Annotated in this window: 53 protein-coding genes (2 of these 53 only partly in view); 37 read left to right on the forward strand and 16 right to left on the reverse strand. The window is 63.6% G+C overall.

Going from position 1 to position 56,816, the window contains the following annotated elements; all coding sequences use genetic code 11:
* From J2X15_RS06840 to J2X15_RS06900, 13 genes are all read left to right on the forward strand, one after another.
* On the forward strand, positions 1-459 hold the 3' portion of the coding sequence (locus tag J2X15_RS06840; RefSeq protein WP_310340691.1) for a LolA family protein. Its footprint begins 141 nt before the window's first position; the window shows 459 of its 600 coding nt (coding positions 142-600); the start codon falls outside the window, past its left edge; it ends in the stop codon at positions 457-459.
* The gene (locus J2X15_RS06845) at positions 456-1,280 is read left to right on the forward strand and encodes a polysaccharide deacetylase family protein (RefSeq protein ID WP_310340693.1); all 825 of its coding nucleotides are present in this window, start codon (positions 456-458) and stop codon (positions 1,278-1,280) included. The genes J2X15_RS06840 and J2X15_RS06845 overlap by 4 nt, the downstream gene beginning before the upstream one ends.
* On the forward strand, positions 1,265-1,717 hold the full coding sequence (locus J2X15_RS06850) for a hypothetical protein (protein ID WP_310340694.1): 453 nt from the start codon (positions 1,265-1,267) through the stop codon (positions 1,715-1,717). The genes J2X15_RS06845 and J2X15_RS06850 overlap by 16 nt, the downstream gene beginning before the upstream one ends.
* Before the next feature lie 7 nt (positions 1,718-1,724).
* Complete coding sequence (locus J2X15_RS06855) at positions 1,725-2,918, forward strand: beta-ketoacyl-[acyl-carrier-protein] synthase family protein (RefSeq protein ID WP_310340695.1); 1,194 nt, start codon at positions 1,725-1,727, stop codon at positions 2,916-2,918.
* Positions 2,919-2,958: 40 nt separating this feature from the next.
* On the forward strand, positions 2,959-3,408 hold the full coding sequence (locus J2X15_RS06860) for a hotdog family protein (protein ID WP_310340696.1): 450 nt from the start codon (positions 2,959-2,961) through the stop codon (positions 3,406-3,408).
* Positions 3,405-4,763 carry an AMP-binding protein gene (locus J2X15_RS06865; RefSeq protein WP_310340698.1) on the forward strand — a complete coding sequence of 453 codons (1,359 nt, stop codon included), beginning with the start codon at positions 3,405-3,407 and terminating at the stop codon, positions 4,761-4,763. The genes J2X15_RS06860 and J2X15_RS06865 overlap by 4 nt, the downstream gene beginning before the upstream one ends.
* Before the next feature lies 1 nt (position 4,764).
* Positions 4,765-5,070, forward strand: coding sequence for an ApeI family dehydratase (locus J2X15_RS06870; protein WP_310340700.1), 306 nt, complete (start codon positions 4,765-4,767; stop codon positions 5,068-5,070).
* Entirely contained in the window at positions 5,067-5,993 is a 927-nt protein-coding gene (locus tag J2X15_RS06875) for an LpxL/LpxP family acyltransferase (RefSeq protein WP_310340703.1), read from the forward strand. Before J2X15_RS06870 ends, J2X15_RS06875 begins: the two co-directional genes overlap by 4 nt.
* Complete coding sequence (locus J2X15_RS06880; RefSeq protein ID WP_310340705.1) at positions 5,990-8,356, forward strand: MMPL family transporter; 2,367 nt, start codon at positions 5,990-5,992, stop codon at positions 8,354-8,356. Before J2X15_RS06875 ends, J2X15_RS06880 begins: the two co-directional genes overlap by 4 nt.
* Complete coding sequence (locus J2X15_RS06885) at positions 8,340-9,017, forward strand: alpha/beta hydrolase (protein WP_310340707.1); 678 nt, start codon at positions 8,340-8,342, stop codon at positions 9,015-9,017. Before J2X15_RS06880 ends, J2X15_RS06885 begins: the two co-directional genes overlap by 17 nt.
* 119 nt (positions 9,018-9,136) lie before the next feature.
* Complete coding sequence (locus tag J2X15_RS06890) at positions 9,137-9,937, forward strand: beta-ketoacyl synthase chain length factor (protein ID WP_409034253.1); 801 nt, start codon at positions 9,137-9,139, stop codon at positions 9,935-9,937.
* A gap of 3 nt (positions 9,938-9,940) precedes the next feature.
* Complete coding sequence (gene fabG, locus J2X15_RS06895; protein ID WP_310340713.1) at positions 9,941-10,672, forward strand: 3-oxoacyl-ACP reductase FabG; 732 nt, start codon at positions 9,941-9,943, stop codon at positions 10,670-10,672.
* A gap of 28 nt (positions 10,673-10,700) precedes the next feature.
* On the forward strand, positions 10,701-11,831 hold the full coding sequence (locus tag J2X15_RS06900; protein ID WP_310340717.1) for a 1-acyl-sn-glycerol-3-phosphate acyltransferase: 1,131 nt from the start codon (positions 10,701-10,703) through the stop codon (positions 11,829-11,831).
* On the opposite strand, the gene J2X15_RS06905 is transcribed toward J2X15_RS06900, so the two are convergent.
* From J2X15_RS06905 to J2X15_RS06920, 4 genes are read right to left on the reverse strand one after another with little or no spacing between them, the layout of a single operon-like run.
* The gene (locus J2X15_RS06905) at positions 11,828-12,700 is read right to left on the reverse strand and encodes a class I SAM-dependent methyltransferase (protein ID WP_310340720.1); all 873 of its coding nucleotides are present in this window, start codon (positions 12,698-12,700) and stop codon (positions 11,828-11,830) included. The two genes, J2X15_RS06900 and J2X15_RS06905, sit on opposite strands and share 4 nt — an antisense overlap.
* A 6-nt stretch (positions 12,701-12,706) precedes the next feature.
* On the reverse strand, positions 12,707-13,489 hold the full coding sequence (locus J2X15_RS06910) for a glycosyltransferase family 2 protein (protein ID WP_310340723.1): 783 nt from the start codon (positions 13,487-13,489) through the stop codon (positions 12,707-12,709).
* Between the two features lie 3 nt (positions 13,490-13,492).
* Complete coding sequence (locus J2X15_RS06915) at positions 13,493-14,239, reverse strand: lysophospholipid acyltransferase family protein (RefSeq protein WP_310340726.1); 747 nt, start codon at positions 14,237-14,239, stop codon at positions 13,493-13,495.
* Positions 14,240-14,247: 8 nt separating this feature from the next.
* Positions 14,248-15,501 carry a beta-ketoacyl-[acyl-carrier-protein] synthase family protein gene (locus J2X15_RS06920; protein ID WP_310340729.1) on the reverse strand — a complete coding sequence of 418 codons (1,254 nt, stop codon included), beginning with the start codon at positions 15,499-15,501 and terminating at the stop codon, positions 14,248-14,250.
* Between the two features lie 190 nt (positions 15,502-15,691).
* Between J2X15_RS06920 and J2X15_RS06925 the strand changes: the two genes are divergently transcribed.
* Genes J2X15_RS06925 through J2X15_RS06935 form a run of 3 tightly spaced genes read left to right on the forward strand, consistent with a single transcriptional unit; the run spans position 15,692 to position 17,722 of the window.
* Positions 15,692-15,958 (forward strand): acyl carrier protein, encoded by a 267-nt coding sequence (locus J2X15_RS06925; protein WP_310340732.1) that lies wholly within the window; start codon positions 15,692-15,694, stop codon positions 15,956-15,958.
* A gap of 10 nt (positions 15,959-15,968) precedes the next feature.
* Complete coding sequence (locus tag J2X15_RS06930; protein ID WP_310340734.1) at positions 15,969-17,231, forward strand: beta-ketoacyl-[acyl-carrier-protein] synthase family protein; 1,263 nt, start codon at positions 15,969-15,971, stop codon at positions 17,229-17,231.
* Complete coding sequence (locus J2X15_RS06935; protein WP_310340736.1) at positions 17,228-17,722, forward strand: 3-hydroxyacyl-ACP dehydratase FabZ family protein; 495 nt, start codon at positions 17,228-17,230, stop codon at positions 17,720-17,722. Before J2X15_RS06930 ends, J2X15_RS06935 begins: the two co-directional genes overlap by 4 nt.
* 128 nt (positions 17,723-17,850) lie before the next feature.
* On the opposite strand, the gene J2X15_RS06940 is transcribed toward J2X15_RS06935, so the two are convergent.
* Positions 17,851-19,113 (reverse strand): protein kinase domain-containing protein, encoded by a 1,263-nt coding sequence (locus J2X15_RS06940; RefSeq protein WP_310340738.1) that lies wholly within the window; start codon positions 19,111-19,113, stop codon positions 17,851-17,853.
* Between the two features lie 153 nt (positions 19,114-19,266).
* On the opposite strand from J2X15_RS06940, the gene J2X15_RS06945 reads away from it, so the two are divergent.
* A complete protein-coding gene (locus J2X15_RS06945; protein ID WP_310340741.1) occupies positions 19,267-20,847 on the forward strand; it encodes an EAL domain-containing protein in 1,581 nt (526 codons plus the stop codon).
* A 12-nt stretch (positions 20,848-20,859) separates the two neighbouring features.
* On the opposite strand, the gene J2X15_RS06950 is transcribed toward J2X15_RS06945, so the two are convergent.
* A complete protein-coding gene (locus tag J2X15_RS06950; RefSeq protein ID WP_310340744.1) occupies positions 20,860-22,203 on the reverse strand; it encodes a dicarboxylate/amino acid:cation symporter in 1,344 nt (447 codons plus the stop codon).
* 167 nt (positions 22,204-22,370) lie between these two features.
* On the opposite strand from J2X15_RS06950, the gene J2X15_RS06955 reads away from it, so the two are divergent.
* Positions 22,371-23,012 (forward strand): SPOR domain-containing protein, encoded by a 642-nt coding sequence (locus J2X15_RS06955; protein ID WP_310340746.1) that lies wholly within the window; start codon positions 22,371-22,373, stop codon positions 23,010-23,012.
* Positions 23,013-23,027: 15 nt separating this feature from the next.
* Here the strand turns inward: J2X15_RS06955 and J2X15_RS06960 are convergent, their stop codons facing one another.
* Entirely contained in the window at positions 23,028-23,942 is a 915-nt protein-coding gene (locus J2X15_RS06960) for a transglutaminase-like domain-containing protein (RefSeq protein ID WP_310340749.1), read from the reverse strand.
* A gap of 29 nt (positions 23,943-23,971) precedes the next feature.
* A complete protein-coding gene (locus J2X15_RS06965; protein WP_310340751.1) occupies positions 23,972-24,541 on the reverse strand; it encodes an NADPH-dependent FMN reductase in 570 nt (189 codons plus the stop codon).
* Positions 24,542-24,711: 170 nt separating this feature from the next.
* Here J2X15_RS06965 and J2X15_RS06970 point away from each other — a divergent pair, with 170 nt between their 5' ends.
* Entirely contained in the window at positions 24,712-25,659 is a 948-nt protein-coding gene (locus tag J2X15_RS06970; RefSeq protein WP_310340753.1) for a pseudouridine synthase, read from the forward strand.
* A gap of 20 nt (positions 25,660-25,679) precedes the next feature.
* Positions 25,680-26,942: an esterase/lipase family protein gene (locus J2X15_RS06975; RefSeq protein WP_310340755.1), complete on the forward strand. Its 1,263-nt coding sequence runs from the start codon at positions 25,680-25,682 to the stop codon at positions 26,940-26,942.
* Here J2X15_RS06975 and J2X15_RS06980 read toward each other — a convergent pair.
* Positions 26,939-27,202 carry a hypothetical protein gene (locus J2X15_RS06980; protein ID WP_310340758.1) on the reverse strand — a complete coding sequence of 88 codons (264 nt, stop codon included), beginning with the start codon at positions 27,200-27,202 and terminating at the stop codon, positions 26,939-26,941. The genes J2X15_RS06975 and J2X15_RS06980 overlap by 4 nt on opposite strands.
* Before the next feature lie 173 nt (positions 27,203-27,375).
* Here J2X15_RS06980 and htpG point away from each other — a divergent pair, with 173 nt between their 5' ends.
* The 6 genes from htpG (at position 27,376) to J2X15_RS07010 (ending at position 33,157) form a co-directional block, all read left to right on the forward strand.
* Complete coding sequence (gene htpG / locus J2X15_RS06985; RefSeq protein ID WP_310340761.1) at positions 27,376-29,370, forward strand: molecular chaperone HtpG; 1,995 nt, start codon at positions 27,376-27,378, stop codon at positions 29,368-29,370.
* Between the two features lie 157 nt (positions 29,371-29,527).
* Positions 29,528-30,355, forward strand: a complete 828-nt coding sequence (locus J2X15_RS06990) for an AraC family transcriptional regulator (RefSeq protein ID WP_310340764.1) — start codon at positions 29,528-29,530, stop codon at positions 30,353-30,355.
* Positions 30,356-30,433: 78 nt separating this feature from the next.
* On the forward strand, positions 30,434-30,835 hold the full coding sequence (locus J2X15_RS06995; RefSeq protein ID WP_310340767.1) for a cupin domain-containing protein: 402 nt from the start codon (positions 30,434-30,436) through the stop codon (positions 30,833-30,835).
* 168 nt (positions 30,836-31,003) lie between these two features.
* A complete protein-coding gene (locus tag J2X15_RS07000) occupies positions 31,004-32,044 on the forward strand; it encodes an extracellular catalytic domain type 1 short-chain-length polyhydroxyalkanoate depolymerase (protein ID WP_310340770.1) in 1,041 nt (346 codons plus the stop codon).
* A 20-nt stretch (positions 32,045-32,064) separates the two neighbouring features.
* Positions 32,065-32,508, forward strand: coding sequence for an FKBP-type peptidyl-prolyl cis-trans isomerase (locus J2X15_RS07005; RefSeq protein ID WP_310340772.1), 444 nt, complete (start codon positions 32,065-32,067; stop codon positions 32,506-32,508).
* A gap of 121 nt (positions 32,509-32,629) precedes the next feature.
* Positions 32,630-33,157: a hypothetical protein gene (locus J2X15_RS07010; RefSeq protein ID WP_310340775.1), complete on the forward strand. Its 528-nt coding sequence runs from the start codon at positions 32,630-32,632 to the stop codon at positions 33,155-33,157.
* A gap of 9 nt (positions 33,158-33,166) precedes the next feature.
* Here J2X15_RS07010 and J2X15_RS07015 read toward each other — a convergent pair whose 3' ends face one another.
* The 5 genes from J2X15_RS07015 to J2X15_RS07035 form a co-directional block, all read right to left on the reverse strand.
* On the reverse strand, positions 33,167-34,486 hold the full coding sequence (locus J2X15_RS07015) for a PQQ-dependent sugar dehydrogenase (protein ID WP_310340778.1): 1,320 nt from the start codon (positions 34,484-34,486) through the stop codon (positions 33,167-33,169).
* A gap of 20 nt (positions 34,487-34,506) precedes the next feature.
* Positions 34,507-35,088: a ferritin-like domain-containing protein gene (locus J2X15_RS07020; RefSeq protein ID WP_310340781.1), complete on the reverse strand. Its 582-nt coding sequence runs from the start codon at positions 35,086-35,088 to the stop codon at positions 34,507-34,509.
* A gap of 96 nt (positions 35,089-35,184) precedes the next feature.
* Positions 35,185-36,327, reverse strand: a complete 1,143-nt coding sequence (locus J2X15_RS07025; protein ID WP_310340783.1) for a M14 family metallopeptidase — start codon at positions 36,325-36,327, stop codon at positions 35,185-35,187.
* 104 nt (positions 36,328-36,431) lie between these two features.
* Entirely contained in the window at positions 36,432-37,928 is a 1,497-nt protein-coding gene (locus tag J2X15_RS07030) for a M48 family metalloprotease (RefSeq protein WP_310340784.1), read from the reverse strand.
* 80 nt (positions 37,929-38,008) lie between these two features.
* Positions 38,009-38,899: a LysR family transcriptional regulator gene (locus tag J2X15_RS07035; protein ID WP_310340786.1), complete on the reverse strand. Its 891-nt coding sequence runs from the start codon at positions 38,897-38,899 to the stop codon at positions 38,009-38,011.
* Between the two features lie 109 nt (positions 38,900-39,008).
* Here J2X15_RS07035 and J2X15_RS07040 point away from each other — a divergent pair, with 109 nt between their 5' ends.
* The 8 genes from J2X15_RS07040 to J2X15_RS07075 all read left to right on the forward strand — a co-directional run bounded on the left by J2X15_RS07040 (position 39,009) and on the right by J2X15_RS07075 (position 46,580).
* Positions 39,009-39,653: a glutathione S-transferase family protein gene (locus J2X15_RS07040; protein WP_310340788.1), complete on the forward strand. Its 645-nt coding sequence runs from the start codon at positions 39,009-39,011 to the stop codon at positions 39,651-39,653.
* Between the two features lies 1 nt (position 39,654).
* A complete protein-coding gene (locus J2X15_RS07045) occupies positions 39,655-40,623 on the forward strand; it encodes a pyridoxamine 5'-phosphate oxidase family protein (protein WP_310340790.1) in 969 nt (322 codons plus the stop codon).
* 200 nt (positions 40,624-40,823) lie between these two features.
* Positions 40,824-41,678: a hypothetical protein gene (locus tag J2X15_RS07050; protein ID WP_310340793.1), complete on the forward strand. Its 855-nt coding sequence runs from the start codon at positions 40,824-40,826 to the stop codon at positions 41,676-41,678.
* 186 nt (positions 41,679-41,864) lie between these two features.
* Entirely contained in the window at positions 41,865-42,191 is a 327-nt protein-coding gene (locus tag J2X15_RS07055; RefSeq protein WP_310340795.1) for an EthD family reductase, read from the forward strand.
* 382 nt (positions 42,192-42,573) lie between these two features.
* Positions 42,574-43,956: an ATP-dependent RNA helicase DbpA gene (gene dbpA / locus J2X15_RS07060; protein WP_310340799.1), complete on the forward strand. Its 1,383-nt coding sequence runs from the start codon at positions 42,574-42,576 to the stop codon at positions 43,954-43,956.
* Between the two features lie 118 nt (positions 43,957-44,074).
* The gene (locus J2X15_RS07065; RefSeq protein ID WP_310340801.1) at positions 44,075-44,311 is read left to right on the forward strand and encodes a hypothetical protein; all 237 of its coding nucleotides are present in this window, start codon (positions 44,075-44,077) and stop codon (positions 44,309-44,311) included.
* A 49-nt stretch (positions 44,312-44,360) separates the two neighbouring features.
* On the forward strand, positions 44,361-45,224 hold the full coding sequence (locus tag J2X15_RS07070; protein WP_310340804.1) for an alpha/beta hydrolase: 864 nt from the start codon (positions 44,361-44,363) through the stop codon (positions 45,222-45,224).
* Between the two features lie 159 nt (positions 45,225-45,383).
* Entirely contained in the window at positions 45,384-46,580 is a 1,197-nt protein-coding gene (locus J2X15_RS07075; RefSeq protein ID WP_310340807.1) for a glycerophosphodiester phosphodiesterase, read from the forward strand.
* A 21-nt stretch (positions 46,581-46,601) separates the two neighbouring features.
* On the opposite strand, the gene J2X15_RS07080 is transcribed toward J2X15_RS07075, so the two are convergent.
* Positions 46,602-49,745 (reverse strand): EAL domain-containing protein, encoded by a 3,144-nt coding sequence (locus J2X15_RS07080; protein WP_310340810.1) that lies wholly within the window; start codon positions 49,743-49,745, stop codon positions 46,602-46,604.
* Positions 49,746-49,885: 140 nt separating this feature from the next.
* On the opposite strand from J2X15_RS07080, the gene J2X15_RS07085 reads away from it, so the two are divergent.
* Positions 49,886-50,767: an arginase family protein gene (locus tag J2X15_RS07085; RefSeq protein ID WP_310340813.1), complete on the forward strand. Its 882-nt coding sequence runs from the start codon at positions 49,886-49,888 to the stop codon at positions 50,765-50,767.
* A 19-nt stretch (positions 50,768-50,786) separates the two neighbouring features.
* Here J2X15_RS07085 and icmF read toward each other — a convergent pair whose 3' ends face one another.
* Complete coding sequence (gene icmF / locus J2X15_RS07090) at positions 50,787-54,080, reverse strand: fused isobutyryl-CoA mutase/GTPase IcmF (RefSeq protein WP_310340815.1); 3,294 nt, start codon at positions 54,078-54,080, stop codon at positions 50,787-50,789.
* Positions 54,081-54,320: 240 nt separating this feature from the next.
* On the opposite strand from icmF, the gene J2X15_RS07095 reads away from it, so the two are divergent.
* Together J2X15_RS07095 and J2X15_RS07100 are read left to right on the forward strand one after the other, a co-directional pair.
* Complete coding sequence (locus J2X15_RS07095) at positions 54,321-55,523, forward strand: ROK family protein (protein WP_310340818.1); 1,203 nt, start codon at positions 54,321-54,323, stop codon at positions 55,521-55,523.
* Positions 55,520-56,816, forward strand: the 5' portion of a protein-coding gene (locus J2X15_RS07100) for a sugar ABC transporter ATP-binding protein (RefSeq protein ID WP_310340820.1). The gene runs 200 nt beyond the window's last position; the window shows 1,297 of its 1,497 coding nt (coding positions 1-1,297); the start codon lies at positions 55,520-55,522; its stop codon lies off the right edge, out of view. The genes J2X15_RS07095 and J2X15_RS07100 overlap by 4 nt, the downstream gene beginning before the upstream one ends.

The following is a 56,816-nucleotide window of genomic DNA, read 5'->3' on the forward strand; positions in this document are numbered from 1 at the left end:
GCCAGCTTCGTCGAGAAGAAATACATAGGCTTCCTGGACAAGCCACTGGAGTCTTCCGGCGAGTTGTCTTTCGAAGCCCCAGGCCGGCTGGAAAAACGCACGCTAAAGCCACGCGCCGAAGCCATATTGTTGGATGGTGACAAGCTGACCGTCAGCATGTTTGAAAAGAAGCCGCTGCAATTGCGGCTGCAGGACCACCCGGCCGTGGCCGCAATGGTCGAGAGCATTCGCGGCACACTCAGCGGCGACCAGGCCGCGCTGGAAAAGAACTATGCGGTCGAGTTCAGTGGCGTCCCGGCCAAGTGGCAGTTGACGCTGATTCCGGTGAACCGGGCCGTAGCTAAGATCGTGCGCCAGATCCAGATCGGCGGCGCCGAGGCAAACATCAAGACCATCCGCTTTGAACAAACCGATGGAGACCGCATGGAGATGACGGTCTCCAACATCGCCACCCCGTGACAACCCAGCCAGCCACACGAGGCGCATGGCGCCCTGGAACCTTTCTATGGGTTCAGTTGCTAGTGCATGGCGCAGCGCTGGGTTTGCTGGTGCAGTGGCCGCAGCAATGGCGCTGGGCCGTGGCAACGCTGCTGGCCAGTCACCTGACGCTGATGGTGGTCGGCCTGTGGCCGCGCAGCACCTGGATGGGCGCCAACCTGGTGCGGTTGCCAGCGCCAGCGGTGCAACGACGCGAAGTCGCCATCACCATCGATGATGGCCCCGACCCCGAAGTCACACCGCAGGTACTGGAGATTCTTGCGCAGCATGGCGTTCAGGCCACCTTCTTTTGCATAGGCGCGCGCGCGCAAGCGCAGCCCGAGCTGTGTCAGCGCATGCTGGCCGCCGGCCACCGCATTGAAAACCACGGCGCGCACCACCCGAATCTGGTATCGCTATCCGGGCCGGCTGGCTGGCGCCGTGAAATCCTGGGCGGTCAAAAAATTCTGCAAAGCATCACCGGTCAGACACCACAGTTCTACCGCGCGGTGGCCGGACTGCGCAATGTGTTCCTGGCCCCGGTGCTGCACGCCGCTGGCCTGCAACTGGCGACCTGGACCCGGCGTGGCTTCGACACCCGTGAGCGCGATCCGAACAAGGTACTGGCGCGGCTGACCCGCCAACTGTGCGCCGGCGACATTCTGCTGATGCACGACGGCCATGCGGCGCGCACCGCCAGCGGCGAGGCACTGATCGTCGCCGTGCTGCCGCCGCTATTGGCGGCGATCCAGGCGCAAGGGCTGAGGCCGGTCACGCTGGCCGACGCATGCAGGCCGCGCTAAAGCTACAGCTGCTGGACGCGGCCAACCAGCCGTACCAGATTGTTGGCAATTTCCAGTACCGGATGGCGCGGGGCAAGCTCGGCGGTGATCGGCTGTTTACCTATTTGCTGGAACACGGCGTATTGCGCCAGAGTCGCCGGGTGATGGACCTGGGCTGTGGCCGCGGGCTGCTGCTGCGAATCGGCAACGCCGACGGCGGCTGGCGTTTCCGGTTCAGCCAGTGGATCGATTTGATAGTGGCCCACGCCCATGGGGTCCACCTACGCCGGCTCTACTGCCGCACGCACGCCGACTGGGTGCAGGCGCTGCAAGCGCGCAGTTCTACGGTGACGGCGCAGCCGAATGAGCGAGGGCGCGTCGTTTGCCAACGTGCTGCTGAGCGCCAGGGTGCCCGGCCCCATTTCCGTCAAGTAGAATTTCTGCGTTCGATCACGTGAGTTTGCCGTGCAACCACTACTAATAAATACATTCACAGTCACCACCGCATTGGGACGCGGAACGGCAGACACACTGGACGCGTTGCGTGCCGGGCGCACCGGCCTGCAGGCCAGGCGTTGGGATACCGTAGACCTGCCAACCTGGCTGGGCGAGGTCGACGGCCTAAACGCCGTGACGTTGCGCGCTGATCTCCAAGAGTTTGACTGTCGCAACAACCGGCTGGCCCAGCTGGCGCTGGAACAAGACGGCTTCATGCACAGCGTGCAGGTTGCGGCCCAGCGCTACGGCAAGAAGCGTGTCGGCGTGTTTCTGGGCAGCAGCACCTCAGGCATTCTGAGTTCTGAATTGGCCTACCGCGAGCGCGACCCGGTCAGCGGCGCGCTGCCAGAGAGCCACAACTACCGCCATACCCACAACATGTTTTCGGTGGCCGATTTTGTACGCCGGTACGCCGACCTGCAGGGACCGACCAGCGTGGTCTCGACCGCCTGCTCGTCCAGCGCAAAAGTGTTCGGCATCGCCCAGCGGATGATCCACTGCGGTCTGATTGATGCGGCTGTGGTCGGCGGCGTCGATTCGCTGTGCCTGACCACGCTGTACGGCTTCAATTCGCTACAGCTGTTGTCCAGCCGCCCGTGCACGCCGTTTGACGCCCGGCGCGACGGAATCTCGATCGGCGAGGGTGCCGCCTTCATGCTGCTGGAGCGTGCCGACACGGCCCGCGCTGGCGACATTTTGCTCAGCGGCATCGGCGAATCCAGTGACGCACACCACATGTCGGCGCCGCACCCGGAGGGCCTGGGTGCACGCCTGGCGATGCAGGCCGCGCTGGACATGGCGGGCCTGACACCCGATGCGGTCGGCTATATCAACCTGCACGGCACCGCCACCCCCAGCAACGATGCCGCCGAAGACAAGGGCGTGACCGCGCTGTTTGGCAGCACGCCCCCCTGCAGCTCAACCAAGGGCCACACCGGCCACACGCTGGGCGCCGCGGGAGGGGTCGAAGCCGTGGTCTGCATGCTGGCGCTGCGCGAAAGCTTTTTGCCCGGCGGCGTCGGCACCACTGCGCAGGACCCCAACCTGCACTGCAATTACATGCTGGAAAACCGCGACCAGCCAATTGCCCACGCGCTGAGCAATTCGTTCGGCTTTGGCGGCAGCAATTGCAGTCTGCTGTTCTCGCGCAAAGCCGCATGATGGCCGCACAACGTCCTCGGCTTGCCCTTGCATCGCGGCCATGAAGATTGACCGGAGCTGGATTCAGGCCCACATTCCGCACCAAGGCAATATGTGTTTGCTGCACGCGGCAGAGCGCTGGGACAGCGCAGAAATCGTCTGTAGCGCTGTCAGCCATTTGGCGCCGGACAACCCGCTGCGCAACGCGCTGGGCCTGCCCATCACGGCAGGCATCGAATATGCGGCGCAGGCGATGGCGGTGCACGGTGCGCTGCTGGCGCCTCCCAACCAGACCCCTGACATCGGTTATCTGACTAGTGTTCGCAACGTACTGTGGACGACGGCGCGGCTGGACGACGCCGCTGCGCCGCTGCGGATTCAAGCCACCCGCGTTTCTGGCAACGAAATCAGCTTGCTGTACGACTTCAGCATCCACTGCGAAGATCGCCTGCTGCTGAGCGGGCGCGCCGGCGTGATGATCAAACCCCCGACGCCCCTGACCACACCATGACGACGCTGCCACTCCTGCCCGGCTATGACACCTGCAAGACCCTGGCCTGGCGCAACGGACGCGGCGTCAGCCAGGCCGAGTTTCTGGCCGACGCACTGGCGCTGGCCTCCCGCCTGCCGGACACCGGCCATGTGTTCAACCTGTGCAAGGACCGCTACTGGTTTTCGGTCGCACTGTTTGCGGCGATCAGCCGCGGCATCGTCAGCCTGCTGCAAAACTCCACCGCGCCGAAAAACATGGCGGCGCTGTATGCCGATTTTCCGGACGCCATCTGTGTCGGCGAACCGGACACAGCGGTGCCGGAGCACATGCCCCATGTGCCGGTGTCGCAAGCGGGTCGACCTGACTTTACGGCACCGTTGGTAGTGCCGCAGATTCCGCACAGGCAGGTGATCGCCCGCATCTTCACGTCCGGCTCGACCGGCACGCCGCAGGCGCACACGATGCGCTTTGGCCGCATGGTGCACTGCGCGATCGCTGAGGCGCAGCGCATGTGGGAGACAGTGGGCCAGCCCTGTGCAGTGCTGGGCACGGTACCGCCGCAGCACATGTTCGGGCTGGAGGCGACCGTGCTGCTGCCCATCTTTGGCGGTGGCCAGCTCAGCGCGGGCCAGCCGTTTTTTGCAGCCGACGTTGCCAGCGCGCTGGCCGAACTGCCCAAGCCGCGCCTGCTGGTCACCACACCGTTCCACTTGCGAAAGCTGATGGACGCCAACATCAAACTGCCGCGCGTGAGCGCAGTGCTGTCGGCGACCGCCCCGCTGTCGCTGGAGCTGGCGCAAGAGGTAGAAGCCCAGCTGCAGGCGCCTATGGTCGAAATTTACGGCTCCACCGAAACCGGTGCGCTGGCGACCCGACGCCCAACCCGGGGCACCGACTGGCTGACCTATAGCGGCATCACTCTGCAGACCGACGACCAGCAGACTCGCGCCTTCGCCGAACACTTCGATGTACCCCAGCTGCTCAACGATGTGGTCGAGCTAATCAGCCCATCGCAGTTTCGGCTACTGGGACGCAACTCGGACATGATCAACATCGTCGGCAAGCGCAACTCGCTGGCGTTTTTGAATCAGCTGCTGCAAAGCCTGCCGGGTGTCGAAGACGGCGTGTTCTACATGCATGAAGGCACGTCCCACCAAGAGTCGGAATCGCCACGGCTGCTGGCGCTGGTGGTCGCGCCCAAGCTGCAACACAAGAGCGCCGACATTTTGGCCGCGTTGCGTCAGCATGTGGACGCAGTGTTTTTGCCGCGCCCGCTGCTGTTTGTCGATACGCTGCCGCGCGACGCCAACGGCAAGCTGTCGGCCGTTGCACTGGCCGAGCTGATAGCCAGCCACCTGAACGCAAGGCATTGAGATGCTGGTCGCATTGCCATTTGACGCCCACCACCCAGTATTTGCCGGTCACTTTCCGGGCCGCCCCATCGTCCCTGGCGTGTTGCTGCTGGACTGGGCTCACGCCGCGATCGAGGCTGCGTTGGGCCAGCCGCTGCAGGCGCTGACCGAAGCCAAATTTCACAGCCCGGCAACCCCGGCCGACGCGGCTGCACTGGAAGTGGAGTTCGACATCGGCTCCGTCAGCGTGCGCTTTGAAATTCGCGGCTTTGGAGCGCGCAAGATCGCCAGCGGCCGCTTTGGCCTGCCCACCGCGGCCGCGCCATGAACGAGCCTGGTACCGAGGCACCGGTCATCCCTCAGCCGGCCTGGCTGCAGCACAAAGAACGCGGCAGCTTTTTGCTGCTCCAGCTGATGCGCGGCATTTCGCTGCTCTTTGGCCGGCGCCTGTCGCGCATCGTGGTCTACGGCATTGCGCTGTATTTCCTGCTGGCCGTGTCCAGCGCGCGCAAGGCGTCTGGCGACTACCTGGCGCGGGTGCTAGGGCGCCCTGTGACCTGGAGCGACCGCTACCGCCACATCCTGGCATTTGCAAGCACCATCCACGACCGCTTTTTTCTGCTGAACGGCCAGTCCCGGTTGTTTGACATCCAGGTGTTTGGCGCCGAACCCGTCATCGCGCGCCAGGCCCACCAGCAGGGTGTGCTGCTGTTCGGCGCCCATATGGGTAGTTTCGAAGTCTTGCTGGACCACAGCCGGCGCAATGGCTTTCAGACCTGCGTTGCGATGTACCCGGAAAATGCGCAGCAACTCAACCGCACGCTGGCCGCGATCAACCCCGAGGCGATTACCGGCATCGTTGCGCTGGGCCAGCGGGGCTCCATGCTGCGCATCCACGACAAGCTGCAGACCGGCGGCCTGGTCGGTGTGCTGGCCGATCGCGCGTCCGGTCCGGACCAGTACCTCACGCTGCCTTTTTTGGGCGCACCAGCGCGCTTTCCGACCGGCCCGTTCCGGCTGGCGGCGATGCTGGGCCACCCGGTGTACTTTATGACCGGGCTGTACGGCGGAGCCAACCGCTACACACTGCACTTTGAGCCGCTGGCCGACTTCGCTGCGGTGCCGCGCGACCAGCGCGATGCGGTGGTCCGGGCTACGCTGGAGAAATACGTCGCGACACTGGAGCGGCATTGCCGGGCAATGCCCTATAACTGGTTCAACTTCTTTGACTTCTGGGAATCGGCACCATGAAAAACAAGCGCGCGCTTTTGCCCCCGGCCCTTTGGCTGAGCGCGATGCTGGTGTGCCTGCTGCTGATCGCGCAAACGCGCTTTGTCACTGACTTGTCGGCCTTCATGCCCAAGACGCCCAACGCCCGTCAGCAGCTGCTGATCGAACAACTGCGCGACGGCGCCGTGGCGCGGCTCATCATGATAGGCATCGACGGCGGCGACGCGCCTGAGCGGGCCCGGCTGTCGCGGGAACTCAACCAGGCGCTGCAAAAGACCGACCTGTTTGTTGCGGTACAAAACGGCCAGGAAGAAACCCTGGAGCACGACCGGGCCTACTTCTTTGACAACCGCTACCTGCTGAGCCCGGCGGTGACGCCTGCGCGCTTTGAGGCCGACGGACTGCACGGCGCAATCAGCGGCTCGATTGAGGCGCTGTCCGGAGACGCCGGCATGAGCCTGAAACGCTTGTTTGGGCGCGACCCGACCGGCGAGACACTACAGCTGGTCGAACAGCTACAAGGCCCTGGTCAGCCGCAAAACGTCGAGGGCGTCTGGGCCTCGCGCGACGGCCAGCGCGCGCTGTTGCTGGCGCTGACCCGCGCCGCAGGCTCCGACACCGAGGCCCAGTCGCTGGCGGTGGAAACAGTTCGCAACGTATTCGCTGCACTGCCAGGGCGCAGCAATGATGCCCGCCTAGTGATGAGCGGCGCCGGCGTGTCCTCGGCGGCCTCTCGCAACACGATAGAGAAAGAAGTCTCGCGACTGGCAACCGCCAGTTTCGTGTTGGTGGTGTGTCTGCTCTTGGTGGTGTACCGCTCAGCGCTGCTGCTGCTGCTGGGCAGCCTGCCGGTGCTCTCTGGCGTGGCCGCCGGCATTGCCGCGGTCAGCCTGGGCTTTGGCCAGGTGCATGGCCTGACGCTGGGCTTTGGCACCACGCTGATCGGCGAGGCTGTCGACTACTCCATTTACTTCTTCGTGCAGCGCACCTCGAACCAAGATTCCGCCAATCACGCGCGCAACTTCTGGCGCACCATCTGGCTGGGTATGTTGACCTCCATCGTCGGCTTTGCAGCGCTGCTGAGTTCCAGCTTTCCTGGCCTGGCACAGCTCGGGCTTTACTCCATCGTCGGCCTGGTCGCCGCGGTGCTGGTAACCCGCTACGTGCTGCCGGTGCTGACCCCCAAGACATTGGCGCTGCGCGACCTGCGCCAGGTCGGCGCCCAACTGGACCGCGGCATTGAACGCGCCGCGGTGCTGCGCTGGCCGCTAGCCGGCCTAGCGGTTGCGGCCTGCGTCACCATTTACGCGCACCAGGGCAGCATCTGGAACCGCGCGCTGTCTGGTCTGAATCCGATTCCCAAATCAGAGCAACGCGTTGACGAACAGCTGCGCGGCGATCTGGGCGGCACCGACTCCCGCTACATCATGGCGCTGACGGCCAAAGACCAGGAGACTGCGCTGCAGCAGGCCGAGAAGGTTGGCGCGGTGTTCCAGAAACTGACCCAGGACCAGGTGATGGCTGGCTTTACTTCGCCAGCCTCGGTGTTGCCCAGCATCGCACTGCAGCGACAACGGCAGGCCGCGTTACCCAATGCCGAACAGGCCGATCAACGATTGCAGCAGGCGCTACAGGGCCTGCCGGTGAAGGCCGAGCGGCTTGGCGCATTTCTCGCCGACTTGCAGGCCGCGCGGGAGCACCCGCCGCTGGTACGCAAGGATCTGGACGGCACTGCCGTGGCGATGATGGTCGACACCATGCTGATCCAGCGCGCTAACGACTATCTGGTGCTGATGCCGCTGCGCGCGATGACTGAAGGCCCATCGGCCGACAGCATTGCGCTGGACGTGGTGAACGACGCGCTGCGGGCCCAGGGCCTGGACAATGCGACCGTGATCGATATGGTGGATGAGTCCAGCAGCCTGTTTGACGGCTACCGCCACGAGGTCTTGTGGCTGGCTGGCCTGGGCTGCGTGTTCATCCTGGTGCTGCTGCTGGCATCGCTGCGCTCGTGGGTCAGAACCCTGCGGGTCGCCGCGCCGCTGGCCTGCTCCGTGGTCTGCGTCACCGCGGCGCTGCTGCTGCACGGCACCTCATTGACCATCCTTCATCTGGTCGGCCTGCTGCTGGTGGTGGCGATTGGCACCAACTACGCGCTGTTTTTCGACCGCGGAGCCCAGACCGCAGACCCGCACGACCGGCACCAGACCCAAGTCTCGCTGCTGGTCGCCAATTTGACGGCGGTAGGCAGCTTTGGTGTGTTGGGCCTATCCGATGTACCGGTGCTGGCGGCGATCGGCAGCACCGTGGCACCGGGCACCTTTTTCGCACTGGTCTTCGCCGCGATTCTGACCCGGGAGCGCAGCGGTGCGCCTGCGCACTGAGCTTTTTGCCGGGCCCGCGCGCAGAGACACGCTGCTGGTGCTGCTGCCGCCCGCGCTGGCCAGCATCGACGACTTTTACAGCCAAGGCTTTGTCGACGCGCTGCGCCAGCGCAAGGTGCCTGTGGACCTGCTGCTGGCCGACACCAGCGGGCAGCATGTGCTGGACAAAACGGTTGTCGAGCACCTGCACAGGCAGGTGGTGCAACCCGCGTGGGACTGCGGCTACCGCGCGATCTGGTTGGCTGGCATTTCGCTGGGCGCCTTCAGCGCACTGCACTATGCGGCCCACCATGCGGATCTGCTGGCCGGCCTCTATTTGCTCAGCCCCTATCCCGGCACCGGAGATGTGCTGGACGAAATCCGCACCGCTGGCGGCGCCGGGCCCTGGAGCCAACTGCAGCCCGCTGGCATCGAGGCGCGAACCGATGAACGCGCCTGGTGGCATTGGCTGGCGCAGCAGTCCGCGCAAGGCACTTGGCCCACCGCTGTGTACTTCGGCACTGGCACCAACGACCGCTTCCAACGCGGACAGGCGCTGATTTCGGATTTGCTGCCCCCAGAGCGTGTCTGCAGACTGCCCGGCATGCACCAGTGGGCGACCTGGAAAACCCTGTGGGAGGATTGGCTGGACCACGGCCCGATCCGGTCGCCACCAAGGTAGGTGGCACATACAATAGCCGCTCCATAAAACAAACAGCGGGGGACAGAAGTGCACATCGTAAAAAGGCAAAAACACAAACGAATCGGACGGTTGTCCGCGTTGGCCGTGATTGCCTGCGAATGCCGATGACCCGAATTTACGTGGACGGCATTGGCCTGCTGGGGCCTGGCTTGTCCGGCTGGGAGCAGGCCCGTGAAGTGCTGGCTGAACGGGCGCCTTATGCGGCGAGCGCCACTGTCTTGCCGCCGGTAGAAAAACTGCCGCCCGCCGAACGCCGCCGAGTCGGGGTACCGGTCAAGCTGTCGATGGCGATTGGCCTGGAGGCCGCGCGTCATGCTGGTGCCGATTTGACTAACCTGGCCACGGTGTTCTCCTCGACCGAAGCCGACTGCGACAACACCCACGCGATCCTCGAAGCACTGGCCTCCAGTGAGCGCGCGATGTCGCCAACCCGTTTTCACAATTCGGTGCACAACGCGCCATCCGGCTACTGGAGCATCGCCACCGGCAGCATGCAGCCCAGCACCAGTCTGAACACCTACGACGCAACCTTCGCCGCCGGTCTGCTGGAAGCCGCTACGCAAATCCAGAGCAACGGCAAACCCTGCATGCTGCTGGCCTTTGATACCGCGTTTCCTGAGCCGATCCGGCGCCTGCGCGCGATCTCGGATGCGATGGGCGTGGCCCTTGTACTGAGCCCGCAGCAGACACCCGCCAGCCGCGCCAGTCTGACGCTGACCCTGGGCGACGACGCCGCAACGCCCATGCCAGACAGCGCGCTGGAGCAAATGCGTCTGGACATTCCGGCAGCGCGCAGCCTGCCCATGCTGGCACTGCTGGCGCAACAGCGCAGCGGCACGGTGGTAGTCGATTATTTGGAGTCGCTGAGCCTGGCCATCGAGGTCAGCAACATCGCCTGACATATGGAAATTGCTTTGAAGCGCGCATTGGTGACCGGTGGCAGCGGTGCGATTGGCGCGGCGATCTGCCGCCGGCTGGCTGCCGATGGTCTGCACGTGATCGTCCACGCCAACAGCAATCTAACCAGCGCGCAAAACTTGTGCGCTGAGTTGCAGACCGCCGGCGGCTCGGCACAGGCGGTTCAGTTTGACGTGACCGACGGCCCCGCCACACAGGCGGCGCTGGAGGCGCTGCTGGAGGACGGCGCGATCCAGGTGCTGGTCAACAACGCCGGAATCCATGACGACGCGGTGTTCCCCGGCATGCAACGGCACCAGTGGAACAGCGTCATTGATGTCTCGCTGAACGGCTTTTTCAACGTCACCCAGCCGCTGTCCATGCCCATGATTCGCAGCCGTTGGGGCCGCATTATCAACATCTCTTCGATTGCGGGCATCACGGGCAACCGCGGCCAGACCAACTATGCCGCCGCCAAAGGCGCGCTGCATGCGGCCAGCAAATCGCTGGCGCTGGAGCTGGCGACCCGCAGCATCACCGTTAATGCGGTGGCCCCCGGCATCATCAGCTCGGACATGACCAAAGATGTATTTGATAGCGCCGCTATTGCCAGCCTGGTGCCTATGAAGCGCGCCGGCAAGCCCGAAGAAGTGGCAGCGCTAGTCGGCTTTCTGGCATCGGAGGCAGCGGCCTACATCACTGGTCAGGTGATCTCGGTCAATGGCGGCATGGTCTGATGCACAGCCTGGCAAACCGGTCCACGCATTGAACTCCGCAGGCCAACGCACGCTGGACAGCCCGGCCGAATTCGCCGCCTGTCGCGACCGCTTTCTGGCCAGCCCGCTGGCCGACACGGTGCTGCGCTGGAACTTTCCCAACGTCAGCCGCGGGACCATCGAGCAGCAGGCACAGGGCCTGCACAGCACCGAAGAATTCCAGACCACTTATGTCAACCCGGCGCTGCAGCGGATTCTGGGCCAGACCTCACAGGGTCTGAGCATTTCCGGATTGAACCAGTTGCCGGTCGACCGCAAATTCCTGTTCGTATCCAACCACCGCTGCATCATCACCGATGCCGCGCTGGTCGCGCTGAACCTGCTGGCCAGCGGCCGGGGCACCTGCAAGGTCTGCGTTGGCGACAACCTGATGACCGTGCCCGGCGTCACCGAACTGATGCTGCTGCTCAACGGCGTAAGCATCAAGCGCAGCGGTTCGCGCCGCGACGTCTACTCCAGCGCCCAAAAAGTGGCGGCCTATCTGGCACGCCAAATTACCGAGCAGCGCTACTCGGTCTGGCTGTCGCAAAGCCCGGGACGCACCAAGGACGGCAACGACCACACCGACCCGGCCATCATCAAGATGCTGAGTCTGCATGCGGCCCGTTCGCCCGCCAATTTTGACAAGCTGCACATCGTGCCAGTCGCGATCTCCTACGAGTTCGAACCCTGCGCCGTGCAAAAGGTTCACGAAACGCTGCTGCGCCGCCAGCACGGAAGCTACCAAAAACAGGCTGGCGAAGACATCGCGCAGATCCGCGACAGCCTGGTTGCCGACAAGGGCCATATTCACCTGGCGTTTGGCCAGCAACTGCGCCTGGACGGCGCTGCGGGCGATGATGTGGTGCAAGAAGTGGTGGACAAGATCGATGCGCAAATCTGGCGCAACTACCACGTCTGGAACAGCAACCAGATCGCCCACGCGCTACTGACCCAAGGTCAACCTGACCTTGCTACACCCTATGCGCAAGGTTTTATTCGCAAGCTGGAGCAGCAGATTGCTGAGCTCACTTCAATCGGCCTGAACCGCGCGGTTGTGCGCGAAGCGCTGCTGCGCTTGTACGCGCAGCCCGTATTCAACGCGCACAAAACTGAAGTGGCTGAGGCCGTGGCGCCTTAGCCCTTCAGCACGCAGCACAGCGGGTAGCCCCCCATCCGGAACCAGTTGGCCAGATTGTGAAAGTTATGCTGCTGCGGGGCCGACAAATAGGCCAACCCCGCCTTGGCCCGCTGCAGTGTGGCGGCATCCAGCGGGCGCTGGAAAGCACTGCGCAACACCACCATGAAGGGCGCCAACACCGTCGCATAGGGCCGCATGCCAGGCTCCAGCTTGGCCGCCGCCGCAGACAATTCCTGCACGCTGAACGCGGCTCGCAGGGAGTTGAAATAGTCCTCGGTGAATTGCACCGATTCATGCAGGTCGTCGGCGAAGAAGCGCTGCGTACTGCGCAGCTTGAAGCGGCCAAAGTCCACCAGGTAGAAACGCCCCTCTGGCTTCAGCACCCGGCGGATCTCATGCATCGTTGCATGCAACGCTGTCACATCCGGAAGATGGTGCAGCGACATGGTGCAAGTCACGCAATCGAAGCTAGCATCCGCCAGACCACTCAAAAGCGTGATGTCACCCAACTGCAATTCGACATTGCGGGTGTTAGTCCGCTGCAGTCCGCTTTGCGCGTGCTGCAGCATGCTGGGTGACGCATCAATGCCGACGAACTGCATGTCGGGGTTCAGTCGCGCCATCTGGATCAGCTGATTGGCCGGCCCACAGGCCAGGTCCAGCACCCGGTCGCCGGGCTGCAGCACGCTGCTGATCTGCAGCGCGTTGTACAGGTACAAAAAAGCCAACACCCCGTCCTGTTCGCCGGCCAGCGCAAAGGCCTGGGTCTGGGCTTCACTTTCCATGACCAAGTCTGGCTCCGGCTCGCGCGGCTGGCTGCCCCAATAGAACCGCTCCCGCAACAGGTGCATCATGACGACGGCGGACATGGATCTCTATGCTCCTCTAGCGTTGCTGCGACCCAGTTTTCCGGCGATCAACACCGGCAGGCGCAAGACGAAACCGACCATCAGGCGAAAGTGCATCCAGCTCAGCAGCAGGTTGTCACGCCGGTAGTTGAAGTGGGACACACCCCCCTCGTGGGCCTGCAGGTACTTTACCGGCGCGGGCAGGTTGATGGGCGGCACGCCGCGCCAGCACAGCCGCACCGCGGCCTCGGGGTCGAAATCAAAACGCCGCATCCAGCGCTGGCTCTGCATCACCGCGCGCAGTGGCTCCACCGGATAGACCCGAAAGCCATACAGCGAATCGCCAATACCAGCCCACAGGGTTTCCAGATTGGCCCACCAGTTGGATATCTTGCGGCCCTTGACACGCAGCGCTGGCGCGCTGGCATCGAACACCGGCACGCCCAGCACCATCGCCGCCGGCGTCGCCTGCGAACACTGCATAAAGCTGGGGATCAGGTGTGCCGGATGCTGGCCGTCGGAGTCCATGCACAGCGCATGCGTGAAGCCCTGTTGCGCGGCCCGGTCCAGCCCATGCAGCACCGCCGCACCCTTGCCCTGGTTGTGTGGGAGCGCTATCACCCGCAGGCCGGCGTCTTGCGCAGCCATGTCCTGCAACACCGCGGTGGTGCCGTCAGTGCTGCCGTCGACCACGACCCAAACCGGATTCCATTGGGCGCGGGCTTGGGTCACGGTTTCGTAGACCTTGGCCCCGGAGTTGTAGCTGGGGATCAGCACCAAGTGGCTGGAGGAAGGTAGTGGCGTGGACATGGCTTATTGGTTGCTGGAGAGCGGCTTGATTTCACTCTGAAAATAGGCCTGCAGCGTCTGCGTCAAGACCTTGGGGTTGGTCGGTGGATCAAAGCGCTGGCCGAGCCGGATGCGAAACTGCATTGGCATCTCGGGGCGTTTGAGCCAGGGCCAATTTTTTCCCAAAAAATAACTGTCCTGTTCGATGATGATGGTCTGGATCGCAATCCCGGAGCGATACGACACATAGGCAGCACCGATCTGCAATTCGCCCAGCGGCATCGGGTCGCTGCGCGTACCCTCGGGAAACAGCAGCAACTGGCTACCGCGCTGCAGTTCACCGACCGCCAAGTTGACAGACTCAAGAAACTGGTCGTTGCGGATGTAGCCAGCCAGCCGGGCGCCGGCGCCCCACAGCGGATTGCGCATCAGCGAGGCCTTGAAAATGCAAGTCATATTTGGTAGCCGCGATAAGACCATCAGCGCGTCCAGCAAGCCCGGGTGGTTCACCGCCAGGATCAACGGTCCGGTGCCGCGCAGCGCGTCCAGCGCGGTGATGTCAAAGCGGCCCAGGCCGATCACGCGCAGCAGCCAGATGTAGGCGCGAAAACCCAGCGTCGCCATCCAGCGGCCCAGCCACATTCCGCGCCGCTTGGGGAGCACCAGGCCCAGCGGAAACGCCAGCGCGGTCCACAACAAACAGCCCACGCCCAGCACTAGCAGTGCAAAGCGCAGGCGGATGGCACAAGACAGGTGATAAAGGGTTTGCATCACAGGCTTTAGGCGGCGACCTTGAACGCCAACACGGCATTGCTGCCACCAAACGCAAACGAGTTGCTCAGCGCCGCCTGCAGCGGCATACCGCGCAGCGCGCCGCCAGTCACGTGGTGCACCCCGGTGCAATCATCGGCTACCTGGTTCAAGTGGGCAGTGGGCGGGATTGCTTGCCGAACCAGCGCCAGCACGGTGATCACCGCTTCCATCGCGCCGACTGCGCCCAGCGAGTGGCCATGCATGGACTTGGTGGCGCTGACCGGCAAGTGCTCTGCGTAGTTGCCAAACACCTGCTTCAATGCACTGATTTCAATCGTATCGCCTTCTGGCGTGGCGGTGCCGTGGGCATTCACATAGCCCACCTCTGCTGGCGTCAGTTCGGCCTCGCGCAGCGCCGCTGCCATTGCGCGGGCCTGGCCTTGCGCATCGGGCCGCACCAGGTGCGTGTGGTCGCAGCTTTGGCCAAAACCGGCCAACTCGCAGTAAATGCGGGCACCACGTTGTTCTGCATGGGCCCAGTCCTCCAGCACCAGCGCTGCCGCACCTTCGCCCAGCACCAGGCCGCTGCGGCCTTGCTGAAACGGCTGGCAAGCGCGATACGCAGTCTGTTCGTCGGCGCTGGCCACCACGCGCAGCGCTTCCCAGGCGCGCATGATGGTGAACGCCAGCGGCGCCTCGGAGCCACCAGCCACGACCAGCGAAGACTCACCGCGCTGAATCCGGCGGTACGCCTCGCCAATCGAAATCGTGGAAGATGCGCAGGCCACGGAATAGGTCGTGCAGGCGCCGCCCAGGTTGAGCGCCATTGCGATGTGGGAGGCAGCGGCATTGTTCATTGCCATGGGCACCGACAGCGGTGAGACCCTTTTCTTACCGCGCAGCAAGATGTCGCCATAGCCCTTTTCGTAGGTCAACATGCCGCCTACGCCGGTACCCCAGGAAACACCATAGTCGTCAGCGCCGCCGCCGTCGCGGGCCAGATTCGCATCGTCCCAGGCCGACAACGCCGCCGCAACACCGAGCTGGCTGTAACGGTCCGCCACATGGCTCATGGCCCGACCTATGCTTTTCTCGGCATCGAATTGTGTGCACACCACGGCCGGTTGCGCCAGTGCAAACGGGGAAGTGGGGTGGTGGTAGAGCCGGACCGCCGATTCGCCCGCCAGAATCCGGGTGAAGAAATCCTCGGTATCGCCGCCAAAGGGGCTCACCATTCCAATGCCGGTGACAGCGACTCTTCGACCAGGCACCTTGCTCATGAATTGCTGCGGACTCAATCTAATAATTACGAACTCCGGCGCGGCACTAAACAAGCCGGTTACGGCCCTGCGGACAAGCGACGGGGGCGTTGGATTCTAATCCACGCAAATGCGCTACAGCCCAGCCGCCAGGCCTTGCCAACACTGGGTTCCGATACAATCCGGCTCCACTGTCACACTGGCAAAAAGCATGTTAATCGATCAAATCAAAAAGTATTTAGTGGAGACTGCGGGCACCGATCCGCAGAAATTTGAAAACCCGGATTTGAAAGTTTCTGATCTGGATCTGGACTCGTTGGGTTTGGTCGAAATGCTGTTTGAAGTCGAAGATAAATACGGCTTCCAGATTCCGGACCCCATGATTTTTCTGCCCATGTCCTTTTCCGAAATGGTGGCGGCCATCGAAGCCATGGTGCAAGAACAAACGCAAACCCCGTCCCCGACGCCCACGAACTAATCCACTTCCTGTGAATACGGTTGTTGTCACTGGCTCCGGGATCATTTGTGCGCTGGGGGCCGACAAGGCCAGCAGCTTTGCGGCCGCCCTGCAGGCGCGCAGTGGAATAGGCGCCCGCCCGGCAGATATCGCCGCCTGGTTGCCACAAATTGTGGTCGCCCAGGCCAGCGTGGAGCCGCAAACACTGCTGGGTCCTGCTGACCAGGGACTGGACCGCGCTACCCAATTTGCCATCGTGGCCACCGCACAGGCTGTGGCCGAGGCCGGATTTAGCACCGAAGGCAGCGACTCGCGGCGCATTGGCGTGTTCGTCGGCATCGGCTTTGGCGGCGCCCAAACCACCGACAGCCTGTACACGCGTTTTTACAAGACGCTGTCCGACCCCAGCCTGAAGCACAAAGACCCCACGGTGATGCACCCACTGACCGTGCCACGCATCATGGCCAATGCGGCAGCCGCCGCGATCACCATGCGCTACGGCCTGCATGGCCCCAGCAACACCTACGCAGTGGCCTGCGCCTCGTCGGCCATTGCCATCGGCGAGGCGTACCGCGCAATACGCCATGGCTATCTGGACGCGGCTCTGGTGGTCGGCGCCGAGGCCATGCTCAACCCCGGCGTGATGATGGGCTGGAACGCATTGCGCGTGATGGCCAAGCCGGACGCCAACGACCCAAGCCGCAGTTGCCGCCCGTTTTCCAGTGATCGCAATGGCTTTGTGATTGGCGAAGGGGCCGCAGCCTTGGTGCTGGAAAGCGCTGCCCGCAGCAACCAGCGCGGCGCGAAAGTGCTGGCCGAGTTGGCCGGCTACGGCTGCAGCAGCGACGCCCAGCATCTGACCGCGCCCAGTGCCAGCGGCCAGGCCTATGCGATGCAGCAGGCGCTGCACGAGGCCAATCTGGCGCCCGAACAAATCCAATACGTCAATGCCCACGGCACAGCAACCGATGCAGGAGACGTGACAGAAACACAGTCCATCCAGATGGCTTTTGGCAGCGCCGCGAAGCAAGTCGCCATCAGCTCCACCAAGTCCATGCACGGGCATCTGATTGGTGCGGCCGGGGCACTTGAACTGGCACTGAGCATAGAGGCGATGAACAGTGGCTCGTTGCCACCGACGGCGCACTTGGAGAAGCCCGATCCGCGTTGTGATCTGGACTACATTCCGCTGCAGGCGCGCCACGGCTGCCATATTGAGGCGGTGATGTCGAATTCATTTGCGTTCGGCGGCAGCAATGTGTCCTTGATCGCGCGCCGGTTTGTTGCTGCATGAGGCTGCCCATTCCTGAATTTCCGTTCACCCTGGATCGCCAGGCGATTGAAAGCTTGCTGCCCCATCGAGGGCCCATATTTGCCTGCAGGCAGTTGATTGCACGCGGCCCGCGTACCTATTCGGCCACAGCGCACTGGGCGCTGGACAATGCCCTGATACAGGGGCATTTTCCTGGCTACCCGCTGGTGCCCGGAGTGATGCTGATTGAATCGGTGACTCAACTTGCCGGTGCCGGGCTATTGAGCGCCGACGCCTACGTGCAATCCCTGTCCGGCGATCGCATCGGCATATTGGCGTCAGTGCGACGGTGCTCGTTCAAACGCCCGGTGCTGCCTGAACAGGACGTCAACTTCGAAATTACCTGCCGTCAGATCGGTGATGCCGCAGTGCAGATCAATGCCCAGGCCTTGGTAGAAGGCCTTGAAGTGGCCCAACTGGAAACACTCATGGTCTACGCTGACCGCTCCCAATTTTCCGTATCCATGAGATAGGCCAGAACCGTGCTGGCGCACTGCGACCACTCCAACGGGAGTGAAACAATGGTCGTCTAGGGGTTTCACTGGGATTTAGAGCTGCAGCCCTTATGTGGATTGCGCCAGCAGCTGCCAATTCAATAGCATTACACCGACTTGGCCCCATGCGCCAAAGACTTGGCCTCCATCAGCCGGATGACCGTAGGCCAGCCACTGGCGATGAAGTCGGCCAGGGCCTGGGCGCTGGGGAAGCGCTGGGTGGGATCCTTGTGCATCATCTTGTCCAGCAGCAGCTGGAACTCGGCAAACTTGGGTTCGAAGCGCGGGATGGGGGCGTGCACATGCTTGTACAGCAGCGCCTCCATGTGGTCGGCCACATAGGGGCGCTTGCCGGTCACCATCTCGAAGAAGATGGCACCCAGGCTATAGATGTCGCTGGTCGGGCTGACCGGGCGGCCGCTGGCCTGCTCGGGGCTCAGGTAATAGGGCGAGCCGACGATGTCGCCCTGCTGCGTTTTCTCCAGCTCATCGCCCATGTGCTTGGCCACGCCAAAGTCGATCAGCGCCACGCTGCCGTCGGCGCGAAGCATCAGGTTGTCGGGCTTCACGTCGCGGTGCACGATGCCCAGCGCGTGGATTTGCGACAGCGCAAACGCCACCTGCAGCGCGATGGATAGCGCCTCAAACGGCGACAGCCCGGCGGCAATGCGGCGCTTGATGTCGCCATGGGCAAAGTACTCCATGGTGATGAAGGCGTGCTCGTCGGTAAAGCCGTGGTCAAAAATGCGCGCCACGTTGGGGTGGTTGATCTGCTCCAGCAGCGCGTATTCCTGAATGAAGCGCTGCAGCAGCATGGCGTCCTGGTGCTGGCGCGTGTCCAGCAGCTTCAGCGCCACCTCCAGGCCATCGGCCTCGCGCACGGCCAGCAACACCTCCGACATGCCGCCAGCCCCCAGCGTGCGCAGCACCTTGTAGCCCTTGATGGGCGCTGGCCCCGCCGAATGGGTGGGGTCGGGCGCATTGGGGTTGGTTTTTTCCAGCGCCTGCACGCGCTTGATGCGGGCGTGCACAGCCTCCAGCACTTCGTCGCGCGTGAAGGGCTTGCCCAGGTAGTCGTCAGCGCCCAGGTTCATGCCGCGGCGGCGGTCGGCGCGGTCAGAGCGTGCGGTCAAAAAGATAAAGGGAATGGCCGCGGTTTGCGGGTCGGCGCGCAGGGCTTCCAGAAAGCCGTAGCCGTCCAACTCGGGCATCATCACATCAGACAGGATCAGGTCGGGCATCTCCTGGCGCGCCAGGGCCAGGCCCATTTCGCCATTGGCGGCTTCAATCAGCTCAAAGCCTTCCATGCGCAGCAGCATGACCAGATTGCCGCGGATGCCGACCTCGTCTTCCACCACAAGGATCTTCAAACCTGCACCTCACAAAGGGGGAATGGGTTAACTATATCGCTTGCACATGCCATCCGCATGTCCAGATGCGGCCAAACTGGTGACCACCGGTTTGCGAAAGACAACGTGAACTTAGAATCCAAAAGCTTCAAGACCAGACCGGAGAGGCACCGCATGCGATCTACCAAGCTGAGACTCGCCGCCTGGTATGGCGCTGGTCTGGTGGCGGTCATGCTGCCGATCGCGGTCGCCATCTTGCTGGCTGAGTACAAGAGCCTGGAGCATCAGCGGGAGCGGGCAAGCTCAATTGCGACCGAGATTCTTAGCCATGCCCACAAGGTCACCGACCAGCTCCAAGTGGTGTTCAAGGAGCTGAGCGCAGCCCCGACAGGCGACCCGTGCTCCGAGCGCAACCTGAATCTGATGCGCAAGCTGGTGATTCAGTCGAATCTGCTGATCGATGTGGGCTACATCGAGAACGAGCATATGGTTTGCTCCTCGTTTGGGCGCAACGGGTATGCCATCGGGCCGCCAAGCTACGTCAGTACGGGCGGCTACAACATGTGGACCCAGGTGGAGCACCCGCTGCTAGCGGGGTCACACCTGCTCATCACCTCGGACCCAAAAACGGGATTTTTCGCGCTGATTCACGAAGGGACCGTGCTGGACGTCGCCCCCGACGATGGCAAGCTGAGCTACGGCGTGCTCGCAGTGGGGCGCAAGAAAGAGCTTTTTCAAAAAGGCCTGTTCGACCAAGCTTGGCTCAAGACCATCGGGAAAGCCTACGAGACCAGCTTCTTCGATGGCTCCCGCGTGGTCGCTTGGAAACGTTCTGATCGGTTCGACTATGCCGCGTATGTGGCGATTCCCGGCAGCGAGATTGACGACGACTGGAAGCGCGTGCTTTGGTTCATGCTGCCTATTGCCATTGGCACCGCAATCGTTCTGGCCTTTGTGGTCACCCAACTGGTGCGTTTGCAGGGGGCGATACCCGCGGCCCTCCGCTACGCCTTGAAGCACAAAGAGTTGTTCCTCGTATACCAGCCCGTGGTAGACCTGCGCTCCGGCACCTGGGTGGGGGTAGAAGCGCTGCTGCGCTGGCAAAAATCCAGCGGAGAATTCGTCAGCCCAGATATCTTCATCCCCGTGGCAGAGCGCTACCACCTGATCGAGCAAGTAACCGAGCAGGTGATTGCGCTGGTGGAAGCCGACGCGGCCGAGTTGCTACGCGCCTACCCGGATTTTCATGTGGCGCTGAATTTGTCGGCCCAGGATTTTTGCAATCCTGCCATCAGCGAGCGCCTGCGTGCGGCGGCGGCCAAAATGCGGGTGCATCCGCGCTGCCTGCATGTGGAGGCCACAGAACGCGTTTTTCTGCATGCGGAGCAAACGCGCAAGGCCGTGGAAACCTTGCGCATGCAAGGGCACTCGGTGTCTATCGACGACTTCGGTACGGGCTACTCCAGCCTGTCCTACCTGACCGAGCTGGAACTGGATTGCCTGAAGATCGATAAGTGCTTTGTGGGCACCATTGGCCAGCAGGCGGTCACCAGCCATGTGATCGCACACATCATCGAAATGGCCAAGTCACTCGGGTTGCAGATGATTGCAGAGGGCATTGAGACCCAGGAGCAGGCCGACTATCTGCGGGCCCATGGGGTGCAGTTTGGCCAGGGCTGGCTGTATGCCAAGCCCATGGGCATGGCACAACTGGCCCAAGAACTCGCGCGCCAAAGGCAGCCTGAGGCAGGCTAGCGCCCTGGCGGATCAGCCCTTGGCAGACACGGCCATGTGGTCCACGCGCTGGTCCAGGATGGCTTCTGGGTCTTGGGCTTCTTGCGCGGTGGGGTGGTTCAGGCCCGCATGTAGGCGCCGCATGTCCAGGTCGCCCGTCCACTTGGCCACCACCAAGGTGGCCACGCCGTTGCCCACCAGGTTGGTCAGCGCACGCGCTTCGGACATGAAGCGGTCAATGCCCAGAATCAGCGCCAGGCCTGCCACGGGCACGCCCCCCACAGCCGACAGGGTGGCCGCCAAGACAATGAAGCCACTGCCGGTGATACCTGCCGCGCCCTTGGAGGTGAGCAGCAGCACCGCCAGCAGGGTGATCTGCTGGGTCAGCGTCATGGGCGTGTCGGTGGCCTGGGCGATGAACATGGCCGCCATGGTGAGGTAGATCGAGGTGCCATCCAGATTGAACGAATAGCCGGTGGGAATGACCAGGCCCACCACCGATTTGCGGGCGCCCAGGTTCTCCAGCTTTTCCATCATGCGGGGCAGCACCGATTCGCTGGACGAGGTGCCCAGCACGATGAGCAGCTCTTCCTTGATGTAGCGCACAAACTTGAACACGCTGAAGCCGTGCAGCTTGGCCACGATGCCCAGCACGCCAAAGATGAAGAACAGGCAGGTCAGGTAGAAAGCGCCCATGAGCTTGCCCAGCGAGAACAGCGAGTCCACACCGTACTTGCCGATGGTGAAGGCCATGGCACCAAAGGCACCGATGGGCGCTACCTTCATGATGATGCCCACGATGTCGAACAGCACGTGCGAGGTCTTCTCGATGAAGTCAAACACCATGGTGCCGCGGCCACCAAACCGGTGCAGCGCAAAGCCAAACAACACCGAGAACAGCAGCACCTGCAGGATCTCGCCCTTGGCAAACGCGTCGATCACGGAGGTAGGAATCACGTTCAGTAAAAAGTCCACCGTGCCCTGCATCTTGCCGGGGCCGGTGTAGGCGGCGATGCCTTTGGTGTCCAGCGTGGTCGGGTCCACATGCATGCCCGCGCCGGGCTGCAACAGGTTCACCACCACCAGGCCAATGATGAGCGCCAGCGTGGATACCACCTCAAAATACAGCAGGGCCAGGCCACCGGTCTTGCCGACCTTCTTCATGTCTTCCATGCCGGCAATGCCGATCACCACGGTGCAGAAGATGATGGGCGCGATGATCATCTTGATCAGCTTGATAAAGCCGTCGCCCAGCGGCTTCATGTCAGCCCCGATCTGGGGATAGAAATGGCCCAACAGCACGCCCACGGTGACCGCAAACAGCACCTGGGCGTAGAGGGATTTGTAGAGGGGTTTGCGCGCAGCAGTCTTGGACATGGCCGGGGCCTTTGGAAGGGGGTGGAGGAGTCGATCAGGGAAGGCCCGAACGATACGGTTTGGGGGCTGCGCAGCCAACTGTGGCGTTCATCAGTAGGGTTAACCCTAGGCGCCCTGGGCTTGCGCTACATTTTGCGTATCCGCCTTTTCCAGAAAGCAGCTGCCCCATGCACCCTCTGTTGACCTCTTTGAACAGCACCCAGCGCGTACGCAACGGCCTGCTGGCCCTGGCCTGTGCGGCGCTGCTGTCGGGTTGCTCGATCTGGCCCAAATCGTGGACGCTCTTTTCCGACCCCGAACCGGCACAAGCCAGCACCCCGGCCGAGACTGATGCCAGCAAGACCCAAGTGGCACCGCCCCAGTTTGTGGAGACCGCGCCGCAGGAGGCGCGCCAAGAGGTGGTGGTGAACCCCGTGGTGGTGCCCGCGCAAACCGAGACAACCCCGGTGGCGGCCATGGCCCCGGCATCGCCGCCGCCTGCGCCCACTGCCGCTGCGGCAGCGCCTGCCAAGGCCACCAAAGGTGTAAAAGGGGCCAAGGGCGCCAAGGCCGTCAAAACCGCCCCCGCGGGTGGTCTGGAGCATGCCTTCTATATCAATGTGGGCCTGTTTGCCGTACCCAGCAACGCCAGCAACGCATCGCAAAAGCTGGCGGACGCGCAGTTGCCCGTGTTCACCCAAGACCTGCAAACCAAAAAGGGCAAGCTGACCCGCGTGCGCGTGGGCCCATTCAGCAACCGCGCCCTGGCCGAGACTGCGGCCACCAAAATCCACGCCATGCAGCTGGACGCCATCGTCTTCGAACACTGAGCCACACTGATTAGCTCATAAGCTGGGCAACACTTCGTCAGCCCAGACGGTGAAGCGCTGCAGCGTGTTGGGGCCAAAGGTGTTGGCCAGTGCCACATCGCAGGCATCGCGGCCACGCGCCATGAGCACGCGCCCGACGCGGGGCGTGTTGTTGCGCGCATCGAAGGTGTACCAATCTCCGCCCAGATAGGCTTCAAACCAGGCGGCAAAGTCCATCGGCCCGGGAACGACCGGGCTGCGGATGTCACCCAAATACCCGGTGCAGTAGCGCGCGGGAATGTTCATGCAGCGGCACAGCGCAATGGCCAGGTGGGCGTAGTCGCGGCACACGCCCTGGCCTTCGCGGTAGGCCTCCAGCGCGGTGCGGGTGCGCCGCGCGTGGTGGTAACCAAACTCGATGTGCTGGTGGACAAAGTCGCAAATGGCCTGCACGCGCGCCCAGCCCGTGGGGCCATTGCCAAACTGCAGCCAGGCCATGTCGGACAGCTGGTCGGTCTCGCAATAGCGGCTGCCCAGCAAGTACATCAGCACCGCCTCGGGCAACTGCTCCACCGGCAGCTGCTGAACCGCAGGTAGCACGACGTCAGGCAGGCCGGTGTCGTGCACCAGGGCGTCGGTGCGCAGCACCAGCCGCCCCTGCGGCGCGATGATGCGGCTGCACCAGTTGCCAAACGCGTCGCGGTAGGTGTCCACCGCCACGGGGGGCTCGGTCTGCAGCAGGTCGGGAATGAGCAAGTCATTGGCACGCGTGTAGTGGATGCTGAGGGCCAGCAGCATGGGCGTGGGCGCGGGGCAGAGGTACTCGATCTCGAAGCCCACGCGAACTTGCAGCCCCCCGCCCCTGAGGCCTGGCAGTGGCGGCGGGATGGGCAAGGCGGCCAGCGCATCGCGCGCCGGGGAATAGGTGTCAATGTCCAGAGAGAGCAGCATGGGGAACCTCCTGCGGCGGTTGAAGATGGCTATGCGTTGGCGGCTTGATCGCCGGCTTGTTTCTTCACCCACGCAACGTAGCGGTCCATCCAGTCCTGCATGAACTCCAGGCTGGTGTGGCCGATCTTGCCGTCCGCATCAAAGAAGTCGTCCTTGGCGTGCAGAAAAGCCTCGGGCTGGCCCATGGTGGGCACATCCAGGTAGGCCAGGATATTGCGCAGGTGCTGCTGGGCCAGCGCCGTGCCGATGGCCCCAACGGACACCCCCAAGATGCCAGCGGGCTTGCCCTCCCACGCGCTGTGGCCGTAGGGGCGCGAGGCATGGTCAATCGCGTTTTTCAGCACGCCGGGGATGGAGCGGTTGTACTCGGGCGTGACAAACAGCAGTGCGCTGGCGCTTTTGATGTCGTCCTTGAGCCGCTTGACGGAAGCGGCCTGGTTGCCATCGTCGTCCTGGTTGTAGAGCGGCAAGTCGTCCAGGGCCAGCTGCTGGAACGTAAATTCAGGGGGCGCCAGCAGGGCCACGGCGCTGGCCAGCTTGCGGTTGAAAGAGTCACGGCGAAGACTGCCCACCAACACTGCGATCCGATAGAGGCTCATGCGTTTTCTCCCAAAAGAGCCCATGCTGCCTGCCCCACCACCAATCCACCGTTCGCAAGCGCACACAGCCGCAACGAAGACCGCCCAGCTGCCGGGCCGGCAATTTGTGCAACAAACTGGCACCCAGCCCCGTAAAATATGCGCAAGCAGCTCCTAAAAACATAGCACCCATGACCGACTCTAAACCGCCCGTCCCCACCTTCCGCCGCGCCGCGCCACCCCCTGCGCGCGCCGCTATTCCCGCTGGGCAGGCCAACACCGCCGCCCAGGGCGCCAATGGCACGGTGCGCCTGAACAAGCGCATGGCCGAGCTGGGCATGGCCTCACGCCGCGAGGCCGACGAATGGATTGGCAAAGGCTGGGTGAAGGTAAACGGCAAGGTGGCCGAGATGGGCATGCAGGTGCTGCCCAATGTGCGCATCGAAATCGACAAACAGGCCCAGGGCCAGCAGGCCAACCAGGTCACCATCCTCCTGAACAAGCCCATCGGCGTGGTCAGCGGCCAGGCCGAAGACGGGCACGAGCCCGCCATCACGCTCATCCAGCCGCAAAACCGCTGGGCCGACGACAATGCCCGCTTTTTCTTCCACGGCAGCCAGCTCAAGAGCTTGGTGCCCGCCGGGCGCCTGGACATCGATTCCACCGGCCTCTTGGTGCTGACGCAGGACGGCCGCGTGGCGCGCCAGCTGATTGGCGAAGACTCGGTGATGGAGAAGGAATATTTGGTGCGTGTGGTCTACACCGGCGTGGCCAACAGCGCGGCGGCCAACTCGCCCGCCGCCACGTACGGCGGCAAGGTGCAGCAGCTCAGCCGCATTGACGATGACGACCCGGTGAGCGCCGATGTGCAGAGCGTGTTTCCGCCCGAAAAACTCAAGCTGCTGCGCCACGGCCTGCGCCTGGACGACCAGGCCCTGAAGCCGGCCAAGGTGGAGTGGCAAAACCCCGAGCAGCTGCGCTTTGTCCTGACCGAAGGCAAGAAGCGCCAGATCCGCCGCATGTGCGAGCTGGTGGGCCTGCGCGTGGTCGGCCTCAAACGCGTGCGTGTGGGCAAGGTCATGCTGGGCAACCTGCCCGTGGGCCAGTGGCGCTACCTGCAGCCGCACGAAAAGTTCTAACGTCTTTCAATAAGGCCTCCATGCCCCTGCCCCCGCGGCCCAAGGCCCTGCAGCACTTTCGCGCATCCGACCTGCGTGGCGTGGTGCAACTGGCCACCCAGGCCACCCGTGGCGTGGCCCGCATGGCCGAGGGGGTGCACCAGTCGGTCTGGGGCAGCATGGGCGTGCCCGGCGGCAAGACCACCGGCACCACACGCGGCCTGACCGGCCTGGTCTACCAAACCGTGCAGGGCGTGACCCAGCTGGTGGGCAGCGGCGCCGAAGCCATCCTGGGCCGGCTGCAGCCGCTGCTGGACGCAGCCGATGCCGAGGCACCAGACACTCCGCAGCGTGAAGCCGTGCTGGCCGCCCTGAACGGCGTGCTGGGTGACCGCCTGGCCGCCAGCGGCAACCCGCTGGCCACCCGCCTGCAGCTGCGCCACGCGGGCCAGCGCCTGGACTGGACCAAGCTGTCTACCCAGCCCGCAGCCGCCACCGTAGGCGGCAAGCTGCTCATCATCCTCCACGGCCTGTGCATGAACGACCTGCAGTGGACCCACACCACTGCCACCGGCGAGGTGCGCAACCACGCCGCCGCCCTGGCCGCGCTGGGCTACACCCCGGTCTACGTGCGCTACAACTCCGGCCTGCACACCTCGGACAACGGCGCGGCGCTGGCGACGGAGCTGGACCAACTGGTCGCCCGCTGGCCCGTGCCCGTGACCGAGATCACCGTGCTGGCGCACAGCATGGGCGGGCTGCTCACGCGCAGCGCGGTGCAGCAGACGGGACCCTCAACGCCCTGGCGTAAAGTCTTGAAGAACATCGTCTTTCTGGGCACGCCGCACCACGGCGCACCGCTGGAACGGGCGGGCAACTGGGTGGATGTGATTCTGGGCGCCACGCCCTACTCGCGCCCCTTTGCCAAGCTAGGCCAACTACGCAGCGCCGGCATCACCGACCTGCGCTATGGCTTTGTCAGCCCGCAGGACTGGCAGGGCCGCAACCGGTTTCAAAAGGGGCCGGACCGCCGGGCGCCCGTGCCGCTGCCCGAAGGCGTGGCCAGCTACACGGTGGCCGCCACCACCGCCACCAAGCGCGGCGCCCTGGCCGACCGGCTGCTGGGCGATGGCCTGGTACCGCTGCGCAGCGCGCTGGGCCTGCATGACGAGGCGAAACGCACGCTGGTGTTTGCCAAGTCCAACCAGTGCATTGCCCACCAAATGAACCACATGGAACTGCTGCACCGACCCGAGGTGACCGCGCAGCTGATGGCCTGGCTGGCGCCGGGCACGTCTATTTAGCGCTTGTCGGGTAGCGGTTCGCCGTCCAGGCCCGCGGGCTGGGTGGGTTCGTAGCCATGGGGCGGGGGCGTTCCCGCAGCCTGCCCCTCTTCCAGCAAGCCCCCCACACTAGCCTCCCACAGACCCCAGGCGGTGTCGGTGTCGCTCTCGGTTACGTCGGGCACGGGCAAGGGGTCCAGCAAGCCGTCAAAGGGCTTGGGGGCCGCGGAGGGGGTGGCCGCCCGCTTGTCAGGGGGCGGCGTGGTCTGGTCCGGTTTCATGGTCTTTGTTTCTTCCCTGCATGCTTTTTTTGGCAATGTAGCGCTAACGCCCGCGCGGGGGAAGGGGCCTGGCTTGAAAAAGTGCGGCCTCGCCCATAATTGCGGGTTGCCCGCGCCACAGGCACCGCCTGACAGGCGCGCGAACCGTTTTATTGAGACTCAGAGACCTATCTATGACCAAGCAAACCATGAATTTCCAGGCCGAAGTGGCGCAGTTGCTGCACCTGGTGACCCACTCGCTGTACTCCAACAAAGAGATTTTCCTGCGCGAGCTGATCTCCAACGCGTCCGACGCCTGCGACAAGCTGCGCTTTGAGGCCATCAACAACAGTGGCCTGTACGAGAACGACTCCGAGCTGAAGGTCAAGGTCACCTTCGACAAGGACGCCAAGACGCTGACCATTACCGACAACGGCATTGGCCTCTCCCAACAGGAAGCCATCGACAACCTGGGAACCATTGCCAAGAGCGGTACCAAGGACTTTGTGAGCAAGTTGACCGGCGATCAGAAGGCCGACAGCAACCTCATCGGCCAGTTTGGCGTGGGCTTTTACTCCGGCTTTATCGTGGCCGACAAGATCACGGTCGAATCGCGCCGTGCAGGTTTGCCCGCCGACCAGGCGGTGCGCTGGGTCAGCGACGGCGGCGCCAGCGGTGGCGGCGCGTTTGAGGTTGAAAGCATCACCCGTGAAGCGCGCGGCACCAGCGTGATCCTGCACCTGCGCGACGACGCGCAGGATTACGCCCAGGCCTGGAAGGTCAAGGGCATCATCAACAAGTACTCCGACCACATCAGCCTGCCCATCCAGATGGAAAAGGAAGAGTGGAAAGACGGCGAGCTGATCAACCCGTCCGACGAAAACGGCGGCCGCCAGCCCGGCGCCATGGTCAAGACCGGCGAGTGGGAAACCGTCAACAAGGCCAACGCCATCTGGTCGCGCGCCAAGAAGGACATCACCCAAGAGCAATACGACGACTTCTACAAGCAGATCAGCCACGACTTTGAGGCACCCCTGGCCCACACCCACAACCGCGTGGAAGGCAGCACCGAGTACACGCAGCTGCTGTACATCCCCGGCAAGGCGCCTGTGGACCTGTACAACCGCGACCACAAGGCCGGCCTCAAGCTGTATGTGAAACGTGTGTTCATCATGGACGACGCCGAAGCCCTGCTGCCGAGCTATCTGCGCTTTGTGAAGGGGGTGGTTGACTCTGCCGACCTGCCCCTGAACGTGAGCCGCGAACTGCTGCAGGAAAGCCGCGACGTGAAAGCCATTCGCGACGGCAACACCAAGCGCGTGCTGTCCATGCTCGAAACACTGGCCAAGAACGACAAGCTGCCCGAGGCGGGCGCTGATGGTGTCACCGACGTGGTCAGCGCCGAAGAGAAGGCAGAACAGGAAGCCAACGTCGGCAAGTACAGCAAGTTCTACGCAGAGTTCGGCGCCGTGCTGAAAGAAGGCCTGGGCGAAGACTTTGCCAACAAGGACCGCCTGTCCAAGCTGTTGCGCTTTGCCTCCAGCACCACCGACAGCGTGAGCGTGTCGCTGGCCGACTACAAGGCGCGCATGAAAGAAGGCCAGGAGGCCATTTACTACATCACTGCCGACACCCTGGCCGCCGCCAAGAACAGCCCGCAGCTCGAAGTGTTCAAGAAAAAGGGCATCGAAGTGCTCTTGATGACGGACCGCGTGGACGAGTGGGCGCTGAACTACCTGCATGACTTTGATGGCACGCCCCTGCAGTCCGTCGCCAAGGGCGCGGTCGATCTGGGCAAGCTGCAGGATGAAGCCGAGAAGAAAGCGGCTGAAGAGGCCGCCGAAGCCTTCAAGCCCCTGCTGGCCAAGCTGAAGGAAGCGCTGAAGGACAAGGCCGACGACGTGCGCGTGACCACCCGCCTGGTCGACAGCCCCGCCTGCCTGGTGGTGCAAGACCACGGCATGAGCACCCAGTTGGCCCGCATGCTCAAGCAAGCCGGTCAGCAAGCGCCCGAAGTGAAGCCCGTGCTGGAAGTGAACGCCGAACACGCGCTGGTGAAAAAGCTGGACGGCTCGGTCCACTTCAACGACCTGGCCCACATCCTGTTTGACCAGGCCCTGCTGGCCGAAGGCGGACTGCCTGCCGACCCGGCTGCGTATGTGAAACGGGTGAATGCCTTGTTGGTGTGATGCAAGAGGGGGTTAGAAGCCAAATTGGCCTCTAGCCCCCGTGAAATATGCGCGAGTAGCTACTGAATTGGTAGCATCTGACGCAAAAAAAGCCCCGCCGTTGCAAAACAGGCGGGGCTTTTGCATGATGTAGCCCGACATACCCATCCCCCTCCCAATGGCTAGTAGCAACAAGCTCACTGACTGGATTCATCGCGCACCGCACGCCAGCAAGGTGGAGCGCATTGAGGCGTTCATCGCGGGCCACGGCTACGACCTGCATCGCCACGACACCTACGCCATAGGAAGCACGCTCTCGGGCGTCCAGAGCTTCCAGTACCGGGGGGAAGAACGCCACAGCCTGCCAGGTGGAACCATGGTGTTGCACCCCGACGAGCCCCACGACGGGCAGGCTGGCACGGCCGATGGTTTTCGCTATCGCATGGTGTATGTGGAACCTGCGTTGATCCAACAGATTCTGGGCGGCAAGCCATTGCCGTTTGTCAAAAATGGAATCTCCTCCGACCCCAGGCTTTACGCGGCGACGCGCACCCTGCTGCAGGGTATGGACGGTCCGATGGACAGCCTGGAAGAGCAAGATGCGATGTTCGATCTGGCCCACGCGTTGAACGCAGTGTCTGGCACCACGGATAACCATCAGACATTCGACTACCAGGCGGCAGAGAAGGCCAGAGAGTTCATGCACGCAGGACTGGACCAAGCCATCACCCTGGACGCATTGGCAGAGCAGAGCGGGCGGGATCGCTGGAGTCTGTCACGCGACTTCCGGCTGCTTTTTGGAACCAGCCCCTACCGCTATCTGACCATGCGCCGTCTGGATCTGGTACGGGCCTTGCTGCTCCAAGGCCAATCGTTGGTCGGCGCGGCACTCAACGCCGGATTTACCGACCAAAGCCATATGACCCGGCACTTCAGCAAAACCTATGGCCTGTCTCCGTCGCGTTGGCTGAAATTGCAACGCATCGGCCCGGCCATCGCAGCTTGACGTCCGCACAAACGTACAAGAATTTTGCGTCCCTGCTAGGTATGTTTGGTGGTCTCCAACAACCAGCACGACCACACCATGCACACGCAGCAAACGCCAACAGCCCCCGCCCAAAAGACCTACCAAAGCATTAACTTTGCGGAAAAATTCGGTCTATTCAACGAGCATTGGCTGCCTAAAGTCATCGCCGAGATGAACGACTACCAGTTCAAACTGGCAAAACTCCAGGGCGACTTTATTTGGCACAGCCACGTGGATACCGATGAAACGTTTGTGATCCTGGAGGGACGCCTTCGTCTGGATTTCCGTGACGGCCACGTCTATGTGTCGCAGGGCGAAATGTATGTGGTTCCCAAGGGCGTCGAACACAAACCCTTTGCGGAGACCGAAGTCAAGCTTCTGCAGATTGAACCCCGAGGCGTGGTGAATACAGGGCAAGAGGGCGGGGAGCGCACCGCACTCAACGATGTATGGATTTGAACTAGTCAAAGCGCATAGGCCATTTGGCGTGCCGTTATCGCCCGCCTGTGTGCGGCAACACACCCAAAAAAGTAGCGGCCTCGCATACCGTGAAGGCCATGCGGGTGATGCAGCGTGGCCGCATTGTCCTGGGATCTTTTTCTGCACGGACTGCGACGCACACCACCTATGGCCAAACGATGGATGAAGAGCTTTTTTACCAAGGCCATGCAGCGCCAAGTGGGGGCGTTGACGCGCAATGCGCTGCGGGCAGGCAAGAAAGCGAGCCAGCTGGCCACCAAGGTACCGACCAGAAAAAGAAAGCGAAAATCCGCAGTCCCAGCAACAAACCACTGGCGCACCGGGATTGCGGCAAGCCCTGGCGGGCTGCGGCGCTACCACCTCTTTCACCCCACAGGAAAGCTGCCGTCCAGCCGAATCCCTTTGGTGGTGATGCTGCATGGCTGCGGGCAGGACGCCCGCAGCTTTGCCACCAGCACCCACATGAACCGCCTGGCTGCCTCGGCGGGCTTTATGGTTCTGTACCCCGAGCAAGACCGGGTTGCCAATGTCCAGGGCTGCTGGAATTGGTTTGACACCCGCTCTGGCCGCGCGTTACGAGAAGCCACCAGCATCTTGTCGGTGGTCGATCACATCTGCGCCACCTACCCAGTCGATGCACGTCGCGTTGTGGTCGCCGGCATGTCGGCGGGGGCCAGCATGGCCGCGCTGATAGCGTTGCACCACCCCGAGCGCTTTCTTGCAGTGGCCATGCACTCTGGCATAGGGCCGGGCATGGCAGAGTCCACCGCAACGGCACTGACAGCAATGCGCGGCCGGATTCCCAAAAGCGCCACTTCACTGCACGCCCCTGCAACGCCATTGCCCGCGCTCCTGGTGATTCAGGGCAACCGCGACACTGTGGTCGCACCGTCCAATGGAGCTCTGGCAGCGCAGCGCTGGGCGGCAACTGTGGGTGCGAAAGCTGTAGCGCCAAGAACGGTGCAGCGTGGCACGCGCTATGCGGTGACGCTGTATGAATGGAAAGTGGGCCGACGCGCGTTTGCCACCTTGGCAGAGGTGGCGGGCTTGGGCCACGCGTGGAGCGGGGGTGCCGCAACGCAAGCCTTCTCTGACCCTGCAGGGCCCGATGCCTCGCGCATGGTGTGGGCGTTTGCGCAGCGTGAACACACGCTGCGCGGTGCAGCACGCACAATGCAGGCTGGATGAACTTTTCAACACTGCCTGACATGAACACCTTTTTGCGACACACCGGCCTGGCTTTGGTCCTGGCCACCAGCACCCTCACCTGGGCCCAAAACGCCACCACGGCTGCCGCCGCCAAAGAAGACGGCGCCGTGGTCAGCAGCACCGGGCTGGTGTACCGCTCGCTGAAGGACGGCAGCGGTGCCAGCCCCAGCGCCACCGACAAGGTGAAAGTGCACTACCGCGGCACCTTCCCCGATGGTCGCGAGTTCGACAGCTCGTACAAGCGTGGCGAGCCGATCGAGTTTCCGCTGAACGGCGTGATCAAGTGCTGGACCGAAGGCGTGCAGCGCATGAAGGTGGGCGGCAAGGCCAAGCTGACCTGCCCACCGCAAATCGCCTACGGCGAGCGCGGTGCGGGCGGCGTAGTGCCTCCCAATGCGACGCTGGTGTTTGAGGTGGAACTGCTGGGCATCAACGGCAAGTAAGCCGCACGCACCCTGCGTGGTGCGGCGCACCGACACGGCGCCTCCCACCCTTCCAGAATGGGTCGGACTCCACGGGCAAGTGCCTGCCGGGGCCGGCCCATTTTTTGATTGGAGTGCCCCCATGAACACAACTGCCCACCCTGGCGCGGACCACCGGGTGTCCGCCCTCTACACCACCCGGGAAGAAGCGATGCGCGTGCAGGCCCGCCTGGTCGGCCTGGGGTTTTCTGCAGACCGCATCGAGATACTGCAAGACATGCCCACGCCGTCCGCAACGGAGGGCAGCGACGAAATTCTCAAACACATGGTGGTGGACGGCGCCATTGGCACGGCCGTGGGAACCGGCGTGGGTGCCGTGGGAACCGCTCTGCTGTGGGCCGCCAACATCACCCTGTTTATAGCCAGCCCGCTGATTGCACCGCTGGCCATGCTGGGCTGGTTTGCCAGCGTGGGCGGCATTGTGGGTGCGGTGGCCGGCGCCGCCAGCAAGGAGGGGCGTTTTTCAGAACTGGTGATGGATGCCATCAAGTCCGGCAGCGTAGTGCTGGTGGTGCATACCCAGGGCGAGGCAGAACGGGCCAAGGCCGCGGACGAAATCAGCCAATCGCTGGTGGGCCAAGGCCAGGCCGCTCTGTCGCAGCCCGCATAAGCCGCGCGCTCAGTGGGGCCCTGCGGCCCGGCTGACGCGCCACACCACGTTGCCCACATCGTCAGCCACCAGGAGCGCACCACGAGTATCCAGTGCCACGCCCACCGGGCGCCCGCGCGCATGGCCGTCGTCGGTCAGAAAGCCCGTCAGCACATCTTGCGGCGGGCCGGATGGCACGCCCTTGTCAAAGGGCACAAAGATCACCTTGTAGCCGCTGTGCGGGCGGCGGTTCCAGGAGCCGTGCTGGCCAATGAACATGCCCTGCACAAACCCCGCTGCCAACTGGTTGCCCTGGGCCGATGCCAAGCCCAGGGACGCGGTGTGGGGGCCCAGCGCGTAGTCTGGCAGGCGGGCACTGGCCACCAGGTCCGGGCGCGGTGGCCTGACCCGGCTGTCCACACGGCCGTAGTAGCTGTAGGGCCAGCCATAAAAGGCACCGTCGTCCACCTGCGTCAGGTAGTCGGGTACCAGGTCGCTGCCAATTTCATCGCGCTCATTCACCACCGTCCACAGCGCACCAGATGTCGGCTCCCAGGCCATGCCATTGGGGTTGCGTAGCCCGGAGGCAAACACGCGGTGCGCACCGCCCGGCAGATCCACTATCCAAATGGCAGCGCGCCCGGTCTCCACCTCCATGCCGCTCTCGGCCACATTGCTGTTGGAACCCACCGTCACGAACAGACGCTGGCCGTTGGCGCTGGGGATAAGGTTCTTGGTCCAGTGGTGGTTGATGGGGCCTGCGGGCAGATCCACCAGTTTTTCTCCAGGCACGGTGATCTGCAGGTCGCCAGGCGCATAGGGAAAGCGCAGCACCGCATCGGTGTTGGCCACGTACAGGGTGTTGCCCACCAGCGCCATGCCAAACGGCGAGTGCAACGCGTCTATAAAGACGGTACGGGTATCGGCCACGCCATCGCCGTCGGTGTCGCGCAGCAGGGTGATGCGGTTGGCGCTGGGCACTCCAGCCCCGGCACGGCGCATCACCAGCCCCATGATCTTCTCGCGCAGCGTGGGGCTGGCATCGGGCTTGGCGGGTGCATTGCTCTCGGCCACCAGCACATCACCGTTGGGCAGCACATACAGCCAGCGCGGATGGTCCAGCCCGCTGGCAAACGCCTGCACCTGGGTGCCCGCTACAGGCTCGGGCATTTGCCCCGGCGCCCAGCCCACTGCCAGTGCGGTGTTCACGGTGGGTATTAGCGTAGGGGTGGGTGGCGGCAGTGTGGGGTGGGGCCCGGTTCCGGCAGACACCGGCAACGTGGCGGTCTCTCCGCACGCGACCAAGGCAGCACCCACAACACACGCCAAGGCGACCAGGGCGCAGCGCATGGCGGCAGGTCTGGTGTGGACTAAATGATGGCGTGCAGGCCGAGCGTCTGCTGTACCGGAGGGGGGACAGTCGGCACATGCTGCAACAGGTCCGACAGGTCATCGGCGTGTTCTTCTTCCACCGCCAAAATCGCTTCCAGCAGACGCCGCGTGGTGGGGTCTTGGTCGCCCAGGTAGCCAATGAAATGGCGGTAGCTGTCGATGGCGATGCGCTCGGCCACCAGGTTCTCGCGGATCATGTCCGCCAGTGTGGCACCCTCCAGGTACTCGGCGTGGCTGCGCTCCAGCAGCGTGTCGGGGGAAAAGTCGGGCTCACCGCCCAGCTGCACAATGCGCTCGGCCAGTTGGTCTGCATGGCTCAACTCTTCGTTGGCGTGGGCCAAAAACTCGGTCGCCACGGCCTGCGAATGAATGCCGCGCGCCATGAAGTGGTGGCGCCGGTAGCGCAGTACGCACACCAGCTCGGTAGCCAGCGCGCTGTTGAGCATTTTCAGTACCGCGAGGCGGTCGGCGGTGTAGCCCTCGGTCACCGCACCTTGCTCCATGTGAAGGCGCGCGCGCTCACGCAGTGCACCTACATCGATCTCGTCAGACTTTCTCATTGCAGCACCTCCAAGACATGGCCCTAGCGTTCCTAGGAAAGTCTTCAGCATGGGGTCTGCACCCCATTTGGACTGTGCGGTGCCGCACACGCGGCGCTAGAAACCCACCTGCAACAGCGGTTGCAGCACGCTGGCGCCGAGCTTGCGGGAGCGCTCACCGCTCCAGCCGTTCAGCACGTCGGGCAGGTTGGCGTTGTCTTTGAAGGGCATCTCGATGGTCAATGCCAGGCAGCCAAACTGCTGGGCGATCCAGTTGGTGGCCAGCGTCATATTGGCCTGGCCTGGCGCCACTTTGCCGTAGTTCACCGTGTCCTGAAAATCCGGGCAGCTGGCCAGCCAAACAGCCTTGAAGGCGTCTTCCAGCTCGGCCACGCGTGGGCTGTAACCGGGCGTGCCCTCGGACCCCACCACAAAGTTATAGGGCAGGCCTTCGTCGCCATGCACGTCCAGGCACAGGTCTACCCCCGTGTCCAGCATAGCCTGGCGCACCAGCAGCACTTCGGGCGATTTGTCGGCGCTGGGGGCAGCCCACTCGCGGTTCAGGTTGGCGCCGGCAGCGTTGGTGCGCAGGTTGCCCAGGACCGCGCCGTCGGGGTTCATATTGGGCACCACGTAGAACACACAGCGGTCCAGCAGCACGCGGGCTACCGCGTCGTCACCGTCCAGCAGGCGCTCCAGCATGCCTTCCACAAACCACTCGGCCATGGTTTCGCCGGGGTGCTGGCGGGCGATCACCCAGACCTTCTTTTTGTCTTCCAGCGGCGTGGTGCCGGCTTCGTCGGTGACGCGCAAGAGCATCATGTCGCGCCCCTGAACGGTGCTGCCCAGGCGCTGCAATTGCACCCAGGGCGAAGAGCCAACCGAGCCCAGCAGGTCCAGGTGCTGCTCATACGAATAGGGCTCGAAGTAGGCGAAATACACCGCCTGTGCCATGGGCGTCAGGCGTGCGGTCATCTCGGTGCCATCGTACTGGGTGTCGATGCGGCTCCAGTGCTGGCGGTCGTGGCTGGCCAGCACCTGGTAGCCCTCCCAGCCCTTGGGATAGGCGCATTCCGATGCGTTCAGAAACCGCAGCGTGACCGACTGGTAGGCCGCGCCATGCAGGCAGAAGTGGAACCACTGGGCAAAATCGGATGCGCTGTCCTTGCGGATGCGCAGCTGGATGTCCTGCGGGCTGTCCAGGCGCACCACGTCGATGGCGCCGGAGTCAAACTGGGTGGAGATGTGGAGGGAGGGCATGGGGCAGTGCGGTTGGGGTCCAGGGGGCCGTTCGATTGTAGAAGCCGCCCCTGGCCACCAGCGGCAGCGTGGGCACCAAGCTCAACACCTTCGCCTGAGCCTTCTTACTGGCTGTCCACCACCTTCACCAGCTGCCCCACAGCGGGCTCACCGCCGCCATAGAAGCCATTGATCAGGCGCAGCTGCTGCTCCGGTCGGGCAATGGGGGATGTTTTGGCCAGCTCCGCAAAACCGCCCTTCGGATAAGGCACCGTCTTGAGCCCCCAGGGGCGGGCCGCGGCGCGGTCTTGCACCGTAAGGGCCCGAAAGCTGCCTTCCACCTCGCGCACCTGGGCACGGGCGCGCTGCAGGGCATTGGCGTCTTTGGCGCTGGTTTGCAGCAGGTAAATCTTGTCGCCCGGGCCGGTGACCAGCGTGGCCTCCAGCCCCTGGGACTGGCCGTTGCTGGCGGTGCGGGCGCCAGCAAAGCGGGTGGCGGGCAGGCCGTTGAGGGTGGTGGTTTCCACCTTGCCCTGGGTGGGCTTGAGCACGTTGCGGATCACCTCGGTGTGCGTCTTGCCCGCCTGCGGTGGCACCAGGCGCACGATCACTGCGGCATCGCGCGCGGTGTTCAGCAGAGCCAGCTGCTCGTTGTCGTTCTGGATGTACCAGCCCACGGGCGCGGTGATCGCAAAGTTCAGGGGCTCGTGGTAGAAATTGCGCCCCCGCGTCAGGCCCTGGGCGGCGCTGTCGCCAAAAGTCACCCCCGACATCACCTTGAGGTAGCGCGTGCGGCCCTCGTCGCCATAGGCGCCCTGGGCCTTGTACTGGGCAGCCAGCGCAGTGATGGCTTGCAGGCGCTGGTCGTTGCTGGGGTGGGAGGCCAGCCAGTCGCTGCCACTGGGCACCGGGCGGCCTTCGGCCTTGGCCTGGTCGGCAGCAAAGCGTTCCTGGTTTTTCAGCACCGTGATCACGTCCACCATGTTGTGGGGGTCGTAGTGGGTGCGCGACAGGTATTCGGCGCCCAAGCCGTCTGCCTGCAGTTCCTGGTCGCGCCCGTAGGACGCGATGTAACCCGCCGCCACGGTTTGCGAGGCCTGGCTGGCCAGTTGCCCAGCGCCGCCAAAGCCTTGCCCCTCCAACACCGCACCCAGCACCGTGGCCGCAAACACGCCCAGCCCCGCCGTCTGCTGGCGCGTGGCGCGCTGCGCGCCGTGGCGTGCGGTCACGTGGCCAATCTCATGGCCCATCACACCGGCCAGGTCGGCCTCGCTGTCCAAGTAGGCCATGATGCCGCGCGTCACATACACATAGCCGCCGGGCAGCGCAAAGGCGTTGATCTCGGGGCTGTCCAGCACCGTGAAGTGCCATTGCAGCTGGCTGCGGTGGCTTTGCGCGGCCAGCTTCTGGCCCAGCGCGTTCACATAGCTTTGCAGCGCCGGGTTGGCATAGGCGCCATATTCCTTCATCACTTCTGCATGGCCCTTGGCGCCTTCGGCAATTTCGTCCTCTTCGCTCATGACCGAGCGCTCGGTCTGGCCGGTGACGGGGTTGACGGTGGCGGTGCCGCAGCTGGTCAACATAAACGCCGCAAGCACGGCGCTGGAGATTTTTTGTTTCATGGCATTCCCTTTCGGACAAGGGGAGATCTTAGAGGCCTGACAGGACTGATCCGTGCGATGCAATACGGTGGGCCGTGCCTTTAGGGCGCCAGCCCTTTCAAGTCCTGCTGGATGAAATCGATGAAGGCCCGTGTGCGAGCCGGCAGCAGCCGGGCATGCGGGTACACCACATGGATCGGGCGGGGCGGCGGCTCAAAATCTTCCAGCACCAACTGCAGCGTGCCTTGCGCCAGATGCGGGGCCACCTGGTACGAGATGAACATGCCAAAGCCCATGCCGGCCAGGCAGGCATCGAGCACCGGGGTGTTGTGGTTGAAGGTCAGGTTGCCGGTGACCGGCACGGTGAAGGCCTTGCCCTGCGCATGGAAGGTCCACCACGGGCCGCTGGCCCCCAGAAAGCGTATGCAGTTGGCCTGTAGCAGGTGGCGCGGGTGTGTTGGCACGCCGTGGCGCGCCAGATAGTCCGGGCTGGCCACCACCACGCGGCGCAAGCTGCCCAGCGGCTGCGCCACCAGCGTGGAGTCGTCCAGCGCGCCAATGCGGATGCCCAGGTCCAGCCCTTCTTCCGGCAAGTTGACCACCCGATCGGCCAGCATCACGCTGCACTGCACGCGTTCGTAGCGCTGCACAAAGCGCATCACGGCGGGGGTGATATGCATCTGCCCAAACATCACCGGCGCGGTGATGTGGAGCTGGCCCGTGGGCTCGCTGGCGTCGGCACTGAGTGCGGCCTCGGCCTCGCCCACGGCGCTGAGCACCTGGCGGCAGCTCTCCAGGTAGTGCTTGCCTTCTTCGGTGAGCGACAAACGCCGCGTGGTGCGGTGCATCAGGCGCACGCCCAGGTGCGCCTCCAGCGCTGCCAGCGTGCGCACCACCGCTGGCAGCGATGAATCCATGGCGCGGGCCGCCGCCGTCAGGCTGCCCTGGTCGGCAATGTGGGTGAACGCCTGCATGGCCTTGAGTTTGTCCATGCGGCATATTAGTCCGATAAATGGATGAGTTAAATGCGTCTCGCACCATTTATCAAATTCAAAGCAATAAACACAATGGGCACATCGTCACTTTGCCGGAAAACCCGCCATGAGCACCTTGCATCCCACCACTCCCATCCGCCTGCACCGCATGCCCCTCTCGGGCCACTGCCACCGGGTGGAGTTGTTTCTTTCGCTGCTGGGCCTGCCGGTGGAGCTGGTAGAAGTGAACATGGCAGCCGGCGCCCACAAGGCCCCCGCGTTTTTGCAGCTGAACCCGTTTGGACAGGTGCCCGTCATTCAGGACGGCGACGTGACGCTGGCCGATTCCAACGCCATCCTGGTCTACCTGGCCAGCCGTTACGCGCCCGATGCGGACGCCTGGTTGCCCCGCGACCCACTGCAGGCCGCGGCAGTACAGCGCTGGCTGTCGGTGGCCGCCGGGCCACTGGCGTTTGGTGCTGCGGTGGCGCGGGCCATCGTGGTCTTCAAGCGCGCCACGCAGCCCGAGGAGGCTATCCAGCGTGCCCACAGCCTGTTAGCGGTGATGGAAGCCACACTGCAACACACCAACTATCTGACCGGCGACCGCCCCACACTGGCCGACATTGCCAACTACAGCTACACCGCCCACGCCCCTGAGGGCCGCGTGACGCTCGACGCCTCCCCCCACGTGCGCGCCTGGCTAGCGCGTATCGAAGCGCTGCCCGGCTTTGTGCCCATGGTGAAGACGCCCCTGCCACAGGCAGCCTGAGATGGACCGCCCCACACCGACCCCAGAGCGGGCCTTCCATGCAGGCGAACAAGCCCTGCAAGCCCGCGTGGGCGTACGCGAGCGCATGGCCGAAGTGGGCAACATCGTCATGCGCGACCATATGCCCGACCAGCACCGCAGCTTCTTCGCGCAGCTGCCGTTCATCGTGGTGGGCTCGGTGGATGCCGACGGCCAGCCTTGGGCCTCTGTGCTGGCCGCGCCACCGGGGTTTGTGGCTTCGCCCGACGACCAGACCCTGACCGTACAAGCCCTGCCTCTGGCGGCCGACCCGCTGCATGCCAACCTGCGCCCGGGCGCGCTCATCGGCCTGCTGGGTATAGAACCCCACACGCGCCGGCGCAACCGCATGAACGGCGTGGTGAGCGAGCTGAACGACCAGCGCTTTGCGGTGCAGGTGCAGCAAAGCTTCGGCAACTGCCCCAAGTACATCCAGGCCCGCAAGCCGGTGTACCTGGCGCCCGACGCCAACACGCCACTCGTGGTGCACCGCACCTCAGGGCTGGACGCGGCCGCACGCCAGATGCTGGCGCAGACCGACACCTTCTTCATTGCCACCGCCTATACCGGCACTGATTTTGAGCAACGCGGCCCCGCCCACGGCGTGGACGTCTCGCACCGCGGTGGCAAACCCGGCTTTGTGCGGGTGGAGGGCAATGCGCTAACGGTGCCCGATTTCATCGGCAATTTCTTCTTCAACACCCTGGGCAATCTGGCCGTGAACCCGCGCGCCGGCCTGCTGGTGGTGGACTACGCCACGGGTGATTTGCTCTACCTGGCGGCGGACGCCGAGATCATCTGGGACGGCGCGCTGCTGGACAGTTTTGTGGGGGCCCAGCGGCTACTGCGGCTGGAGGTGCGCAGCGTGGTGCGTATTGATGCGGCGTTGCCACTGCGTTGGGGTGCGGCGCAGTTGTCGCCAGTGTTGGAGGCTACGGGGAGTTGGGACTGAGGCTGGCAGAATTGGCTGCGATTCTTTCGTTGACGTCAAAGCGACGTTGAAACTACGACTTCCGCTTACGCGGTGGTTAGTGTGTTGCATCGACGGGTTGAATCCGCCGGCGGAAGCGGTCATCCCGGGGCAAGGCTCAGTTGGATACTGATTCCCATGAATTTTCCATACATTATTCGTTAGCCGTAAAGGGAGTGCTGATGGTCGACGAAGTTGAATGCACAAGCCGGAACATTCCGCTACCCATCCAGCGGCAGATCCGTCAACGCTGCGGGTTTGGCTGCGTGGTTTGTGGGCTGCCTCTTTATGAGTACGAGCACATGGAGGAATGGGCGCAAGTGAAGCGCCATGTTGCGGAGGAAATCACGCTTCTGTGTGATCAGCACCATCGTGAGAAGACTGGTGGACTTTTGCCAAAGGAAGCAGTTCGCCAATCCAATTCAAGCCCCTTCAACCTGCGAGAGGGTGTGTCGAAGCCATATAACCTTCACTTCGCCGGCAAGCACGCGGAGGTAATTATTGGAGGGAATAGCTTTACTTGCGAGGATCAAGGTTACGGTACTGTCATGGTGCCAATAAGTATTGATGGAGTCGCCTTGGTCGAGCTCATACTCGGTGACGGGCATTTACTTCTAAACTTCGTTGCATTCGACGAGTGCAATCAACCTGTTCTTCAAATTAAGAACAATCAGTTGCTCTATTCGATGAGTCCGTGGGATGTGCAACTAGTCGGTACTACGCTCACCTTGCGCGAAGCACACCGAAAAATTCTTCTTGAGATTGAGTTTGCTCCGCCAAACAAGATAGTCGTGACACGAGGCAGATTCCTCAGAAACGGCGTTGAGGTTCTCGTACGACCGGACAATGTACTTGTGACAAACAACAGTATGTATATCAGCGGCTGCCATGCTCACAACTGCTACGGTGGTCTTGTCCTAGGACACTACGACAGACCAATGGAAGGGCTTATGGCGATTCAAGCAATTCCGCGCTACTTTGGTGACAGAAAAGAGGCACTAAAGTTCGAGAGGGAGTGCCAAGGGCGTGCGCTTTGATGTACGAACAAAACCTTGCATTTATCTCGCGCGCGCTAAGCGAGTCAAGGGCTTAACGACTGCTTGGAAGCGAAAAAATGTCTGCATTCAGTCTGGAGACGCCTCGGCTCTGCGGCGTAAGCGCCCGTTGTCGTCGTCACAGGCTGAGGTGCCTCAATTACCATGCGCTAACAGGAGAAAACCCCGATGATCAAAGTCAGTGTCATGTACCCGTACGTCGCAGGCGCGCGATTCGATCATGCTTACTACCGAGAGAGGCATATGCCAATGGTGAAACAGCGGCTCGGCGCTGCATGTCTGTACTACACGGTGGACAAGGGCATCGCAGGTGGTGCTCCGGGCACTGACCCTGTTTACGTGGCCAAGTGCGACTTCATCTGCACTTCTGTCGAAGCTTTCCAGGCAGCCCGCAGCCCGCACGCGCAGGAGATCAGGGGCGACATAGCCAATTACACGGATATACAACCTGTGCTGCAGTTCAGTGAGGTGGTAGTAGAGCGTTCGGAAGGCTGACCAAGATTGGGAAACCGTACAGCGTCGATATGAAAAAGATCATCGCAACATGAGCCTTAGGATTCTTGACAGGCCTTGCCCACGCGTCTCCAACGCCTGCGCCAATTCGATCGCAATGGGTCGTGGTACAGCGCCTCTGATGCCAAAGACCACATCCTGCGCAAACTCTAGTCAGCAATGGCGCAGCAAGCAGCTCATGCTTATTCGAGCTTCGCATGCAGCGGGCAAACCATAAAGGCCGACGCTATTCCACCTCAGCAAGGCTGTTTACACACAATACAGGCCCATAGCCCTTGTGGAATATGCGCAACCAGCTATCAAAACAATAGCATCCAGAATCACCCACCAACCGATTGCGCACCCCAGCCCCGATAATCGGGAGATGACCGCTTTCTCCTCTCTCCCCCTCTCCCCCACCACCCTCGCCAACCTGCAGCAGCTGGGCTACGAGTCCATGACGCCCATCCAGGCTGCCAGCCTGCCCGTAGCACTGGCTGGGCAGGATCTGATTGCCCAGGCCAAGACCGGCAGCGGCAAGACGGCGGCCTTTGCGCTGGCGCTGCTGGCCAAGCTGAACCCGCGCTGGTTTGCCGTGCAAGCTATGGTGCTGTGCCCCACGCGCGAACTGGCGGACCAGGTGACGGTGGAAATTCGCCGCCTGGCGCGGGCCGAAGAGAACATCAAGGTGGTGACGCTGTGCGGTGGCGTGGCCACACGCGGCCAGCGTGCCAGCCTGGAAAACGGCGCCCACATCGTGGTCGGCACGCCGGGCCGCATCATGGACCTGCTGGAGCGTGAATATCTCTCGCTGGAAAATCTGAACACCCTGGTGCTGGACGAGGCCGACCGCATGTTGGACATGGGCTTCTTCGAGGACATTGCCACCGTGGTCAAGCAAACCCCCAAGGAACGCCAGACCCTGCTGTTCTCGGCCACCTACCCAGAGGGCATTGCCAAGTTGGCGCAGCAATTCATGCGCGACCCGCAACAGATCACTGTGAAGGCCCCCGCGGCTGAAAACACCATCGAGCAGCGCTTTTACGAGGTGGAACGCAGCAACCGGCTGGACACCGTGGGCCTGCTGCTCAACCACTTCCGCCCCGTCAGCACCATTGCCTTTTGCAACACGCGCCAGCAGTGCAATGAACTGGTGACGCTGCTGCAGGGCCAGGGCTTTGTGGCGCAGGCCTTGCATGGCGACCTGGAGCAGCGCGAGCGCGACCAGGTGCTGGCGCAGTTTGCCAACCGCAGCTGCTCGGTGCTGGTGGCGACCGATGTGGCCTCACGCGGGCTGGACGTGAAAGAGCTGGACCTGGTCATCAACGTGGACATCACGCCCGACGCGGAGGTGCATGTGCACCGCGTGGGCCGCACCGGCCGCGCAGGCCAGTCCGGCCTGGCGGTGAGCCTGGTGTCCATGAATGAGATGGGCTCGGTCGGCAAGATCGAGCAGTACCAGAACGCGCCGTCGGTCTGGTTCAAGCGCGACGAGCTCACACCCACGGGCAAGGGCCGCCTGCTGCCCCCCATGGTGACGGTGCAGATTGCGGGTGGCCGCAAAGAGAAGATTCGTCCTGGCGACGTGCTGGGCGCGTTGACCAGCATGGACGGCGGCCCGGCCTACACCCGCGAGCAGATCGGCAAAATTGCTGTGACTGAGTACTGCACTTTTGTGGCCGTGGAACGCAGCATTGCCACTGAAGCCTGCGCCAAACTCAACGCCGGCAAGGTCAAGGGCAAGAGCGTGCGGGCGAGACTCTTGTAGGAAAAAGCCTTACAAGGTTTACAGCCGTTGTCGGACTCCAGTTCCAAGGGACTGTGACTACAGTTCATCCAAGCGCCAGTGTCATTGCACAGCGCAAGGAACCCACCGGAGAACTGCCATGAACGACACCACCACCGCCCTCAACCCCTTCAGCCTGATGATGGAGCCTGAACTGGTTTTGCAGACCATGGAACGCTCCCAGCAGCTACGTGGCCTGCGCCGCCACAAGCTGCGCCCGCTGGACAAGCCCCTGATCCCCTACACCAAGGAAGCGCTGGCCAACCGCGCTGCCTATGACGCCGCCATCGACGCCGAAGACCTGGAAGCCCAGGCCGACGCCTACCTGCTGAACTGAAACTGCATTGGCGCGGCTACCATGGGGCTTATTTCCATCCCTAAGCCCCATGCCCAAGCTCTACCGCGACTTTGACACCCAGGCGCAAATCGACGCGCAGTACAACCCCTCCATCGCGCTGGCCGACGCCTCCGCACCGGGCAAACACTTCGTGGCGCAGGCCACCAAGGCGCGTGCCACGCTGAAGAACCACCTGGACATCCCCTTTGGCCCCACGGTGCACGAGACGCTGGACATCTTTCCGGCCGACACCCCCAACGCGCCCGTGTTCGTCTTCATCCACGGTGGCTACTGGCGCGCCATGTCATCCAAAGATTTCAGCGGTGTGGCGCTGGGCCTGCAGCCGCTGGGCATCACCACCGTAGTGGTGAACTACGCGCTGTGCCCCGTTGTCACCATTGCCGAGATCACCCGCCAGTGCCGCGCGGCCGTGGCCTGGACGCTGCGCAACATCGCCCAGTACGGCGGCGACCCCGCGCGCGTGGCCGTGGGCGGCCACTCGGCCGGCGGCCACCTGAGCGCCATGTGCCTGGAAACCGCGTGGGACACCGACTACGGCCTGCCGCGCGACCCGCTCAAGGCGGCGGTGCTGATCAGCGGCCTGCACGACCTGCAACCGCTGCGCTACAGCTACCTGCAGCCCATGATCCAGCTGGACGAGCACACGGTGCGCCACTACTCCCCCGCCGCGAATGTGCGCACCTGCCCCACGCCCACCTGGGTAACCTGGGGCGGGGCCGAGAGCAGCGAATTTGCACGCCAGTCCGCGCTGTACCACGCGGCCGCGCAAGCGTTGGGCAACCCGACAGAGCTGCGCGCCGTGCCGGGTGCCGACCACTTCACCATCGTGCATGAGCTGGAGCGCAGCGACAGCCCCATGGCGCAATGGCTGCACCAACACCTACAGGCCTGATACATACAAAATAGGGCGGAAGCCCCGTGGAATATGCGCAAGCAGCTCCTGAAACAGGAGCACTTCAAATAATGCGTCGTGGAAATTGGTCAAGGGATTGACACAAAACTTTCACAATCGATGGCTAGCATCGGCCGCTTCTTTACCTAGGAGTAGTGCATGCCTTCGATCCCGTTTCGCCTTCACCCCGCCGCCAGCGCAGCGCTGCTCTTGGCCCTGGGTCTGTCCGCCTGTGGCACCGTGCCCGGCCAACGCAGTGGTCTGCCCACGCTGGATGGCCAGCTGCCCTTGGTGATTGCGCACCGTGGTGCGTCCGGCTACTTGCCCGAAGAAACGCTGGAGGCCTACACCCGCGCCATTGAGCTGGGTGCCGACGTGATCGAGATGGACATTGTGGTGACCAAAGACCGCCAACTGATCACCCGCCACGACCCCAACCTGGCCATCAGCACCGATGTGGCCAAGCACCCCGAATTTGCATCGCGCAAGAAGACCATCCAGGTGGATGGCGAAACGCAAACCGGCTGGTTCAGCGACGACTTCACGCTGGCCGAGATCAAGACCCTGGGCGCCATCTCCACCGACGTGGAGCGCCCCCAGCAGTTCAACGGCCAGTTCAAGGTGCCCACGCTGCAAGAGGTGATCGACCTGGCCAAGGCCCAGTCCGCCAAGACCGGTCGCACTATCGCCATCTACCCCGAAACCAAAAACCCCAGCTACTTTGCCGCCCTGGGCCTGCCCATGGAAGACCAGCTCATCGCGCTGATCACCAAGGCCGGCTGGAACAGCAAGAGCGCACCCATCTTTGTGCAGTCGTTTGAGCCCAGCAGCCTGAAGTACATGAAGAGCAAGGGCCTGCAGACCAAGCTGGTGCAGCTGATTGACGGTGACGGTGTGGACCTGCGCACCGGCCAGATCACCTTTGCCGTGCCCAGCGACCGCCCCTACGACTGGACCATCATGGGTGACAAGCGCAACTTTGATGTGATGGTGACACCTGAAGGCCTGGCCGAGATCAAGACCTATGCCGACGGCATTGGCCCGTGGAAGCGCTACATCATCAGCACCAAGGGCACCATCGGCGCCGACGGTAAGCCCGTGGACGTGAACGGCGATGGCAAGGTCAACGACGCCGACGCCACCAGCCAGCCAGCCACCCGCCTGGTGGCCGATGCGCACAAGGCCGGGCTGTTTGTCCACCCCTTCACCTTCCGCAACGAGTCGCGCCGCCTGGCGGCCGACTACCAGAAGAACCCGGCTGCCGAATACACCGCGTTCTACAAAACCGGTGTGGACGGCGTGTTCACCGACTTCACCGACACGGCCCTGGCTGCGCGCAAGGCGCTGGCCCAATAAGCCCGCGCGGGCTTAGCAGCCCTAACGACCGCGCCGGCGGTTGGGTGGGTCGTCCTGGCCTTGCAGCCAGGCGACAAACTCCTCGATCGGCTGCGGCCGGCTGAAGCAGTAGCCCTGCAGCTCGTCGCAGCCCAGCGCGGTCAGTGTCTGGGCTGTGGGTAGGTTCTCCACGCCTTCGGCCACCACCTTCAGGCCCAGGGTGTGGCCCAGCGCAATGACCGCATGCACGATGGCTGCATCGGCGCTGTCGTCCAGCATGCTCTGCACAAACGACTGGTCCACCTTGAGCTTGTCGATCTCAAAGCGCTTGAGGTAGGCCAGGCTCGAATACCCCGTGCCAAAGTCATCAATGGCGATTTGCACGCCCAAGGCTTTGAGCGCCGATACCTGGGCCTGCGCGGCGCCAGGGTTGTCCATCAACTGCGACTCGGTTAGCTCCAGCTCCAGCTGGTGCGGTGGTATGCCGCTGGCACGCAGCACCGATTCCAGCTGCCCCACGAGTTCTGGGTCCGACAGCTGCGCCACCGAAAGGTTGACCGACAATTCCAGCCCCTTGCACACACCCTGCGCCTCCAGCGCCATCCACTGGGCGCAGGCCTCGCGCAGCACCCACAGGCCAATCGGCTTGATGAGCCCGGTCTCTTCGGCTAGGTGGATGAAGTGCCCGGGCGCCACCTGGCCCAGCATGGGGTTGTTCCAACGCAGCAAGGCCTCCGCGCCCTGCACACGGCGGGTGCGCGCGTTCAGCCGCGGTTGAAAGTGCAGGCTGAACTCGTCATTCGCCAGCGCCTGGCGCAGCTGGCCTTCCATGGTCTGGCGGGCCAGCACGCGCTGGTCGGTCTCGGGCGAGAAGAAGCGTGCGGTGTCGCGCCCGGCAGACTTGGCCTCGTACATGGCCGCATCGGCACGGCGCATCAGTTCGTCCTGGTCGGTCGCATCGCCCGGGTACAGCGCCACGCCTACGCTGCAGGACACGGTCAGCTCATTGCCGTCCACCAGCGCGCTCTGGCGAATGGCAGGAATCAACCGCTGGTTCACCATGGCAGTCAGTTCCTCGCGGCTCACCACGTGGCGCAAGATCACCACAAACTCATCGCCGCCCAGGCGGCTCACGGTGTCATCGGCACGCACCGCGTTCATCAAACGCCGCGCCACGGTGCGCAGCAGGCCATCGCCAATGTGGTGGCCCAGCGTGTCGTTGATGAGCTTGAAGCGGTCCAGGTCGATGAACAGCACGGCCACCTGCTCACCCGTCACCCGCGCCTGGGCCAGCGCCTCGCCCAGGCGCTGCTGGCACAGCGAGCGGTTGGGCAGTTCGGTCAGCACATCGTGCTGGGCCAGGAAGCGAATGCGCTCCTCCTTGGCCTTGCGGTCGGTGATGTCGATGGAGATGCCGATGTAGTTCACCACCTCGCCGCTGGTGGCGTTCTTGTGCACGGCCGACACCATGAGCCACGCCGGGTAGGTGTCGCCCGACTGCTTGCGGATGTGCACCTCGCCCTGCCAGGCGTCCTTGTCTTCCAGGTCGGACCACAGCATGTCCTGGGGGCTGTCCATCACCAGCGAGAGGTCGTGGCCGATCACCTCGTAGAAGTCGAACGCTGTGCTGCGGCAAAAGGCCCGGTTCACGCTGATGATCTTGCGCGACTCGTCCATGATGATGATGCTCTCGCTGGACGCCTCAAACACCTTGGCCCACAACTCCAGCCGCTGCTCCATCACCTTGAGCTTGTTGATAGGCGCAAACGCGGTGAGGATGGCATCACGCCCCTGGAACTTGAGCCGCCGCGCGGACAGCACGGCCCACGATGGCGTGGTGCCGCCCAGCCAGCGCACCTCGAATTCGTCGACCACACCAAAGTCGGCCAGGCGCTGAAAGAAACGGCCACGCACCGCCGCATCCAGCCCCGTGCGCCAGGGGTCCACACCGCTACTGCCCAGCCAGGGCTGGGCCGGTGCATTGGCGTGCAGCACCTCGTGATCGGGCACCGAAGTCACCACCATGGGCATCGGGAAAGCCTCCACCAGCTCCAGCTGCGCTTCGGCCGCGCGAGCGCTGGCCGCCAGTTCCTGCTGGGCCAGGCGATCGCGGTCCAGCCGGGCCAGCATGCCGTTGAAGGCGGTGAACAGCTGGCCAATCTCGTCGCGGCTGTGCCACTGGGCCCGGTGGGTGTAGTCGGCCGTGCGCCGCACCTTGTCGGCCACGCCGGCCAGTGCCTGCAGCGGACGCGCAATCTGGCTGGCCACCAAGTACACCAGGCTCAAGATGCAGCCCAGCAGCAAGAAGGCGGTGCCCAGGTGCAGCCACATGCGGTGAAACAGCCCGTCCACGCGCGCATCCAGCAGCACCTGCAGCTGCTCCACGCCCACGCGCCAAGCATCGTTCAGGGCCGACAGCGCCTGCTGGTAGGCCTGGTCCAGCTCGGCCACCTGGGCCGCCGTGGGCTTTTCTTGTGCCGTGGCCTGCACCGTGACGGCAAAGGCCCGTCCGGCCTGCAGCAGGCTTTGCCGGGTTTCCAGTAGCGCGCCTTTCAGCTGGGGCGAGCCCGCCAGCCAAGCCTGCGCGTAGTCCGACTCCATACCCTGCAGCACCGCATCCAAGCGGCCCACCAGGGTCAGCAGCTGCGCCGTGGGATTGGCGCCGCGCTGGTTCTGGCCCCAGTTGCGCATGAAATCGCGCGTGTCAAACAGAACCTGCAGCAGCTCGGGAAAGCGCAGCACGGTGAGCGACATGACGTAATAGCTGTCCAGGTCCGGGTCCAGAATCAGGTTGGACTGGTTGCCCACAATGGTGAGCAGGTCGCGGCCCTGGGCCAGCAGCTGGGTTTTCTCGCGCGTGCTGGTGTTGCCAGCGAGCAGGGCTTGCAGGCGCTGCGAAGGCTCGGCGGTGTTCAGCTCGGCGTCGTGCAGCGCGCGGATGGATTCAAAATCTTGCAGGGCCTGGGGAGGCGCCGGCACGATGAACACCCCCATCAGGTTGCGGCGCACCACCTCGGTATAGCTGGCACCCACAATTTCCTTGCGCGCAAAGTCGATGGCCAGGTACTTCTCGTGGATCAGGATGCCCGAGACATAAATCACTGCGGTCAGGTCCAGCAGGTAGATGAGGGTGAGCTTGCGCCCCACGCTCAAACGACCCAGCCACAACGGAATTTTTGACAACATGGTGCGCGTCCCGTAGCCACGCAGCCCCGCGCCGTTGCGGGGTTTCAGGGCTCAACCCAGGGCTAGCAATAAGCGCACCAACTTGGCGCAAGTCCGTCGCCTGTGGGGCTTCAAAACCTCTGCCTCGGATAATCCCGGCAATGACACAGCACATCGGCACGCCCCCAACCCAGGACGACACACAGCCCCACCCGGCGAAACCGGCCCAGCTCACCGTGTTCCAGGGGCGCGTGGCCGACCGCAACCCCTTGGGCATGGCGGGGGCGCAGCGCATGGGCCAGGCGTTGGCCCAGCGGCTTGGCCTGAGCCCCCAGGTGGTGGGTACGCCCCGCACACCCCTGGCCGCCCCGTGGGATGTAGAACTGAACGCCGCCCGCCAGGAACTGGAAGAACTCGCGCGCGCGATGGAGCGCACCTTGCAGCGTGGCCAGGTTCCCATCACCACGCTGGGCCGCTGCGCCGCGGCCATTGCCACCTTGCCCATGGTGGCACGCCACCACCCCGATGCCGCCATCGTCTGGTTCGATGCCCATGCGGACAGCAACCTGCCGGCCAACTCCGCGTCGGGCTACCTGGGTGGCCTGGTGCTGACCGGCGCGGCCGGGCTGTGGGACACCGGCTTGTCCGGCGATCTGCGACTGGCCCAAGTCGTTTTAGTGGGTGCGCGGGACATCGACCCCGCGGAACAAGCCCTGATCGACAGTGGCACCTTGCGGCTGGTGCCACCGGGCAAAGACCTGGCGCAGCGACTGGCGACCGCCATTGGGCAACGACCCGTGTACATCCATCTGGACTGCGACGTGTTGGAGCCGGGCACCGTGCCCACCGAATACCTGGTACCCGGTGGGTTGACGCTGGCCGACCTGGGTGAAGCGATGACCGCGCTGGCAAAGAATGCGGTCGTGGGTCTGGAGATCGCGGAGTTTCAGAGCCGCTGGCCAGAGGCGAACACCGAGGCTTCGCCCGACGCCCTCATTGACGCGCTGCTCCCACTGCTCTCAAAAATCTGCCCCGGCGTGTAACGGCAGGGGCCTGGCGCCCTTACATATTGCGTCGGTACTGCCCACCCACCTCGAACAGCGCGTTGGTGATCTGGCCCAGCGAGCAGACGCGCACGGCGTCCATCAGCACATTGAAGACGTTCTGGTTGTCGATGACAGCTTGCTGCAGTTGCTTGAGCATGGCGGGCGCCGTATCGGCATGGCGGATGTGGAAGTCGGCCAGGCGTTTGAGCTGGTTTTGTTTTTCCTCGTCCGTGCTGCGTGCCAGCTCCAGCTTCTCCATCACCTGGTCACCATGCGGGTTGCGGAAGGTGTTGACGCCGATGATGGGCAGCTCGCCCGTGTGCTTGAGCATCTCGTAGTGCATGCTCTCGTCCTGGATCTTGCCGCGCTGGTAGCCGGTTTCCATGGCGCCCAGCACACCGCCGCGCTCGGCAATGCTTTCAAACTCCTTGAGCACGGCCTCTTCCACCAGCTCGGTCAGCTCTTCGATGATGAAGGCGCCCTGGCTTGGGTTCTCGTTCTTGGCCAGGCCCCATTCGCGGTTGATGATGAGCTGGATGGCCATGGCGCGACGCACGCTGTCTTCGGTGGGCGTGGTGATGGCCTCGTCGAACGCATTGGTGTGCAGGCTGTTGCAGTTGTCGTAAATCGCAATCAGGGCTTGCAGCGTGGTGCGGATGTCGTTGAACTGGATCTCTTGCGCGTGCAGGCTGCGGCCGCTGGTTTGGATGTGGTATTTCAGCTTCTGGCTGCGCTCGTTGGCGCCGTACTTTTCTTTCATCGCCACCGCCCAGATGCGGCGCGCCACGCGGCCCATCACGGTGTACTCGGGGTCCATGCCGTTGCTGAAGAAGAAGCTCAGGTTGGGCGCAAAGTCGTCAATGTGCATGCCGCGGGCCAGGTAGGCCTCCACAAAGGTGAAACCGTTGGACAGCGTGAACGCGAGCTGGCTGATGGGGTTGGCGCCGGCTTCGGCGATGTGGTAGCCGCTGATGCTCACGCTGTAGAAGTTGCGCACGTCATGGTGCACGAAGTACTCGGCAATGTCGCCCATCACCTTCAGTGAAAACTCGGTGCTGAAGATGCAGGTGTTCTGGCCCTGGTCTTCTTTCAGGATGTCGGCTTGCACGGTGCCGCGCACATTGGCCAGAACCCACTCGCGGATTTTTGCGACCTCGGTGTCGGTGGGCTCGCGGCCGTTGTCGGCCTGGAACTTCTCGATGTTCTGGTCGATGGCCGTGTTCATGAACATGGCCAGGATGGAGGGCGCCGGCCCGTTGATGGTCATGGACACGCTGGTGGACGGGCTGCACAGATCGAAGCCGCCATACAGCACCTTCATGTCGTCCAGCGTGGCGATGCTCACCCCGCTGTTGCCCACCTTGCCGTAGATGTCGGGCCGCGGGTCGGGGTCGTTGCCGTAGAGCGTGACCGAATCAAAGGCGGTGCTCAGCCGCTTGGCCGCCATGCCGCTGGAGAGCAGCTTGAAGCGCGTGTTGGTGCGAAAGGCATCGCCTTCGCCCGCGAACATGCGGGTGGGGTCTTCGCCCTCGCGCTTGAAGGCAAAGGTGCCGGCCGTGTAGGGGTAGCTGCCAGGCACGTTGTCCAGCATCAGCCACTTCAAAATTTCGCCATGGTCCTCGTACTGCGGCAGCGCCACCTTGCGGATGGTGGTGCCACTCAGGCTCTTGGTGGTGAGCGCGGTGCGGATTTCCTTGTCGCGGATCTTCACCACGTACTCGTCGCCCGCGTAGGCCTTTTGCATCTCGGGCCACTGCTGCAGCAGTTGCCGCGCATCGCGGTCCTGGCGCGCCTTGCGCTGGCCGGCCAGGTCCAGCGCCGCCTCGGCGGCGGGCGCACGGTCGGGCTTGTCCACCTTGAGCATGACGGCAGCCGCCTGCAGCTGCTGGATTTCGCGTGCCAGCGTAGCCTGCGCCCGTGCGCGCTTTTTGTAGCCCCGCACCGTGTCGCTGATCTCAGCCAGGTAGCGCGTGCGCGCCGCGGGCACCACCGGCGTCTGGTTGCTGCTGTAGCGCACCGCTACTTTGGGCAGGATGCCGTCTTTCAGCGGCACACCCAAGGCCTGCAGGCGCGGCAGCAGCGCTTGGTAGAGCGCAGTGACACCATCGTCGTTGAAGCGCGCGGCCATGGTGCCGAACACGGGCATCTGGTCAGCGGGCGTGGTCCAGGCTTCCTTGTTGCGCTGCACTTGCTTGGACACATCGCGCTGCGCATCGCTGGCACCCTTGCGGTCAAACTTGTTGATGGCCACAAACTCGGCAAAGTCCAACATGTCGATTTTTTCGAGCTGGCTGGCCGCGCCGAACTCCGGTGTCATCACGTAGACCGGCACATCCACCAGCGGCGCGATGGCCGCATCGCCCTGGCCAATGCCTGAGGTCTCCACCACCACCAGATCGAACCCCGCCACCTTGCAGGCAGCAATCACATCGGGCAGGGCCGCGCTGATTTCGGAGCCAAAGTCGCGCGTGGCAAGCGAACGCATGAATACGCGATTGCCTTGCTGCCAGGGGCTGATGGCATTCATGCGAATGCGGTCGCCCAGCAACGCGCCACCGCTCTTGCGACGGCTGGGGTCGATGGAAATCACCGCCACGCGCAAACTGTCGTTTTGGTCCAGCCGCAGGCGGCGGATCAGCTCGTCGGTCAGGCTGGACTTGCCAGCGCCGCCGGTGCCGGTGATACCCACAACTGCTATCTTTTTGGTAGCTGCCTGCGCACGTACCTCGCGGGCCAGGGCCTCATGAACCTTGGAAGCTTCAATGGCGGTGAGCAACTGGGACAGTGCACGCCAGCTAGCCTCGGTATGGCCCTGGATGGCGGAGAGATCGGTGGGGGCTAAGCCCGTGATGTCCTTGTCACAACGCATCACCATCTCGCCAATCATGCCGGCCAGGCCCATGCGCTGGCCGTCTTCGGGGCTGTAGATGCGGGCCACGCCATAGGCATGCAGCTCGCGGATTTCGGCCGGCACGATCACGCCACCGCCACCGCCAAACACCTGGATATGCGCACCGCCACGGCTTTTAAGCAAGTCCACCATGTACTTGAAGTACTCCACGTGGCCGCCCTGGTAGGAGCTGATGGCAATGCCTTGCACGTCTTCTTGCAGCGCAGCGGTGACCACCTCGTCCACGCTGCGGTTGTGGCCCAGGTGGATGACTTCAGCACCCATGCCCTGCAGGATGCGCCGCATGATGTTGATGGCCGCGTCGTGCCCGTCAAACAGGCTGGCCGCGGTGACAAAGCGCACCTTGTGCGTGGGGCGGTAGTTGGCCAGGGCCTTGAAGTCAGCGGACAGATCGGTCATGGGGCGCTCGCAAAAAAGGGCAGAAAAACGGCAAAAGGTGGCGAATTGACGTTTACGTAAACGTCAACTGTAAACCACTTCCCCCAACCCAGGCTTACGCATTTACCCGGTCCGAATGCGCGTGACTTCGGCCTGAATTTGGTCTAAGTTCGATCTTGTCTGGCTGAAGCACCCCCCCTACGATTCGCCACCACCCCGAGCCAGACGATGGGTGGAACGAAAAAATACAGGAGACAGACTTTGGCACCCTGGGACGATTTGTCTTTGGACGAGACCGCATTGCTGCAGGCCATTTTTTGGTCCGAGGGCAGTTCGCGCTTCGCCCTGTCCGACCGCTTGGAGTTTTCCAAGAGCAAGACCAACAACCTGATAGCCGGCCTGCTGGACGTGGGCCTGCTGGAAGAGAGCGGCCTGCGCGGCTCCACGGGCGGGCGCCGGCCCGAAACCATCAAGCTCAGCGCCGACCTGGGTGTGCTGGTGGGTGTGGACCTGGGCGCCACCAGCCTGGACGTGGCCGTGCTGCGCCCGGACCTGACCGTGCTGGCCCGCCACACCGAAACCACCGATGTGCGCACCGGCCCCGGCGTGGTGCTGGCGCGCCTGCGCGTGCTGATGCGCCAGTTGCTGGCCCAGTGCGGTATGACCGCCAAACAGGTCATCGCCATTGGCATGGGCGTGCCCGGCCCGGTGGACTTTGAAAGCGCCCAGTTGGTAAACCCGCCGCTGATGCCCGAATGGGACAGCTTCTCCATCCGCGACTACCTGCGCGAGGAGTACAGCGCCCCGGTGTTTGTGGACAACGACGTGAACCTGATGGCGCTCGGCGAGCTGTGGCGCCTGCAGGGCGGGCTGCAAAACTTCCTGGTCATCAAGGTGGGCACCGGCATTGGCTGCGGCATCGTCTGCCATGGCGAGGTCTACCGCGGCGCCAACGGCTCGGCCGGTGACGTGGGCCACATCTGTGTGGATGTGGACGGCCCGCGCTGCCACTGCGGCAAGCTGGGCTGTGTGGAGGTGATGGCCGCGGCCCCGGCCATCGTGCGCTCGGCCACAGAGGCTGCTACCTCGGGTGAGAGCCCCTTGTTGGCGGCCTCGCTGGAAGCCAACGGCGTGATCACGCCGGAACTCGTGGGCCAGGCCAGCCGCAATGGCGATGCCGCGGCCAACCGCATCATCCAGGAATCGGGCAACCGCATCGGGCAGATGCTGGCCTCGGTGGTGAACTTCTTCAACCCCTCCCATGTGTTCATAGGCGGCGGACTCACGCGCACGGGGCCGCAGCTGCTGGCCTCGGTGCGGCAAAGCGTGTACCAGCGCTCGCTGGCCCTGTCCACACGGCACCTGGAGATCCAGTACACGCCCTTGGCCGAACGCGCCGGTGTGGTGGGTGCCGGCGTGCTGGCCATGCAAGAAACCTTGAAACACCGAAAGGCCAGCGCATGAGTTTGCAGATCGAATTCCGCGGCACCACCAAGTCCTTTGGCCCGGTGCAGGTGCTGCATGGGGTGGACTTCACCCTGCCCACGGGCCAGGTGCTGGGCCTCTTGGGCGAGAACGGCGCGGGCAAGTCCACGCTGATGAAGATCCTGGCCGGGTTCGAGGCCGCCACGGGCGGCAGCCTGCTGATCAATGGCACGCCACATACCTTCGCCAGCTCCCGCGACGCTGAAGCCCAGGGCATTGTGCTGATCCACCAGGAATTCAGCCTGGCCGAAGACCTGACCATTGCGCAAAACCTGTTCCTGGGCCACGAGAAAAAACGCGGTTGGGGTGGCCTGCTGCTGGACGAGGAGACCATGCGCACGGAGGCGCAGGCGGCCATTGCCCAGGTAGGACTCACTGCCGATGTGAACACGCGGGTGAAAGACCTGATCGTGGCGGAGAAGCAGCTCGTGGAGATTGCCCGCGCGCTGTTGCGCAAGGCGCGCCTGCTGATCATGGACGAGCCCACCGCCACCCTCACGCCGACCGAAACCGAACGCCTGTTTGGCCTGATGCGCCAGCTCAAAAGCGAGGGCGTGACCTTGGTCTACATCTCGCACAAGCTGGACGAGGTGGAGCGCATGACCGACCAGGTGGTGGTGATGCGCGACGGCCGCTGTGTGGCCCAGCAACCCACGGCCAGCCTCTCGCGCCAGCAAATGGCCAACCTCATGGTGGGCCGCGAACTGGCGGATCTATACCCGCCCAAAGCCACGCCGCCCGCCACCACCACACCCGCATTGCGCGTGCAGGGCATGTCGGTGCCCGGCTGGGCACACGACGTGAGCTTTGAAGTGCGCCCCGGCGAGATTCTGGGCTTTGCGGGCCTGGTGGGCGCGGGCCGCACCGAACTGTTTGAAGGCATCATGGGCCTGCGCGCCTGCACTGCAGGCACGGTGGAGCTGCAAGGCCGCCTGCAGACCATCCGCAGCCCGCGCGACGCCGTGCGCCTGGGCCTGACGTACCTGAGCGAAGACCGCAAGGGCAAGGGCCTGCACGTGAACTTTGGCCTGCGCGAGAACCTGACCCTGATGGCGCTGGAGCGCTACGCCACACCGTTGCTGCAGCCCGCGCTGGAGCACCAGGCGCTGGCCGGTGCGGTGGACGAATTTGGCATTCGCACCGGCAGCCTGCACATCAAGGCCTCCAGCCTGTCGGGCGGCAACCAGCAGAAGGTGGCGCTGGCCAAGGTGCTGCACCCCGGCCCCAAGGTCGTGGTGCTGGACGAACCCACGCGCGGCGTGGACGTGGGCG

This window comes from Rhodoferax saidenbachensis (assembly GCF_031457975.1).
GTDB classification, from domain to species: domain Bacteria; phylum Pseudomonadota; class Gammaproteobacteria; order Burkholderiales; family Burkholderiaceae_C; genus Allorhodoferax; species Allorhodoferax saidenbachensis_A.

Bases quoted from the DNA above. Each gene is read 5' to 3' on its own strand.
- dbpA (WP_310340799.1), top strand. From the start codon at position 42,574: ATGACCGCTTTCTCCTCTCTCCCCCTCTCCCCCACCACCCTCGCCAAC.
- J2X15_RS06990 (WP_310340764.1), top strand. From the start codon at position 29,528: ATGGCTAGTAGCAACAAGCTCACTGACTGGATTCATCGCGCACCGCAC.
- J2X15_RS06905 (WP_310340720.1), bottom strand. From the start codon at position 12,700: ATGTCCGCCGTCGTCATGATGCACCTGTTGCGGGAGCGGTTCTATTGG.
- J2X15_RS07040 (WP_310340788.1), top strand. From the start codon at position 39,009: ATGAGCACCTTGCATCCCACCACTCCCATCCGCCTGCACCGCATGCCC.
- J2X15_RS06925 (WP_310340732.1), top strand. From the start codon at position 15,692: ATGTTAATCGATCAAATCAAAAAGTATTTAGTGGAGACTGCGGGCACC.
- J2X15_RS06890 (WP_409034253.1), top strand. From the start codon at position 9,137: ATGCCGATGACCCGAATTTACGTGGACGGCATTGGCCTGCTGGGGCCT.
- J2X15_RS06955 (WP_310340746.1), top strand. From the start codon at position 22,371: ATGCACCCTCTGTTGACCTCTTTGAACAGCACCCAGCGCGTACGCAAC.
- J2X15_RS07045 (WP_310340790.1), top strand. From the start codon at position 39,655: ATGGACCGCCCCACACCGACCCCAGAGCGGGCCTTCCATGCAGGCGAA.
- J2X15_RS06950 (WP_310340744.1), bottom strand. From the start codon at position 22,203: ATGTCCAAGACTGCTGCGCGCAAACCCCTCTACAAATCCCTCTACGCC.
- J2X15_RS07005 (WP_310340772.1), top strand. From the start codon at position 32,065: ATGAACACCTTTTTGCGACACACCGGCCTGGCTTTGGTCCTGGCCACC.
- icmF (WP_310340815.1), bottom strand. From the start codon at position 54,080: ATGACCGATCTGTCCGCTGACTTCAAGGCCCTGGCCAACTACCGCCCC.
- fabG (WP_310340713.1), top strand. From the start codon at position 9,941: ATGGAAATTGCTTTGAAGCGCGCATTGGTGACCGGTGGCAGCGGTGCG.
- J2X15_RS06920 (WP_310340729.1), bottom strand. From the start codon at position 15,501: ATGAGCAAGGTGCCTGGTCGAAGAGTCGCTGTCACCGGCATTGGAATG.
- J2X15_RS06915 (WP_310340726.1), bottom strand. From the start codon at position 14,239: ATGCAAACCCTTTATCACCTGTCTTGTGCCATCCGCCTGCGCTTTGCA.
- J2X15_RS06995 (WP_310340767.1), top strand. From the start codon at position 30,434: ATGCACACGCAGCAAACGCCAACAGCCCCCGCCCAAAAGACCTACCAA.
- J2X15_RS06865 (WP_310340698.1), top strand. From the start codon at position 3,405: ATGACGACGCTGCCACTCCTGCCCGGCTATGACACCTGCAAGACCCTG.
- J2X15_RS07025 (WP_310340783.1), bottom strand. From the start codon at position 36,327: ATGCCCTCCCTCCACATCTCCACCCAGTTTGACTCCGGCGCCATCGAC.
- J2X15_RS07030 (WP_310340784.1), bottom strand. From the start codon at position 37,928: ATGAAACAAAAAATCTCCAGCGCCGTGCTTGCGGCGTTTATGTTGACC.
- J2X15_RS06910 (WP_310340723.1), bottom strand. From the start codon at position 13,489: ATGTCCACGCCACTACCTTCCTCCAGCCACTTGGTGCTGATCCCCAGC.
- J2X15_RS07020 (WP_310340781.1), bottom strand. From the start codon at position 35,088: ATGAGAAAGTCTGACGAGATCGATGTAGGTGCACTGCGTGAGCGCGCG.
- J2X15_RS07085 (WP_310340813.1), top strand. From the start codon at position 49,886: ATGACACAGCACATCGGCACGCCCCCAACCCAGGACGACACACAGCCC.
- J2X15_RS06880 (WP_310340705.1), top strand. From the start codon at position 5,990: ATGAAAAACAAGCGCGCGCTTTTGCCCCCGGCCCTTTGGCTGAGCGCG.
- J2X15_RS06965 (WP_310340751.1), bottom strand. From the start codon at position 24,541: ATGAGCCTCTATCGGATCGCAGTGTTGGTGGGCAGTCTTCGCCGTGAC.
- J2X15_RS07080 (WP_310340810.1), bottom strand. From the start codon at position 49,745: ATGTTGTCAAAAATTCCGTTGTGGCTGGGTCGTTTGAGCGTGGGGCGC.
- J2X15_RS07000 (WP_310340770.1), top strand. From the start codon at position 31,004: ATGGCCAAACGATGGATGAAGAGCTTTTTTACCAAGGCCATGCAGCGC.
- J2X15_RS07055 (WP_310340795.1), top strand. From the start codon at position 41,865: ATGATCAAAGTCAGTGTCATGTACCCGTACGTCGCAGGCGCGCGATTC.
- J2X15_RS07065 (WP_310340801.1), top strand. From the start codon at position 44,075: ATGAACGACACCACCACCGCCCTCAACCCCTTCAGCCTGATGATGGAG.
- J2X15_RS06870 (WP_310340700.1), top strand. From the start codon at position 4,765: ATGCTGGTCGCATTGCCATTTGACGCCCACCACCCAGTATTTGCCGGT.
- J2X15_RS06980 (WP_310340758.1), bottom strand. From the start codon at position 27,202: ATGAAACCGGACCAGACCACGCCGCCCCCTGACAAGCGGGCGGCCACC.
- J2X15_RS06945 (WP_310340741.1), top strand. From the start codon at position 19,267: ATGCGATCTACCAAGCTGAGACTCGCCGCCTGGTATGGCGCTGGTCTG.
- J2X15_RS06960 (WP_310340749.1), bottom strand. From the start codon at position 23,942: ATGCTGCTCTCTCTGGACATTGACACCTATTCCCCGGCGCGCGATGCG.
- J2X15_RS07035 (WP_310340786.1), bottom strand. From the start codon at position 38,899: ATGGACAAACTCAAGGCCATGCAGGCGTTCACCCACATTGCCGACCAG.
- J2X15_RS06970 (WP_310340753.1), top strand. From the start codon at position 24,712: ATGACCGACTCTAAACCGCCCGTCCCCACCTTCCGCCGCGCCGCGCCA.
- J2X15_RS06875 (WP_310340703.1), top strand. From the start codon at position 5,067: ATGAACGAGCCTGGTACCGAGGCACCGGTCATCCCTCAGCCGGCCTGG.
- J2X15_RS07075 (WP_310340807.1), top strand. From the start codon at position 45,384: ATGCCTTCGATCCCGTTTCGCCTTCACCCCGCCGCCAGCGCAGCGCTG.
- J2X15_RS07015 (WP_310340778.1), bottom strand. From the start codon at position 34,486: ATGCGCTGCGCCCTGGTCGCCTTGGCGTGTGTTGTGGGTGCTGCCTTG.
- J2X15_RS07010 (WP_310340775.1), top strand. From the start codon at position 32,630: ATGAACACAACTGCCCACCCTGGCGCGGACCACCGGGTGTCCGCCCTC.
- J2X15_RS07050 (WP_310340793.1), top strand. From the start codon at position 40,824: ATGGTCGACGAAGTTGAATGCACAAGCCGGAACATTCCGCTACCCATC.
- J2X15_RS06860 (WP_310340696.1), top strand. From the start codon at position 2,959: ATGAAGATTGACCGGAGCTGGATTCAGGCCCACATTCCGCACCAAGGC.
- J2X15_RS06935 (WP_310340736.1), top strand. From the start codon at position 17,228: ATGAGGCTGCCCATTCCTGAATTTCCGTTCACCCTGGATCGCCAGGCG.
- J2X15_RS07070 (WP_310340804.1), top strand. From the start codon at position 44,361: ATGCCCAAGCTCTACCGCGACTTTGACACCCAGGCGCAAATCGACGCG.
- J2X15_RS06975 (WP_310340755.1), top strand. From the start codon at position 25,680: ATGCCCCTGCCCCCGCGGCCCAAGGCCCTGCAGCACTTTCGCGCATCC.
- htpG (WP_310340761.1), top strand. From the start codon at position 27,376: ATGACCAAGCAAACCATGAATTTCCAGGCCGAAGTGGCGCAGTTGCTG.
- J2X15_RS06850 (WP_310340694.1), top strand. From the start codon at position 1,265: ATGCAGGCCGCGCTAAAGCTACAGCTGCTGGACGCGGCCAACCAGCCG.